Below are 57,671 nucleotides of genomic sequence, written 5' to 3' on the forward strand. Positions count from 1 at the left end.
GATATCGGTAGCGGATTGCTCGAGCCGGTCGCGGGGGTGGTTGGGACGGTGACGGGGGCGTTGGGGGGCGTTGGTGGGGGTGGTGGTGCGACGGGTGGGTTGGGTGGTGTCGTCGGGACCGTGGCGAATACGGCAACTGGGGCGGTCGGTGCTGTGACGGGTGCCTTGGGTGGTGTCGGCGGCGGCGGTACGGCCGGTGGTCTCGGTGGTGTCGTTGGCACGGTGACGGGTGCGCTGGGCGGCCTTGGAAGTGGTGGGGGGACGGGTGGGCTTGGTGGTGTCGTCGGGACGGTGGCGAATACGGCAACTGGGGCGGTCGGTGCTGTGACGGGTGCCTTGGGTGGTGTCGGCGGCGGCGGTACGGCCGGTGGTCTCGGTGGTGTCGTTGGCACGGTGACCGGCGCGCTGGGCGGCCTTGGAAGTGGTGGGGGGACGGGTGGGCTTGGTGGTGTCGTCGGGACGGTGGCGAATACGGCAACTGGCGCGGTCGGCGCTGTAACGGGTGCCTTGGGCGGTGTTGGTAATCCGACTGGTGGACTTGGTGGCGTCGTTGGTACGGTAACCGGCGCACTGGGTGGCATCGGCGGTGGCAACCCGACCGGCGGTCTCGGCGGCGTTGTCGGGACGGTGGGCAATGCGGCAAGCGGCGCAGTGGGTACGGTAACGGGTGCCTTAGGTGGTGTTGGCGATCCGACTGGTGGTCTGGGTGGTGTGGTTAGCGCCGTAACCGGTGCGCTGGGTGGCATCGGGGGTAGCAATCCGACCGGCGGCCTCGGTAGCGTTGTTGGAACGGTGGGCAACGCGGCAAGCGGTGCAGTGGGTACGGTGACGGGTGCTTTGGGTGGTGTTGGCGATCCGACCGGTGGACTTGGTGGTGTGGTCGGTACGGTAACTGGTGCACTGGGTGGCATCGGCGGTGGTAACCCGACGGGCGGCCTCGGTGGTGTTGTCGGAACCGTGGGCAACGCGGCAAGCGGCGCAGTGGGTACGGTGACGGGTGCCTTAGGTGGTGTGGGCGATCCGACCGGTGGGCTTGGTGGTGTGGTTGGCACGGTAACCGGCGCACTGGGCGGCATCGGTGGTGGCAACCCGACGGGCGGCCTCGGCGGCGTTATCGGAACGGTCGCGAACACGGCAACAGGTGCAGTCGGAACGCTGACTGGCGCACTGGGTGGCATCGGTGGCGGGACTGGCGGTCTCGGTGGTGTTGTCGGGACAGTGGGTAATGCGGCCAGCGGCGCAGTCGGTACGGTGACGGGTGCCTTGGGTGGTATCGGTGATCCGACCGGCGGTCTTGGTGGCGTGGTCGGCACGGTAACCGGTGCACTGGGTGGCATCGGCGGTGGTGGGACCGGTGGTCTGGGTGGTGTTGTCGGCACGGTCGCGAACACGGCAACAGGTGCAGTCGGAACGCTGACTGGCGCACTGGGTGGCATCGGTGGCGGGACTGGCGGTCTCGGTGGTGTTGTCGGGACAGTGGGTAATGCGGCAAGCGGTGCAGTCGGAGCGGTGACGGGCGCACTGGGTGGTGTCGGCGGCGGGACCGGCGGCCTCGGCGGTGTCGTGGGCACGGTCGCGAACACGGCAGCGGGCGCAGTCGGAACCCTGACTGGCGCACTGGGCGGTGTCGGCGGCGGGACGGGTGGTCTGGGCGGTGTTGTCGGCACGGTCGCGAACACGGCAACGGGCGCAGTCGGAACGCTGACCGGTGCACTGGGCGGTGTTGGCGGCGGGACGGGTGGTCTGGGCGGTGTCGTCGGCACGGTCGCGAACACGGCGACGGGCGCAGTCGGAACCCTGACTGGCGCACTGGGTGGTGTCGGCGGCGGGACCGGCGGCCTCGGCGGTGTCGTGGGCACGGTCGCGAACACGGCAACGGGCGCAGTCGGCACGCTGACTGGTGCTCTGGGCGGTGTTGGCGGCGGCGGGACCGGTGGTCTGGGCGGTGTTGTCGGCACGGTCGCGAACACGGCGACGGGCGCAGTCGGAACCCTGACGGGCGCACTGGGTGGCGTCGGCGGCGGGACCGGCGGCCTCGGTGGTGTCGTCGGCACGGTCGCGAACACGGCGACGGGCGCAGTCGGAACCCTGACTGGCGCACTGGGTGGTGTCGGCGGCGGGACGACCGGTGGCCTCGGCAGTCTCGGTGGCGTCGTCGGTACGGTCGCTAACTCGGCCACCGGTGTAGTCGGAACGTTGGCCGGTGCCGCGGGTGGTGTCGGCGGCGCGACCGGCGGTCTCGGTGGCATCGTGGGCACGGTGGGTAACACGGCCACGGGTGTAGTCGGAACGTTGGCCGGTGCCGCGGGTGGTGTCGGCGGCGCAACCGGCGGTCTCGGCGGCGTCGTTGGCACGGTAGCCAACACGGCAACCGGCGCAGTCGGGACATTGGCTGGCGCAGTGGGCGGCGCCGGCGGCGCGACCGGCGGTCTCGGCAGCATCGTGGGCACGGTCGCCAACACCGGCACCGGCGTCGTCAACGCCGTCACCGGTGTTGCGGGCAACGGCGGCGCGCTGATCACGCCGATCACGAGCATCGTCGGCAATCTCGGCGGCTCGCTGCCGGTCGGCGCAGCCACCGGTGCGATCGGCGCAGCGTCCGGCGCGATAACCGGCCTCGCCGGCAGCGGCACGGCGGCGATCGCACCGATCGCCTCGACCGTCACGTCGCTGATCGGATCCGCCACCGGCGGCGCCGGCAACGTCGTCGGCTCGGGAGCCGGCGTCCTCTCCGGCGCAACCGGTGCGGCGGGATCGCTCGCGACGGTCACCACCGGCCTGACGGGTTCGCTCGCGCACACCGTGACCGGCACCGCCGGCGCGGTCGCCGGAACGCTCCCGGCATTGAGTGTCGCGCTCAACGGCGGCACGGCAGCCGGTGCGGTCGGCGGGGTGACGAACGCCGCGGGGGCGCTCATCTCCGGCGGTGCGACGATCGCCAACGCGGCGGTGCAATCGGTCGGTTCGGCCGTCGGGTCGGTGGCCGGCATCGTTCCCGCGCTGGCGGTTTCGTTGAACGGCAATTCCGCGCAAGGGGGAGGTAGCGCGTCGGGCGGTCTGCTGGCGCCCGTGACGTCGCTCGTCACTTCGCTCACCGTCCCGGTGATCAAGAAGTAGTCGACGTCGATACCGCGGCCGCCGCATGCCCGGGCGGCCGCGAATTTTCACGCGTCACGCGCGTCACCCACAACCCCGGCGGAACGACGAATCGTGTCGAATCGCGCGGCGTCGTCTCGGTGACGCGCCCTTTTGCGTTTCGGGAGCTGCGGCATCGGATGCCGCGATCCCGGACTTCCCGATTTCTTCCCGCCCGCATCGATTCGCCGCGCGTCGAAGGTGGCGATGTGCCGCTTTCCGTCGTCGTCGTCGTCGAACGAGAAAACGGAACCCGCGCGACCGACGCCGCGTCGTTCATTCCCGACGCATCCGCCGCATGCCGCGCGCACAAACGCCCGCATATCGAACCGTCAGTCCGGCGCCGCCCCGGTCGATTCGCGCACGACGAGCTCGGGCGCGCCGATCGTATGCACGGCCGCGGCCGGCTCGATCCCGTCGATCATGTCGAGCGTCAGCGCGATTGCCCGCGCGGCGATCTGCGCGGTCGGGAACCGCACCGTGGTCAGCGCGGGACGGAACTGATGGGCGAGCTGGATATCGGTCATGCCGACCACCGACAGATCGGCCGGCACGCGCAGGCCGAGATCGGCGGCGGCCTGCATCGCGCCGATCGCCATCAGGTCGTTGGTCGCGAACAGCGCGGTGAGGCCTGGTTTCTCCCTGAGCAGCGCGGCGGCCGCTTCGTAGCCGCCTTCGATCGAGTCGTGCGCCGACACGGTCGTCAGCGCATTCGCCGGATGCCCGCGCGCCGCGAGCTCGTCGGCGAAACCGCGCAGCCGCACCGACTGCGGACCGCCCGAGCCCTTGCCGACGAGCGCGCCGAACGCGCGATGCCGCAGCCCGGACAGATGCGCGGCCGCCAGCGCGCCCGCCGCCGCGAAATCGACGGTCACGCACGGCAGCGTGCGCGACGCATGCACGTGCTCCCACATGCACAGCACGATCGATGCGCCGTGACGTGCGATGTCGGCGAGTTCCGCTTCGGCGAGATCGGTGTTCATCACGATCGCGCCGGCCGCGAGCGTCCCCGCGATCCGCTCGAGGTAGTTGCGCGTGATCGCCGGATCGTCGTCGGTATTGGACACGAGCAGGTAATGGCCGCGCTTGCGCGCCTCGCGTTCGGCGGCCAGCACGAACTCCGGATAGAACGGGTTCGTGATGTTCGACAGCATCAGCGCGAGCGTCGACGTGCGGCCCTCGGCGAGCGCGCGCGCGGTCAGGTTCGGCCGGTAGCCGAGCTCGCGGATCGCCGCCATCACGCGTTCGACGGTCGCCGGCTTCACCTTCTGCGGATTGCGCAGCACGTTCGAGACGGTCGCCGCCGTGACGTTCGCGCGCTGCGCGACTTGCGCGAGCGTCACCATGCGCGGCCTCCGATCGGCCGATTAACGCGATGCTGCGGAAGTGAAGCGGGGGAGTGTCTGCTCATATTCTGGGAGTGCGTCCCACAAGTTGCACAGGGACAGCCGATACGCTAATTTCTCGACACATCAGAGGAAGGAGACGACATGGTACGGCGAACCGGGCGAAGCGCGCCACTGAAATTTAAGCGTTTAAATTTTCCGATCCGATGCGTGTGACGGACGACAGGAGAGCGCGATGACCGCCATTTCAATGAAGGATGTCTCGAAGCGCTACGGCGACCATGCGCCGGTGCTGCGCGACGTGAATCTCGAGATCGCGTCGCACGAATTCTGCGTGTTTCTCGGTCCGTCGGGCTGCGGAAAATCCACGCTGTTGCGGATGATCGCCGGGCTCGAGGACGTGACCGAAGGCGAGCTGCGGATCGGCGGCGCACGGATGAACGACACGCCGCCCGCGGAGCGCGGCGTCGCGATGGTGTTCCAGAGCTATGCGCTGTTTCCGCACATGACGGTGTTCGACAACATCGGTTTCGGGCTGCGGATCGCCGGCACGCCGAAGGACGAGATCCGCCGCCGCGTGACCGAGGCTGCGCGCGTGCTGCAGCTTGAAGCGCTGCTCGATCGCAAGCCGAAGGCGTTGTCCGGCGGGCAGCGGCAGCGCGTCGCGATTGGCCGCGCGATCGTGCGCGAGCCGCGCGTGTTCCTGTTCGACGAGCCGCTGTCGAATCTCGACGCGACGCTGCGCGGCCAGACGCGTGTCGAAATCGCGCGGCTGCACGCGCGCTTCGCGCAATCGAGTTCGGTCTACGTCACGCACGACCAGATCGAGGCGATGACGCTGGCCGACCGGATCGTGCTGCTGCATGCGGGCGACGACGTCGCGCGCTTCGGCAGCATCGCACAGGCCGGTGCGCCGCTCGAGCTGTATCACCGGCCGGCCAACCGCTTTGTCGCGGGCTTCATCGGCTCGCCGCGGATGAACTTCCTGCCGGCCGTCGTCGATGCGAGCGATGCGCACGGCTGCCGGCTGACGCTCGAAGGCACCGGCGAAACACTGACGCTGCACGATCGCCCGTTGCCGCGCGACGTCGGTCGCGGCGCGCGCGTGACGCTCGGGATTCGTCCCGAGCACCTGATGCTCGCCGCGTCCGGCGATGCGGGCTTGCCGTCGATCGTGCGCGACGTTGCGCTCGTCGAGCAGCTCGGCGAAGCCGCGTACGTGCATCTCGACCAGCCCGACGGTGTGCCGTTGCTCGCGAAACTGCCGGGGCAGGCCGCATTGCGGCGCGGCGAACGGCATGCGTTTTGCGTGCCGCCGGCGAGCTGCCACCTGTTCGACGAAGCCGGCATCGCGTTGCCGGCCCTTCACGCCGAAGCGGCGTTCGCGTAGCGGCGCGATGCCGACCCGCCGCGCGCGACGCGGCATTCAACACACCAATACCAGGAGACAACGATGAGACTTCGTGCGAGCCGACTGCTGCTTGCCCTGACGACTGCCGCGGCGTGCGCCGCGGGCACGGCCGACGCGGGCACGCTGAAAGTGAACGTTGCCGCGCGCGGCAACCAGCGCGCGACGTGGCAGGCAGCGTTCGACCAGTTCCACAAGGCGAATCCGGATATCGACCTGAAAGTCAGCTACGTCGGCGAGGAGGCGTACAAGGTGCAGATGTCGGGTTGGCTCGCGACCGATCCGCCCGACGTGCTGAGCTGGAACAACGGCGAACGGCTCGCGTATTTCGCGAAGCGCGGGCTGATCGAGGACCTGAGTGCGGACTGGCAGAAGAACGGCTGGAGCGACACGTATGCGTCCGTGAAGCAGTCGTCGACTTACGGCGGCAAGCTCTACAGTTTGCCGCTCGGCTATGACGCGTACGGACTGTTCTATCGCAAGGACCTGTTCGAGAAGGCCGGCATTCACGGCGAGCCGGCCGACTGGCCGCAGTTTCTCGACGCGTGCCGCAAGCTGAAGGCGGCCGGCATCGCGCCGATCGCGGTGGCCGCGCGCGATGCATGGACGCTCGCCGCGTGGTTCGATTACCTCGACCTGCGGATCAACGGCTATGCGTTCCACCAGAAGCTGATGGCCGGCGACGTCGCCTATACCGATCCGCGCGTGCGGGCCGTGTATGCGGCCTGGAAGAAGCTGATCGACGACAAGTATTTCATCGACAACGCACTGTCCTACGACGTCGATTCGCTGAGCCCGCTGATCGTCAACGGCCAGGCCGCGATGACACTGATGGGCACCTGGTATTCGGCAGGACTGCTGAGCGCGGCGCGCAACCCGATCGGCTTCTTCCGCTTCCCGGCGATCGACGCGTCGGTGCCGCTTGCCGAGGACGGCCCGGTCAACGTGCTGATCGTCCCCGCGAAGGCGCACAACAAGGCCGATGCGCGACGCTTCCTCGCGTTCATGGGGCAACCGGCGGTCAGCGGCGAGTTCGCGAAGGGGATGGGGCAACTGCCGTCGAACAACAAGGCGCCCGAGCCGCAAGACCCGATCTCGAAGATCGGCTTCCGCACGCTCGCGACGACGCCGGGCGGCATCGCGCAGTTCTACGACCGCGACATGACGAAGGAAATGGCGGACGAGGGGATGAAGGCGATGCAGCAATTCCTGTCCGATCCGGCGCAGCTCGATGCGGTCCTGCAGCGCCTCGAGCAGACCCGCAAGCGCATCTACCGCAAGTAATGCGCCGTGCGGCCGGGCCGGCGACGATGCCGGCCCGGTGCTGCGTCGTCACCGTCACGTTCGTTTCATCGAAGGTCATCTCATGTCAACCAGCCTGTCCGAAAGCGCCGCGCGCCGCGATGCCGGCCCACGGCGGCCTGCACGCGCGTCGCTCGCACGGCGGCGCAACCGCGCGGCCCTGTGGTTCGTGTTGCCGGGTTTCGCGCTCTTCACCGTGTTCGTGCTGTACCCGATCGTCAGCAGCATCTGGCTGAGCTTCCATCACTGGGACGGGATGACGCCGATGACGTTCGCCGGGCTCGACAACTATCGCGAGCTGCTGGAGTCCGATACGTTCACCGTCGCGCTGAAGAACAACGTGCTGTGGCTCGTGCTGTTCCTCGCCGCGCCGCCGCTCGGCCTCGCGCTCGCGCTGTACCTGAACCAGAACGTGTTCGGCATCCGGCTCGTGAAGTCGCTGTTCTTCGCGCCGTTCGTGCTGCCGGGCGTCGTGGTCGGCCTCGTGTTCTCGTGGTTCTACGACCCGACGTTCGGGCTGCTGAAGCTGATCGTCGGGCACGGGATCCCGGTGCTCGGCGATCCGCGCTATGCGACCTACGGCGTGATCGCCGCCGCGCTGTGGCCGCAGATTCCGTTCTGCATGATCCTGTACCTGACCGGATTGACCGGCATCAACGGCGAGATCGTCGAAGCGGCGCGGATGGAAGGCGCGCGCGGCTTCACGCTGCTCTGGCACGTGATCCTGCCGCAACTGCGGCCCGCGACCTTCATGGCGGTCGTGCTGACCGTGATCGGCGCGCTGCGCAGCTTCGACCTGATCTCGGTGATGACGGGCGGCGGCCCGTTCGACAGCTCGACCGTGCTCGCGTATTTCATGGTCGACCAGGCGATCAAGTACTACCGCGAAGGCTATTCGGCCGCGATCGCCGTCGTGCTGTTCGCGATCATGCTCGTCTACATCGTGTGGCAGCTGCGCAAGCTGGTGCGCGTCGAGTCGTAAGGATCATAGTAAGGATCACAAACATGTACCCGATGCCTGTTTCCCGCTGGGGACGTCCCGCCCGTCTGCTGTACCGGCTGTCGCTGCCGTGCGCGCTCGCGCTGTGGCTCGTGCCGCTGCTCGCGGTGCTCGTCACGTCGATCCGCTCGACCGACGAGATCATGGCCGGTCATTACTGGAGCTGGCCGAAACAGTTCGCGCTCGTCGACAACTACGGCGCCGCGCTCACGCAGACGCCGATGCTCCATTACTTCGCGAACAGCCTCCTGATCACGGTGCCGTCGGTGGCCGCGTCGATCCTGCTCGCGTCGCTCGCCGGGCATGCGCTCGCGAACTACCGGTTCCGCGGCAACCTCGTGCTGCTCGGGCTGTTCGTCGCCGGCAACTTCGTGCCGATCCAGATCCTGATGATTCCGGTGCGGCAGATCATGCTCGGCGTCGGCCTGTACAACACCGTGTGGGCGCTCGTGCTGTTCCACACCGCGTTCCAGACCGGCTTCTGCACGCTGTTCCTGCGCAACTTCATCCGCGAGCTGCCGTTCGAGCTGATCGAGGCCGCGCGCGTCGAAGGCGCGTCCGAGTGGGCGATCTACTGGCGCGTCGTGCTGCCGCTCGTGCGGCCCGCGCTCGCGGCGCTCGCGATCCTCGTGTTCACGTTCGTGTGGAACGACTACTTCTGGGCGCTGTGTCTCACGCAAGGCGACGACGCGGCGCCGATCACCGTCGGCGTCGCCGCGCTCAAAGGGCAGTGGACGACCGCCTGGAACATCGTGTCGGCCGGCTCCGTGCTCGCCGCGCTGCCGTCGGTGCTGATGTTCTTCGCGATGCAGAAGCACTTCGTCGCGGGGCTCACGTTCGGCGCGACGAAGGGCTGATCCGTCCCATCCTCTTTCTTCAGCAAGGAATCCACGATGCACCTCGGCGTTTGCTACTACCCCGAACACTGGCCGCGCGAACAATGGGATCGCGATGCGCGGCGCATGGCCGAACTGGGCCTGACGCGCGTGCGGATCGCCGAATTCGCGTGGAGCCGGATGGAGCCGGAGCCCGGCCGCTACGACTGGGCATGGCTCGACGAAGCGATCGACACGCTCGCGCGCCAGCAGTTGAAGATCGTGCTCGGCACGCCGACCGCCGCGCCGCCGAAGTGGCTCGTCGATCGTCATCCGGAGATGCTGCCGGTGGGCGCGGACGGCGCGGTGTGGCAGTTCGGCTCGCGTCGCCATTACGACATCGCGAGCCCCGTGTATCGCGAGCACTGCGTGCGCATCGCCGACGCAATGGCGCGGCGCTACGGCGCGCATCCGGCGGTGATTGCATGGCAGACCGACAACGAACTCGGCTGCCACAACACGTTGCCGAGCTATACGCGTGCGGCGCTCGAAGGCTTCCGTGCATGGCTCGCCGTGCGCTACGGCGATATCGGCGCGTTGAACCGCGCGTGGGGCAACGTGTTCTGGAGCATGGAATATCGTGGCTTCGACGAGATCGAACTGCCGCGTCATACGCCGACCGACGCGAATCCCGCGCATCTGCTCGACTTCCGGCGCTATCAGTCGGACGAGGTCGCGCGGTTTCATGCGGTGCAGGTCGACGCGATTCGTCCGCACGCGCCGGGCCGCGACGTGCTGCACAACTTCATGGGGTTTTACACCGAGTTCGATCATTACGCGTTCGCGCGTGGCGGCCTCGACGTCGCCGCGTGGGACAGCTATCCGGTGCCGCGTACCGAAGTGCTGCCGCTCGACGAAGCGGACAAGCAACGCTGGGCCCGCACCGGGCATCCGGACGTGTCGGCGTTCTCGCACGATCTGTATCGCGGGGTCGGCAACGGCCGGATGTGGGTGATGGAGCAACAGGCGGGGCCCGTCAACTGGGGGCCGTACAACCCGGTGCCGCACGCGGGCGCGGTGCGGCTGTGGACGTGGGAAGCGTTCGCGCATGGCGCGGAGCTCGTGTCGTATTTCCGCTGGCGGCAGTATCCGCATGCGCAGGAGCAACTGCATTCGGGGCTCAACGCACCGGACGACCGGCTGTCGCCGGGCGGTCATGAAGTGGCGCGCGTCGCGCGGGAAATCGCCGCGCTGGATCCCGCGCTCGTCGCCGGCGAGCGCGGGACGGCCCGCGTCGCGCTGCTGTTCGACTACGAGGCCGACTGGATGATCCGGATCCAGCCGCACGGCGCCGATTTCGACTATCAGCAGCATGCGTTGGACTGGTATCGCGCGCTGCGCGAACTGGGCCTCGATGTCGACATCGTCGCGGCCGGCGCCGACGTGTCGCGTTATGCGCTCGTCGTCGCGCCGACGCTGCCCGTCGTCACGGATCGCATCGTCGAACAGGCCGCGAGCGGACACGCACACTGGCTGTTCGGCCCGCGCACGGGTTCGCGCACCGCGGAATTCGCGATCGCGCCGGGTCTCGCACCGGGCACGCTGCGCGACGTGCTGCCGGTGCGGATCGGCCAGGTCGAGTCGCTGCGGCCGTCGCTCGCGCCGCGCGTGTCGTTCGACGGCGTCGACGGCCATGCGCTGAAATGGCGCGATCACGTCGATATGGACGCGGCGCCTGGCGTCGACGTGCTCGCCGCATGCGACGACGGTGTACCCGCACTCGTGCGGCGTGGCCCCGTGACGATGGCGACTGCCTGTTTCGATCGAACGCTGTTGCGCGCGATCATTGCCCGCTGCGCACGCGATGCCGGGTTGCAAGTGTGCGCGCTACCGGACGGTGTGCGATTGCGTCGACGCGGGCGCGTGACGTTCGCGTTCAACTACGGTGGCACGCCGTGCATGCTGCCCGCGCCGGCCGGTACGCGCTTCGTGCTCGGCAGCCGCGACCTCGGCGCGGTCGACGTGGCCGCGTGGGTCGCAGCGGACTGACGCGATGCAGTCGTTGCGGTCGCTGCAGTCGCATTTCGCGCGCCTGGCGGGAATCGCGTACTTCGTACCGCTGTCCGCGGCGGCGCTGATGCTCGGCGTCGCGATGTCGTTCACCGCGCCGTACCTGTCGCTGTTCGGCGTCGAGGCGGCGGGGATGTCGCCGTCTCTGGCCGGCGTCTTCATGACGCTGATCGCGGCGAGCGGCGTCGTCGCGAGCACGTGGGCCGGGCGCTGGTCGGATCGACGCGACCGGCACCGGCCGTTGCTCGTGGTGTCGCTCGCGGCGGCCGCGCTCGGTTTCGCGCTGCTGTGCGTGCTGCGCGCGCACGGGCCGGCGATCGCCGCCGGCACGATCCTGCTCGGCGCGGGCGCCGTGTCGCTGTCGCAGATCTTCTCGTTCGCGCGCGCGGTGCTGCCCGTCGCCGACGATGCGCAGCGCGAACTCGCGTCGGCCGCGCTGCGCACGATGCTGTCGATCGCATGGGTGTTCGGTCCCGCGCTCGGTGCGCTGATTCTCGCGCAGACGGGTTTTACCGGCCTCTTTCTGGCGGCATCCGCGGGCTTCGTCGCCTGCGCGGCGATCGTCGCGCGGATTCCGGAGCCGGCGCGGCGGCCCGCGGCCGTTCACGTGCGAGCCATGGACCGCACCGCGCCGTCGCCTGACGATGCACGCGCGGCGGCGGCGGTCGTCGCGCCGCGCGCCAGCGTGCTGCGCACCCTCGTCGCGCTCACGCTGATCGGGCTCGCGGCGAACGCGACGATGATCGTGCTGCCGCTCTATATCGTGCGTGCGCTCGGCGGCACGCCGGCGAACGTGTCGGCCGCGCTCGGGCTGGCCGCGTTGCTCGAGATTCCGATGATGCTGTGGCTCGGCATTCGCTCGACGCGCCTCGACAAGGCGCACTGGCTGACCGCGTGCGCGCTCGTGCATGCCGCGTATTTCATCGGCCTCGCGGCGGTCACGCGCGTGAGCCTGATCCTGCCGCTGCAACTGCTGAGCGCGTGCGTGGTCGCGATCACGTCGTGTCTCGGGATGACGCGCGTGTGCGACCTGATGCCCACGCGCCCCGGCACCGCGACCGCGATGTTCTTCAGCACCGCGCGGGTCGGCTCGATCGCATCGGGGGTGCTGTCGGGCGCGTGCGTCGATCTGTTCGGCTATCGCGCGACGTTCGCCGGCTGCTGCGGGCTCGCGCTCGTGGCGTGTGCGCTGCTCGCCGTGGACGCATACGGCGAGCGGGGCGGCGCCGGCCGTACGAGCGCTGCGCGCCGCGGCTTCGATTCACCGCACTGACGCGAATGCGCCGGTGCGGTGAAGCAGCGCCACCGTGACGCGTCAGCGCTGCCGGAACGCGTCGAGCGACGGCAGCGCGTGACCGTGGAAATCGAACAGCGTGTTGTTGTCCCACTGGTCACCCGCGCCGAGCTTCCAGCCGACACCCGGCGTCGGAATCCATTCCGGTTCCCACCAGAACACGCCCTTGCCGCGATTGCCCGGCACGCCCTTCACGATATCGACGACTGCCGCGAGGAATTGCGCCTGGCCGGCCGGCGACGGCGGAAAGGTCGTCGATCCGGTGTTCGTCATCGCGTTCGGCTCCGAATCGCCGTCGCTCGTGGTCCACGGATACGCGGTTTCGACGACGATCAGCTCCTTGTCGTAGCGCACCGCGAGATCGTTCGCGTTGTTGCGCAGATCGTCGAGCGCGCCTTGCCATTGCGGGTAGTACGACAGCCCGATCACGTCGAACGCGACGCCGCGCTGCGTCGCGCTGTCGAACCACCAGCGGCTCTTGCCGTTGTCGCCGCCGCTGTCGATGTGCAGCATCACCTTGATGCGCGGATCGACGGCCTTCACCGCATCGTGACCGGTTTTCAGCAACTGCGCGAGGTTGTCCCACTGGTCGTAGCGGCCGAGCGGCCACAGCATCCCACCCGTGATCTCGTTGCCGATCTGCACCCACTCGGGACGCACGCCGGCGCGCTGCAGCCGGCGCAGCACGTCGGTCGTGTACGCCGACAGCAGCGCGCAGGTTTCGGTCAGGCTCTTGCCGGCCCACGCATGCGGCGGATATTGCTTGCCGGGGTCGGCCCACCAGTCGCTGTAGTGGAAGTCGATCAGGATGCGCATCCCCAGCGCGGCCGCGCGCTGCGCGAGCGCGACGACGTGCGCGGCATTGTTGTAGCCCGCTGCATCGCTCTGGTTCGCGGGGAAGAAATCCGGGTTGCCGGGATCGTTCCAGACCTTGATCCGGATCGAATCGACGCCGTGCGCGCGGAGAATTTTCAGGCAGTCGCGCGGCGCGGCGCCGCGGTCGAAGAAGGTCGCGCCATGCGCTTCGAGTTCCGGCAACGTCGAGATGTCGGCTCCCATCGCGAACGGGCTCGCCGCCGCATTGCGCGCGGCGGGTTGTGCGAAGGCGGGCAGCGGGCCAGCCAGGTCGAGGCACGCAAGCGCCGCGCTCGACATGCTCCAGCGCAGCATCGATCGTCTGTTCATCGTCTTCCTCCATGGTCATGGACCCCGTCGGACGCGGGGTCGGCTTCAAGATTTTTAAGCGCTTAAATTTCGGCCCGCAATGCGAGGCCGAATGGAGCGTAGCGCACCTGTCGCCGCCCATGCAAAGAACGCTTGCGTTGCCTACTATCTGGCGAGCGCCGTCACGCGCCGCTTCTTGTCGCAGCGCAATCCGGCGGAAGGAGCGATGGGCGCGGACGCGGCCATCGACGTGCGCCAGGCGCCGCACCGCGGTCAGCGGGATCAGCGCGAGCGCGGCCTGCGCGCCGCGCTACGACCGGTCGCGATTCCGCGCGCGCGTCGCGCCGGTGATGACCGCGATGCCGAACAGGATGACGGCCACGATCTCGATGATGTACTGCGCGACGTGCAGCGTCATCAAACCCCAGGCGACGCCGCCGATGAAAATGATCCATCCGACCAGGTAGATAAGCAGGGTCATCGCTTGTTCTCCTTGCAGTATTGGCCCATGGCGCCGGTTGTCGGTTATGCAGAATTTACCGGGCGCGCAGTAAGCGCGATGAAGGGGGCGTTATCCGCGGAGTGCAGGAGCATATTCCGGGCCTGGCCTTGCGGTGCCGGATCGCATTCCCGAGGGTCGCAGCTTGTCGAGTGCTTCATTCGGTTGCCGCATCGTGCGGATGCAGCCCGAGCCGCGCCATCAGCCGCCCGGCATCGAACGGCGCCTGGGTTTTCGTGTCGTTGTCGAAATAGCAATACACGTCGCGCGTCTGCGCATGCGTCGGTTGCAGCGCCGGCGCGGCGAGACGCGCATCGTCGGGCTGCGCGCCGCGGCTCCACGCTTCGATTCTGCGCGCCCATCGTTCGAGCGCCGCATCGGCGTATTCGCCCGAGTACTTCGTTTCGGTGCCGTGCAGCCGCATGTAGACGAACCGCGCGCTCAGATCCTCGAACTGCGGCCACGCCTCGGTCGAATCCGACACGACGAGCGCGACCTTGTGGCGGCGCAGCAGCTTCACGAACGCCGGATCCACGAAACTGTCGTGCCGCACTTCCACCGCGTGACGCAACGCGCGCTTGCGGTCGATCTGCAGATACGGCTCACGCACGCGCGCATCGTGCCGGCGGGCGAGCGCGAGCGCGGCTTCCGTGTCGGGCGGCAGCAGGCTCAGGAAGCGCTCCATGTGCGCCGGATCGAAACGCAGCGACGGCGGGAATTGCCACAGCAGCGGCCCGAGCTTGTCCTTCAGCGCGAACAGCCCCTGCGCGAAAAAATTCGCGCACGCGGTCGTGGCCGTTTCGCCGCGAAAGCGCAGCATGTGCGTCAGGTAGCGCGAGCCTTTCACGCTGAACACGAACCCGGGCGGCGTGTCGGCATACCAGCGCCGCCAGCTGTCAGGTGCTTGCAAGCTGTAGTGCGTGCCGTTGATTTCGATCGTCTGCATGCGGCCCGATGCATACCGCAGCTCGCTGGCCTGCTTCAGGTCGGGCGGGTAGAACGTCCCCCGCCAGCCGGGGTAGCGCCAGCCTGAAATGCCGATGTGAATCCTGCCGGATGTGCGTGTCACGTCGATGCCCGGCTGCGCCGGGTTCCTGATGCGGTTCGGGCGACGAGCAATCCGCGTGCCGCCGCCGTCGCCGATTTGATTTTTTAAAGACTGCGCCACGTTCGGCCGGTATGATCGCTGCGCTCGCGAACGGCGCGATCGGCCGGTGCATCCCGACGATCCACGCATCACCGCCTTCGCCGGCACGGCAATCACGACACCACCGGACGGACCCGCCGACGCGCGGTCCGTCGATCCGGCCGAACGGGCCAACCCAGCACGACGGAGTATCGAAACGATGTGGATGGAGACAGGGACGGGGCGGCGCGCGAGGGCAATCGCGGCCGGCGGGGCATGGTGCGTGGCCGCCGCGGGCGGTGCGCACGCGCAGGCATCGGCGCCGGGCGCGGCGGTGGCCGTGCTGCCCGCCATCGACGTGCGAGGGCCGGCCGATGCTTCGCCCGTCGGGCTCGTCGGACGGCGCACCGCCACCGGCACCAAGACCGACACGCCGATCGACGAGATTCCGCAAACGATCAACCTCGTGACCGCGCAACAGATCGACATGACCGGCGCGGCCGACCTGAACCAGGCGTTGCGCTACGTGCCGGGGTTCGCGACGTTCGGCGCCGACAGCCGCACCGACTGGTATGCGGCGCTGCGCGGCTTCACGCCGACGCTGTACGTCGACGGCCTGCCGGCGCCGAACACCGCCGTGATCGCGAACTGGCGCGTCGATCCGTACACGATCGACTCGATCGCGGTGCTGCGCGGGCCGACGTCGGTGCTGTACGGCGCGGGCGAGCCGGGCGCGATCGTCGACGCGCACACGAAGCTCGCCGACGGCGAGCGCGTGCGCGAAGCCGGCGTGCAGATCGGCAACGACGCGCGCAAGCAGACCATGCTCGACGTCGGCGACAGGCTCGATCCGGATGGCAGGACTGCGTACCGCTTCGTCGGCGTCGCGCGCGACGGCAACGCGGTGACCGGCCCGAACGGCGACCGCCGCGTCGCGCTCGCGCCGTCGTTCCGGTGGCGGCCGAACGCCGACACGTCGCTGACGGTTTCCGCGACGTTCCTGCAGGACAGCGGCGACATCTCGTCGAACTTCCTGCCCGCGTCGGGCACGGTGCTGCCGAACCCGAACGGCCGCCTGTCGCAGGACCTCTACATGGGCGACCCGTCGTTCAACGACTACCGCAAGAAGCAATGGTCGCTCGGCTACGCGCTGGAACACCGCGTGAACGCGATCTGGACGCTGCACCAGGACGTGCGCTGGTCGCATCTGTCGCTCGACGATGCGACGGTGTTCGGCAACGGCCTCGTGCCCCGCAGCACGACGAACATGATGCGTTTCGCGGGGCTGTTCCAGCTCAACTACAGCCGGCTCGACATCGACAATCACGCGCAGGCGCGCTTCGGCACGGGGCCGCTCGAACACACGCTGCTGTTCGGCGTGCAGTTCGACCGGCAGACGACGACCAACAGCGTATGGCTCGCGCTCGCGCCGTCGCTCAACCTGTACCACCCGGTTTATCGGCCCGTGACGGCCGCGATCTTCTCCGGCCCGACGTCGCTCGGCCACGTCGACCAGTACACCGCGATGAACACGGTCGGCGTGTACGCGCAGGACCAGATCCGCTGGCAGCGCTGGACGCTGACGCTCGGCGGCCGCGAGGACGTCGTGAATGCGCGGTTCGACGACCGCACCGCCGGCACGCACGCGCAGCAGGACGTCAGTGCGTTCTCCGGGCGGGTCGGGCTCACCTATCGCGGCGACGCCGGCTGGTCGCCGTACGTCAGCTATTCGACGTCGTTCGATCCGGTCATCGGCGTGCGGATGTTCGGCGGCGGCCTGCCGAAACCGACGCGCGGCGCGCAGACGGAAGCCGGGCTGCGCTGGGAGCCGCCCGGCCGGAACCTGATGCTGAACGCGGCCGTGTATCAGATCGACCAGACCAACGTCGTGACGCCGACGCCGATCAATCTCGACCCGACCGGCACGACGTCGGTGCAGACCGGCAAGGTGCGCTCGCGCGGCATCGAACTGAGCGCGGTCGGCAAGGTGACGCGCGAGCTGTCGATCGTCGCGTCGTATGCGTATCAGGACGTCAAGAACGTGCAGGCGAACGACGTGTCGCTGAACCACTGGCCGGTGTCCGTGCCGCTGCCGCGGCAGATGGCGTCGATGTGGGCCGACTGGACCTGGCGCACGGGCGCGCTGGCGGGCCTCGGCGTCGGCGGCGGCGTGCGCTACCAGAGCGCGTCGGCCGGTGCGCCGGACAATTCGCTGACGGTGCCGAGCGCGACGCTTTACGACCTCGCGATCCACTACGAACTGCCGCGCTGGCATTTCGCGGTGAACGTCGCGAACCTGTTCGACCGGCGCTATGTAAGCGGCTGCCAGTCGTACGCGGTGTGCGTGTTCGGCAACGAGCGGACCGTATTGGCCAGCGCGAAATACAACTGGTGAGCGCGCCGCGTCCGGCCTACGCGTCTCGTTGTGGCTCGCGGATAGCGGTGCGCGCGCCTGCATGGCCCAGGCGCCGCCATTCGGTCGGCGTGATGCCGAAACGTTCGCGGAAGGCCGTGGCGAAATTGGCCGGCGTGGAAAAACCGATTTCCTTCGCAATGCTGGCGATGCTGAGCGACGTGGAGTCCAGCAGATCCTGTGCGATCCGCAGCCGCTCGTAGCGCAGATATTCGAACACCGTCTGGCCGAGATTGTCGCGAAACGCGCGCGACAAGCGCTTTTCGTGCGTGCCGACCGCGCGCGCCAGTTCCTCCACCGTCGGCGGATCGTTCAGCGTGCGCGACAGGTGACGAATCGCCGCGCGCACGATGATGTCGTAGTCCTTGCCGCCCGCGAACGGGTTTTCCGCCGGCGCCGCTTCGGCGGGCCGGTCGCGCTTCGTCCGCGACAGCTGCACGCGAATTCGCGCGATCACCTCCGCCGGCTCGAACGGCTTCACCACATAGTCGACGCCGCCGATCTCAAGCCCCTCGAGCCGTTCGTGCAATGCGCCGGCCACGGTCAGGAAGATGACGGGGATCGCGCACGTCAGCGGATCGGCGGCCAGCAGGCGGCACGCGGTGAAGCCGTCCATGTTCGGCATGCGCACGTCCATCAGGATCAGGTCGGGCATCAGCGCCTGCGCGCGCTGGCACGCTTGCGCGCCGTCGAACGCGATGCTGATCCGGCATCCCGTGCTGCGCAGGATGTCGGTCAGCAAACGGAGCTGCTCGGGTTGATCGTCGACGATCAGGATATGCGCGTCGCTCAATGCGGAGATCGATGAAGGCATCGTGCACCTGTTGTGAAAAGGCGGTGGGCTGCGTTTCCGCGGGTGGCCTGCCCGCTGCGGTGGAAACGCCGGAAGCCGCTCCGTGGCGATGCATCCGTCGCATCGCACGCTCGCATCGATTCAGGGCAGGGCGGCAGGCAACCGCTCGGCACATCGTACGGTGGCCGTTCGTTGTTCTGATCGCCGAGCCGTGGAGACATGAGGGATTGCCGTACTTGCGTGGAGATGGATCGCGACAGCCGGAATCGATGCGAGCGGAATTGTAGGAGCATATGTCGAATCAGGCCAGACGTGACGGCGCCATTCTCGCTATTTCAACTTCGTGATTATCGAAAATGGCGGTTTTCGACAGGAAGGTGAAGCGTTGATGTGCGCCAATACTCGTGGTTTACGCTTATATCGAGTGCGAAAGCGTGCGGCCGGCCGCTTTCGTGATTGTCTTTATCGGGAAAAATATTATTCGAATCCGCTTTGGCAAAGTATTTATCCGCTCGATAAAAGATCTGGGTTAATAGTGTTTGAGCGAAATCGTTTGCGGAGTCGATGTATTTTCAATAAGTATTTGAATATTATGAATTTTACAATCTATAAAGAATGCCGCCTTTAATAATTCGGGACCGTGTCTCATAATTCGTCCGAACTTTGAGTAACGGTGAAGCAGGGCAGCGGAAGCACCGCAAGCAGTGACGGACGTTGCCTGACCCTGGGCCGGCGCATCAATTGATGCCTGTCCACGCACATGTTCGCTGCACGGAAATGAAACCCGGTTGCCGGGGATGAAAATAAAAGAAGCGGGATGGGTCGCGGTCGGCGCGACGACAAATCGGGGATGGCCATGACGACGGGTTGAATCTCCGGATTCAGTCGGGGAAAAGCTCGTCCATAAGAATCAATATGTATTCCTAATGCAGTTGTCGAATTAACGGAACGGGACGTCAGGACGACGACATGCCCGGGGCTTTCGAACGCCCTGCCGAAACGGGTGCTCGATGCGTCGTCCCGACATGGCCGGCAGCGGAATCCGCTGCTGAAACGAAGTCGCAATCGAAGTCGAAGCTGTCGATAAAAGTAAGTAGTCCGATATTCAAACCAGACGCTACACAACGGAGCAGAAGACCATGAAGAGGAAGCAGATTTCGGCGCTCGCCGCCGCGATGTTCACGGGCGCGGGTGTGCTGATCGCCGGCGCCGCCCACGCGGACAATTTCGTCGATCGAGGCAACCCGGACAACGCGCTGAACGGCCAGTGCATCGACGGCACCAACCCGCTGTGCGTGACGACGAAGAGCGGCACGTTCGTGGCGGTCAGCACCGCGAACGTGACGCAGGGCACCAATGCGAAGGCCGGCACCAGCGGCATCGCGATCGGCGACCAGTCGAATGCGAGCAGCAAGGGCGGCACCAGCAGCGGCGGCGCGATTGCGATCGGGGTCGGCTCGCAGGCGCTGGCGAACTCGGCCACCGCGATCGGCACGGTGGCGGTCGCGCAGGGCAATACGGCGCTGGCGATCGGCCGCCAGTCGGCGGCGGTCGGCGATTTCTCGATGGCGCTCGGCAACGTCGCGGATGCGCACGGCACCAGTTCGATCGCGCTCGGCCACTCGGCGCTCGCCAGCGGCGACCGCTCGGTCGCGATCGGCGGCGCGAACCCGACGTCGAGCGACGGCGTCTCGGCGGGCGCATCGTACGACGCGGCCACGCAAACGCGCGCCGCCGGCACGCAGTCGGTGGCGATCGGCGCGGGCGCGCAGACGAGCGACAACAACCAGGTGGCGATCGGCTCGGGCAGCGTGGGCGCGAACAACGGCGGCACGCCGGTGTTCGGCGGCACGGCCGCGCCGGTCGGCGGTGCGGTATCGTTCGGCGCGCTCGGCAGCGAACGCCAGCTCAAGAACGTCGCGGCCGGCGCGGCCGATACGGACGCCGTCAACGTCCAGCAGTTGAAGAACGTGAACAGCACGCTGAGCACGGGCATCGGCAATGTCGACGCACGCGTGACGTCGGTCGGCAATTCGCTGTCGACCACGATCTCGAACGTCGACCAGCGCGTGACCAGCGTCGGCAACAGCTTGAGCACGAGCATCGTCACGGCGACGCAGAACGTCGTCAAATACACCGACAACTCGCATGCGGCGATCGCGCTCGACGGCGCGACCGGCACGACGATCGGCGGCGTGGCGGCCGGCGTCGCCGATACCGACGCGGTGAACGTCGGCCAGTTGAAGGGCAGCGTCGCGCCGCTGCAGACGTCCATTTCGACGGCGGCTTCGAACATCACGAACCTGCAGAACAGCGTGACCGGCATCGACGGATCGCTGAGCACGGCGGCATCGAACATCGGCAACCTGCAGGCGGCCGATACGCGCAACGTCAAGTACGACGGCGCGAGCGGCTTCGACTCGGTGACGTTCGCCGGCCCGAACGGCACGACGCTGCGCAACGTCGCGGACGGCAAGGACGCGCACGATGCCGTGAACGTCGGCCAGTTGAACGGCGGCCTCGCGTCGCTGAGCACGAGCGTGACGAACAACCTCAGCACGACGCTCGGCAACCTGAGCACGTCGATCACGAGCCAGATCGGCAACGCGACGAAGAACGCGGTGCAGTACGACGACGATGCGCACGGCGGCGTCACGCTCGGCGGCAAGGGTGCGACGGCGCCGGTCGGCCTGCACAACGTCGCGGACGGCGTGGCCGCGCACGACGCGGTGAACGTGAGCCAGCTCGGCAAGGCGACCGACACGCTCAACCAGTCGATCACGACCGTCGGCAACCAGGTGACGACGAATACCGGCAACATCGCGGCGCTCCAGCAGGACGCGCTGCAGTGGAACCCGAGCCTTGGCGCCTACGATGCGAGCCACGGCGGCCATGGCCCGCAGCTGATCAGCAACGTCGCGGCCGGCAAGAGCGGCACGGACGCCGTCAACGTCGATCAGCTGAACGCGGCGATTCACGACGGTACGAGCCAGCTCGATGCGCTCGCCGTCAAATACGACGATGCGAGCAAGCAGCAGGTATCGCTCGGCGCGGGCAACGGCGGGAATCCGGTGCGCGTGACCAACGTCGCGGCAGGCAACGTCGCGGCCGGCAGCACCGATGCGGTGAACGGCGCGCAACTGCGTCTCGCGACCGACGGCGCCGCGGCCGCGCTCGGCGGCGGCGCGACCGCGAACCCGGACGGCTCGATCAGTGCACCGAACTACAAGATCGGCGGCAGCGCATTCAACAACGTCGGCGATGCATTGACGAACCTCGACGGCCGCGTCGGTGGCAACACGGCGACGCTCGCGAATCACGAAACGCGCATCAGCAATGCCGAAACGAATATCGCGGACAACACGGCCGCGATCGCCGGGCTGCAGCAGGATGCGCTGCAATTCGACCCGACGCTCGGCGCGTTCAGCGCCGCGCGCGGCGGTGCGCCGACGAAGCTGACGAACGTGGCCGACGGCAACGTCGCCGCGGGCAGCACGGACGCGGTGAACGGCGGCCAGTTGTCGGGCGTGAAGACCGCGCTCGAACAGCAGATCACGAACGTGTCGAACCAGGCCGGCGAAGCCGTCAAAAACGTCGTCAAGTACGACGTCGACACGAACGGCAACCGGCTGAATTCGGTGTCGCTCGTCGGCGGCGACGCGACGTCGGCGGTCGTGCTGAAGAACGTCGCGGCCGGCACCAACGATACCGACGCGGTGAACGTGAAGCAGTTGAAGGACGTGCAGTCGAACCTGAACCAGCTCGGCGCGCTCGCGGTGCAGTACGACGACGGCTCGAAGAGCACGATCACGCTCGGCGGCGCGGGCGGCACGCGCATCACCAACGTACAGGCCGGCACGCTCGGCGCGACCAGCACCGACGCGGTGAACGGCTCGCAGCTGTACGCGACCAACCAGCAGGTGTCGAAGAACACCACCGACATCTCGAACCTGCAAGGGAGCGTGACCAACATCGCGAACGGCAAGGCCGGCCTCGTGCAGCAGCAGGACGCGAACGGCGCGATCACGGTCGGCAAGGACTCGGGCGGCACCAGCGTGAACTTCTCGGGCACGGCGGGCGACCGCGTGCTGACCGGTGTCGCGGCCGGCGTGAACGCGAACGACGCGGTCAACATGGGCCAGTTCAACAGCGCGCTGCAGAATGTCGCGACCAACGACAAGATCCGTGCGGCGGCGACCGATGCGAACACCACGTGGATCGCGCGTGCCGATGCGGGGGCGATCGGCTCGACGGCGACCGCGACCGGCAAGAACGCGGTGGCGGTCGGCCAGGGCTCCGTCGCCGATCGCGACAACTCGTTCTCGGTCGGCGCGAAGGGCAGCGAGCGCCAGATCACGAACGTCGCGGCCGGCACGGCGCCGACCGACGCGGTGAACGTGCAGCAGCTGAACGACAATCTCGCGACGGCGTCGACGCAGGCGAAGGGCTATACCGACCAGCGCATCGGCCAGGTGTACAACTCGTTCAACGACCTGAAGAAGGACATGTACGGCGGTGTCGCGTCGGCGATGGCGGTGGCCGGCTTGCCGCAGCCGACCGGCGCGGGCCGCTCGATGGTGTCGGCGGCGACGTCGAACTACCACGGCCAGCAGGGCTTCGCGGCGGGCTACTCGTACGTGACGGAGAGCAACCGCTGGGTCGTCAAGGCATCGGTGACGGGCAACACGCGGTCGGACTTCGGCGCGGTGGTCGGCGCGGGTTATCAGTTCTGATGCAGGTCGCGTAGCGTCGAGCGACGCGCGGTGCCGGGCGACGCATGCAAAGCCCGGCATCCGCTGACGATCGAAGGCCCGGGGTTCGTTCGCGCATCCCGGGCCTGCGTCGTTTGATGTCGCCAGCCGATCGGGCAATGCGCATCGACGATGCCGTCGCGAATGCGAGTGGCGCCATCCGCCGCGATCGTCGCCATCCCGCAACCGGCGGCCCGGCAAGGGTTTCACGCGCCTGCGGCGGAGCGTCCAATGCGAGTTGTGGAAGGCGAGCCCGCGCTCGTATTCTGAACTCCTCGGGCGGCACGGCATGGAGCCTTCCCCCACCATCGCATCAGAGAGCGCGACGATGACCGAAACGACAAACACGATGAAGCTCAACCACCTGAGCTTCCCCTCCGCCGACACGCTGGCGACCGCTCGATTCTTCGAGCGATATCTCGGCTTCACGATCGCGGGAAGCTGGGACCAATCCTGGATTCTCAAACGTCCGGGCTTCGACGTCGTGATCGATCACGTCGGCGACGGCGTGCCCGCGTGGCCGACCAACTTCCACGTCGGCTTCGAACTGCCGAGCCTCGATGCCGTGCACACGCTGTTCGCGCGCTTCAAGGAAGAGGGCGTCGCGATGGAGACGGAGGTCTTCAACAACGGGCGCGGCTCGCGCTTCTTTTGCCGCGCGCCGGGCGGCGTGATGTTCGAACTGAACACGCGTGCGGATGCGGCGCCGGAATATCAGGGCACCTTCGACGATTGACGCAAGGCGGTCCGTGCCGCGCCGCGCTCAGTCGCCGCTGCTGGCGCGGGCGAGGGTCTCGATGACCGCGCCGGTACGCGACGGCGCGGTGATCTCCGTCCATTGCAGGTGCGCGTATTTCGGATCGTCGCGCAAGGCGGCGAACTTGACGCGGTTTTTCGCGAACGTCGTGTACGACCACAGCAGCACCGAGTCTCGCGAGCAGAACGCCATCCGCAGCGATTCCCGGTTGCCGTGAAAGAGCTCGGTGCGCATGAGCCCGCGGCCGAGCGTGCGCCGGAGCACGCGGGAAAACACCGTCCATCGCCCGAAGTTGAGCCAGACGACGTGCGTGGCGCGCGACCACAGCACGTCGCGCACGGCGCTGTAGTTGCCGTCGGCGACCCATCGGTCGCCGGCCGTCGCCGCCCGCACCGCATGCTCGAACTGCGCGGGCGGCACGGCGGTCCAGCCGGGCCCCCAGTAGAGCCGATCGAGTTCGAGGTACGGGCAGGCCGCGGCGGCTGCCAGCGCGCTGGCGAAGGTGGACTTCCCCGCTCCGCTTGTTCCGACGACGACGACGCGCATGGGTGTGACCACGGGCAAAAGATGAAGCCGCGTATTGTGCCCGATGTGCGACGGCCGCCGCGCGGCCGTCGTCGCCTGTCGCGATGCGTGACGCCGTCAGCGCGGCTGAAAGCGAATCCACGGCGTCGCATTGTTGGTCGGATAGACGACCCACCAGTGCGCGTACACGTCGACCTGCAGCTCGTTGGCCAGCGCCTGCGCGAAACTGAAGCGGCCCGCCATCCCGGCGAAGCAGGTGACGAGCTTGATCGGCCGGCCCGACGCGGCGGGAAAGTTCGTATCGGCCGCGCCATAGCCCTGTGCGCGCAGGAACCGCGCCAGCGTGGACGCGGAGATCGGCCGGTTGATCGGCACGCCGTTGTTGCCCGTCCACTCGACCATCGCGCTGCGCGAAATGCCATGCGTCGCGACGACGTCGACGTCGAGCGTGCCGACCCGCGTGAGATTCTGCGCGAACTGCTGGCGCTGCAGATCGGTGGTGAACGCATCCCACCTGGCTTTCACGCTGGTCGTGACCGGATCGTTCGGCATCAGGATCCGCACCTTGCCGACCAGGCCGCTCTGGCCGGGTTCGCTCGGCAAGCCGGCCGCGTTCGGCGGCGGATAGTTCGGGATTTCGCCGGCGTTCTCCAGCGGCGTCGGGTTGACGCCGAGCGACGCCTTGCCGGTGAAGAAGGTGAGGTGCGCGCCCGCCGCCATCAGCCCGGCGCCGCCGCCCGCCACCGCGCCGATCGCGATGTTCAGCGCGGTCGCGCGGCTGAAGAACGGCTGCCCGGTCATGCCTGCCGTCACGCCGGCCCCGGCCGCGCCGCCGGCCACGCCGCCCGCGATGCCGGAGACGAGCGACACCGACAGCGTGGTGGCCACCTTGCCCGCGCTCAGGCCGAGCGCCGCGCGTGCGGTCAATGCGCCGGCGCCGCCGCCCGCGAGCGCGCCGGCCGCGCCGGCCGCCGCACCGGCCAGCGCGTCGATGCCGAACTGTTTCCAGCTGATCTGGTCGCCGGTGGCCATGCTCGTGAGGTCGCCGGCCATCGACCCGACCGCGCCGGCCACGACGCCCACCAGGATCGCCGCGCCGATGCCGGTGCCGAGCAGCAGCACGCCGGCCACGCCCACCGCCAGCGTGACCAGCGCGCCGACGATGATGCCCCACACGTTCATGCCGCTCGGATCGGTGAAGACGAGCGGGTTGTTGCCGACGTAGACGTACGGCGACGGCGTTTCCAGCATCGGATCGACGCTGAGGTAACGGCCGTATCCGGGGTGGTAGAAGCGCGCGTTGCAGTCGTAGAAGCCGGAATCCGCGTCGTAGTTGTGGCCGGTGAACAGTCGCGGCCACGCGAACGGCGCGGCCACCAGCACGGTCGGCTGGCCGTACACGTCGTACTGCCACGCGCCGACGGTCTCGCCGCTCGCGTCGAGCAGCACGCGCACGCTGCCGAGATGGTCGAGCAGCGCGAAGTAGAAGCGCCCTTCGCGCCACGCCACCTGGACGTCGAGCGCGGCGATGAAGCGGGTTGGCGCGCTCGCGCCGTTTGCCGCGTCGATCATGAGTTCGCCGTCGGGCATCGACGTCTGGAAGCGCTGCGTGGTCGCGCCGCCGCTGGTCCGGGTAAGCGCCGCGCGATTGCCGTCCGCGTCGCGCAGGATCGACAGCGACGCACCGGGGCCGGCGTAGCTGACGGGCCGCCCGGTGCCGGCGTCATAGCCGATCTGCCAGCGCGTCGCACCTGCGCCGTCGCTCGCGCCGACGATCCCGCCCGCATGGTCGTACGCGAACGTGGTGGTGTCCTGCGCGGCCGTGTAGCCGGTCAGGCGGTTGGTGCCGGCCGCATATGTGTAGCCGGCCGAATCGGCGCCGCGCGTGTGCCGCTCGAAGTTGCCGTTCAGGTCGATCTCCCAGCGTTGCGCGTCGGCGCCGGCGCCGAACGCCGTCAGCTGGCCGAGCGAATCCATGGTGGTGCAGGCCGGCCCGACCGACCCGCCGGGCACGTCCGACGTGACGGTCTGTCGTGCGATTTCGCCGTTGTAATAGCCGCCGCCCTCACAGGCGCCGGTGTCGTAGGCGAGCGTTTCCCTGAGCACGCCCCCGGCATCGCTGACGGTGGGCCAGCCAGGCGGCGTGTACGCGAAGCGCCGGGACAGCATCGACGCGCCCTTGCCGTCGGGCAGCAGGCGGGTGAGCGCCGGCTTGCCGTTCGGCTCGTACTCGTGCGCGATCAGCACCGTCGTCGTGCCGCCGGTGTCGGCCGCGACCTCGAGCACGCGGCCGAGCGCATCGTAACGGCGCAGGCTGACGAGCCCCGTGGCCGAATCGGTGCTCGACAGCAGGTTGCCGCCGGCCGACCACGTATTCGCGATGACGCAGTCGCCCGTGGGCATCCCGGCGAATTGCCGGCGCCGCGCGAGCACGCGCCCGGCCCGGTCGTACGCGACCGTCTCGGTCAAGCCGGCCTGCCCGGCATCGCCCGGGTTGACTTCCACCTTCCACAGCCGGCCGGCGAGATGGTCGTCCTGGGTCGCATCCGACCCGTCGCCGTCGTAGTGGCGGCGCACGCTCCAGGTGGGTGACGACGGCGGCCAGTCGGGGTCGTCGGCATGCTGCTGAAGCAGTGCGCGATCCCACGCGACCGCACAGGTGCCTTCCTCGATCACGCGGCTCAGCGTGTCGTATTTCCGATAGGCGATGTAGCCGCCGTTCAATGCATTGCCGTCGGCGAGGAAGCGCATCAGCCCGGCGCTGCTGTAGACGATCTGCGTGGTGCCGCTGTCGGGATCGGTCGAGCTGAGCCGATGCCCGGCGAAGTCGTATTCGGCGGTGCTGCTGCCGGCCGGTACGGCTTTCGTGCCGGCGCCGCCTGCCGCGTACGACGCGGGCGGCACCGACGCGATCGTGCGGCCCTGCGCGTCGTATATCTGGCTCATGCGCCAGTCGAGGCTGTCGTCGTCGATCGCGTTCTGCACGACGCGGCCGATCAGGTGCTCGGCCGTGTCCGACCAGCTTTGCGTGACCGCGCCGTTGGGATCGACGTCCGTCGTCAGGTGATACTCGCCGAGCGGCAACGGATAGGCGAAGCGCCCCGCGTCGGCGTTGACGCCGTAGCCGCGCGTCGCGTAATGCGTGCTGCCGGGCCGGATCGCATAGTCGTAGCCGGGCTGACCGAACGCCACCGGCCGGCCGAGCGGGGCGTTTTCGTAGACGGTGCGCGCGAACGGATAGCCGCCGGCATCGGGATGCCAGGCGGCCAGCGGGCCCTCGAGCGGCGCGCCTTGCCAGAGGCTGCCGTCGGCGCCGCCGTTGGTCACCAGCCCGTCCTGGTAGACGAACAACGCCTGTGCGCCGGACACCGTGACGCGGCTCGTGAGCGCCCGGATCGCGGTGTTGCCGCGATCGTCGTACACGCCGGTGTCGAGCACCGCGCTATCGGCCGATTCGAGCTTGAGCGTCTGCAGGCTGCGCGCGAGGCCATCCCGATACTCGACGCTCAGGCCGACGTCCTCGGCAACGGCCAGCGCCGAGAAGCTGCCGGGCGCCGTCATGCCGAGCTGGAGGCCGAACGGGGCGGCGATCGCGGCGTCCGCATATTCGAACACCTTGAGCCCGTCGGCGAAGAACAGCACGCGGCCCGTCACGGCCACCAGCAGCCATTCCCGGGCGGCCGGCGCGACGCTGTCGGATTGCAGCAGCACGGGGTTCGCGCCGTCGAGCCGCCACAGACGCCAGCCCTGCGCCTGGCTGAAGCCGACGAACCAGGTGCCGGTGCCGAGCACCCCGTCGCCGAGGCTGGCGCGGTCGACCAGCACGCGCGCGGCGATGCTCGTCGCCGCGAAACCGGTGCGTTCGAGCCGCGCGCCGAGCGGCCCGGCCGCATTGCCGTGATAGCTGAGCAGCCCGCCGCCCGCGCTCCAGTCGGCCGCATTGCCGGACGCGGCCGTGTAGAACGCCAGCGCGCCGTTGCCGAAGCCGTCGTACACGCCGCTCCCCTGGCCGTTGACGTTGATCGCCGCGTTCGGCGTGGCGCGCGGAAACGGCGCGGCCGGGCCGATCGTCGTGTCCTGCGCGGCGAACCACGTCATGCTGATCAGGCTCGGATTGTCCCAGGGGCCGACCGTCACGGACGGCTCGGCGAACGGGTTGTAGAGCGTGCGCGAGCGCACGCCGTTCGGCGCGGTGGTGCCGAGCGTGCGCAGCCGTGCGCCGTCGTAGGCGATCGACTGGAACTGGCAGTCGAGCGGCGTGAAGAACACGTCGTCGAGCCGCAGCCACGCGGCGCCGCCCGTCGGCAGTTCGGCCTGAATGCCGAGCGTGACGGTGGCGTTCGCGCCGAGGCCGAGCGACGACGGATCGACGGTCCATTGCTGCGGTTGCCACTGGCCGGCGGTGGGTGCGAGGCGCCGGCTCAACTGCGCGCCGCCCGGCGCGGTGAGCGTCAACGTCACGGTGAAGTCGCTCGCGGTCGCGCCGGGCGGGCTCTTGAACCAGAGGCCGAACAACTGCCGCGCGCGGCCGTCGGTCAACGTCACGGCGCGCGTGAGCGTCGCCGACGCGGTGATCTGCAGGCATGCGGTGCCGCTGGCCGCGTCGTCGCGATAGACGGCGGCGCCGGCCGGCAGGCTCCAGGTCGGCCGCTGGTAATCCTCGAAACTGTCGTACGCATTGCCGCCCGCCGAATTGACGAAGCCCGCGATGCGAAAGCGCCCCGCGTCGTCGAACAGCGAAGCCATCGGCCGGCCGGCGACGTCGTGCGAGAGCAGCACGTTGCCCTCGCCGTCGCGCGTGTCGATACGCTCCTCCAGCAGCCAGCCCGCGCCGGGCTGACCGCCGTTCCACGCGGCGAACGGCGGCGCGTTCTCGTCGACCGCGACCCAGCTGTCGGCTTCCGCGAGATACGAGGTGCCGTCGTCGTGCGCCCAGTCGCGGAAGGTCTGCGCCTTCGCGGCCTGCAACTGCCAGCCGCCGTCCGCCTGCACCCGCGTCGATGCACTCGCCACCGGCGCGAGGATGTGCGCGCTCCACATCGCCGGGTAGACCTCGAAACCGAACAGCGACGTGCGCTGCGTGACGTTGAGCTCGCCCCGGCTGTCGTAGTAGGCGGTCTGCACCGTGGCCGGATAGCCCGAGGCCGCGTTGTACGCATAGGCCATGGTGCGCGCGACGCCCTGCAGGCTTTCGATCGACGTCGCGATCTGCGGCACGGCGTCGTAGAGATTGCGCAGCACGGTGCCGTTCGCGTCGCTCGCGACCTGGTCGGTGTAGGTCCAGTCGCTGGTGGTGGACGACAGCAGCGTGCCGTCGCGGTCGTACACCGAGGTCGACGCCAGCAGGCCGGCCGCCAGCGAATACGCGTCGTCGACGGGCGCGGCCAACCCGCGTACGCCGGCGCGGATGCGGGCATCGTCCGGGAGCTGCAGCGTACGCGCGGGCAGACCGTTGTAGAAATGGCTCGTGGTCCAGCCGTAGCGCTGCGCCTGCGGCGTCTCGCACGCCTGGTATTCGGACACCGTCGAGAATTGCACGATGCTGCCCGACGGATCGGTGTTGGCCGACACGTCCGCATACGCGTAGCAGCGCAGCATCGTGTCGTAGCCGCTGTCCATCGCGAGCGCGGTCACGACGAAGGCCGCCAGCGGCGCATGCAGCGAGTGATTCGCATAGCGGTGCAGCGTGATGTGGGTCGACGCGTCGATCTCGTTGCCCGACGGGAAGGTCACGAAACCCGACGGAATCGCCGGCAGCTTGCCCGAAATGGCCGTCTCGTAGTGCAGCGTGCTGTTGAGCAGTCGGAACATCTGCTGACCGGGGAAATGCTCGACCACCGGCTCGCCTTGCGCGTCGCGCAGCAGCCCGCCGTTGCAGAAGAAGCGCACCTGCGTGTCGAGCGGCGCGCCGTCGGCGTCGAGCGTCATGAACGCGAGGAAGTCCGGCGCCTGGTTGATGACGGTCGTGCTGTCGAAGCGATCGACGGTGATCTCGCCCAGCCGGAAGCCGGCGAGCGGGTTCCACGCGGGCCACACCGAACGGCCGTAGAGGTCGCGGTCCTGCGACAGGAATGCGCCGGCCAGCGTCGGGAAGCCCTGGGTCTCACGATCCGCGGGCGCCGGATCCTCGTCCTGCAGCACCTGGGTGACCCAGGGCGTGTCGGCGTCGGGATCGAAACTGTCGAGCGCGGAGTAGAGCGCCGATGTCGTGTTCTCCGTCTTCAGCACGCCGAGTTGGTCCCACGCGTACCAGTAGAACTGGCGGTTCGCGTCGCTGCCGGGCGGGTACTGGATCCCCGCGAAGTGGTAGGACCAGCTCACGCCGTCGAACACCAGCACGTTCGGGCCCGAGCCGATCAGGCTGTTGCCGGTGATCACGGGGCCGAGCGTCTGCATGAACGCGGGCGACAGGTTCGTGAAGCCCGCGCCGCCGAAGACGTCGGGCAGCGGACGCAACGCGAGATTGCCGTAGTCGTCGTCCCAGGTGGGCACCGCCAGGCGGTAGTCGAAAGCCTTCACCACGCCGCCCGACGACGCATAGCGGTCGATCCACGCGGCCGCCGCGAAGCCCTGGCCCATCGACAGCTGGAAATACGACGTGGCGCCGACCGCCGGAATCGTGATCGCGTCGGTATCCAGCGTGCTGCCGAGCCGCCACGCGAGCGTCGCCGCATCGCGGACCATCAGGCTGAAGCGGCCGCGCGCGGTGTCCTCGTCGTAGCAGAACACCAGGTAGTGGTTCGTGGCCGCCGCCACGTACGATTGCGTATTGACGCTGCCGGACGGGCAGCACGTGCCGCTCGCGAGCGCGGGCGCGACGTCCCAGCCGCGCGTCTGCCAGTTCAGCGCGTAGCGGTCGACGCGGCGATCGTCGTCGTCGATCACGACGAAGAAGTCGGCGCCGTTGGCGATCCGCAACTGGGTGCTGCCGTAGCGGTATGGCGTGGGCGAGCCGGCGGCGCCCGCGAAATCCCAGTCCGCGTTCGCGACCGGGCGGCGCGACGCGAGATAGAGCGTCGATTGCGTGTCGTCGAGGCTGGCCAGCAGCAGCACGAAGCTGTCGGCGTTGGTCGTGGCCACCGTGCGATCGAGATCGAGCGCGCCGTCGAAGCGCTGCCAGTTGGTCCAGGCCGGAATCCAGCGGCCCAGCCACGTGTACACGTTCACCAGCAGTGCGTTCTCGCTGGCCTCGTACCAGGCCACGACCACGTAGTCGCCGCCGTACCAGATACGCGGCGCGCCCGGCCGGCTGGCGCCGAACGGATTGTCGACGGTGAGATTGCGCGAGCCCGGATCGACGTTCCCGTCCGCGCCCACGTCGATCTCGGCGTACGTGTAGCGCAGCACGCCGCCGGTGGGCAGCGTCATCGACGTCATCGCGCCCGGGTTCGGCGAGCCGCCGGCATCGAAGTTGTAGTCGAACGCGATGCCGGGACGGGCCGCGCCGCCGCTGAAGGTGTCCGTCACGCTCTTCAGGTAGCGTTTGTAGCAGGCGCCGGTGGCGAGCGGATTGGCGGGGTCGCGCGGCGCGAGAAGGGTCAGGTCGTACCAGTCGAAATCGAGACGGGTCTGCTGCGCGCCCGAGGCGTCGATCACGTCGACGTGGTCGAGATAGCGCGTCTCGTAACGATCCTGCCACGCGTTCGGCTGATCGCCCGGCACCCGGGTCGGGTCGCCGTGCGCGGCCAGGTATTCCTTCGGCGCGTCGAGCGAGCGGATGTCGTAGGTCATCGGCTGCCATGCGAACCGGCACGACCAGCCGAGGTCGTTTTCCATGCTCGCGATCTGGCATTCGCGCGTGTACGTCGACGTGCCGTCGCCGACCGCCTGCTCGATCGTGCTGTACGAAAATTCGATCCAGTGCCCGAGCGTATTGCGCAGCTGCGCGAGATTCCACGCGAGCGCGTAGCGCTGCTGGTTTTCCGCGCGGCGGCTCGGGCCGACCCAGTTGCCCCAGCGGATGCCCCACTGGATCAGGTTGCGCGCGGCGGCCGCCGCATCCGCGCCGCCGTAGGTGGCGACCGTGCCGTCCGGGCGGACGACTTCCCAGCTGTCCCACGCCGGGTAGTGCGTGATCTGCCAGAACTGGTAGGGCGCCGTTTCATAGGACTGGCCGTCGGCGGTCACGGCGATCGTGCCGTCCGGTTGCCGGCGCAACAGGTGCGAGCGGCGCAACGGCGCATCGTCGAGGCGCCATTCGTCGTGGCGGCCGGTGGGCGCGATACGCGCGTCGCCCGACGGGCGCCAGCCGTGCCGCGCCAGCGCGGACGCGAGCGGCGCCGGCACGCGGTCGCTCGCGAACAGCGCCGCGTTCGCGGCGTCGTCGAACGCGTCGGCGGCGAGCGTGCCGCGGCCCCACGCAGTCGGGATCGGCACGAGTTGCATCGCCTGGCCCTGGCTCATCAGGTAATACTGGACGTCGAGCGGGCTGCCCGTGCCCTGCGTTTCCGCGACGATGCGTTCGAGCGGCATGCTCCAGCCCACGCCGAGCGCGCCGCTCGGGTTCGTGAGGTTCCATTGCGAGACCTGGTCGGCGACGTTGCTCTGGTACAGCAGGGTCAGGTCGAACGCCAGCCCGCCACGCGCGGGCAGCGTCAGCAGCTTGAGCGGGAAGGCGAGATTGCCGCGGAACAGGTTCACGGCGGAACCGAAGCTGCCCGCATCGAACTGGAGCACGCCCAGGGCGGGGATGTCGGCTTGCTGGCTGGCGCTGGTGGACATGGCGACTCCTCGAGAAAAATGGCCCTCGGCCCGAACGCCGGGCGGAGGACCATGAAAGGCACGGCCGCAAACCGGGCAACGGAACGACGCCGCCGCATATCGCGACGACCTGGCGGCGACGCGGCGGCGAACGTCGCTTATTGCGCCCAGGCAATGATCGACGCGGTCAACGAGCAACTGCTCGGGTTGAGCTCGTTGTTGCTGTTGTCGATCAGCTGGAGCGAGCCCGTGATGGTCACCGTCGGCGAATTGTTCTGCGTCTGGACCTGCACGCTCGCGCCTACCGTACGCAGGTGGTGGTCGCTGTTGCCGAACGAGGCCGAGTAGCTGGCCACCGACGCGCCGGCCGCAATCACGTTGGTCGGGAAACTGTAGGTGGTCTGGGCCGTGATGACGCCCGAGTCGGACGGCGTGGCGGTGCTCACGGGAATCGAGATGTTCTGCACGTAGACGGACGGCATGAAAGACTCCTGTCGATCGGTAGGGTGGGGAACACGCTGCGCGCCGGATGACGCGCACGGGCCGTACGGCGACTGCGAACTGCCGCGACGCGGCGACCCATTCCGCGCGCGGAATACGGTTCAGGGCAGGGTCACGCCGTGAGAATCGTTCTCGCCGGTCACGCCCGACTGGGATTCGCTGTTGTTGGTCCAGAAGATGTAGAGGTACTTGCGCTCGCCCGGCGCCGGATCGCCCCATTGATTGCTGGCCGTGAATACGCGCTGGCCGTTCTTGTAGGCCGCCGCCACCTGGGTCGTGACATCGATGGTCGAGTTGTAGACCCCGTAACCGGCATTTTCGATCGTCGTGGTACTCATTTTTATTCCTTCATCGATAGGTGAAATATCGAGACGCATCATTTTTAAAAAAATCCCGAATTCATAATGCATGGCCGGTGAAATTCGGGATTCACCGGATTTTTAAAACGAGTATTCCGCGAACATGCCGTCTCGCATTGAAACCCGACGCACGCGCGATGCGATTCGGGTGGGCGACGCACGTGACGGCGCCGCCCCGGTTCTATCGAAAAACCGGCGGCGGACCTGCGTGGTCGGACGGATGAATGGCGGGAATCAACCGCCAGGCGGCGGTTTGCTGGTAGCGGACATCGATGTGGCCCCCGGTTGGATCACGTCTGTTTTACTTCTCTGTCTTGCATTTCGCCGACGCGCATTTTTTTGCGTGCCGATGCAAATGCAGCTCTCAGTCCTGTTGGTTTCTCGTGCTGTGGATTTCGTATTGCGTCGAGTGCAATGGGAGTAAATACCACGCGATTCGGCAAGTCAAGGATGCAATTATAAAAAGCGTTTGTAATCCGCCGTCATTGAATAAGCTTGTTTCTTGCCGTGGTTTGGCGGCATGGCGGACGGGGCCGCGCATCGTCGCCGGTTGCGCATCCTCGAGCGATTTCGACGTGGAGTCGGGGCCCGATTCGTGCCGGCCGCCCGCCCGTCAATCGAGCGGCGGCACCGCGCCATCGCGCAACATCTTGACGAGCCGCGCGCGCCGCTTTTCGAGATCGGCGATCTGACGGTCGATCGCTTCGAGGCGCTCGCGCTGGACGTCGGTGATCTGATCGCACGACCGCGCGCCGTCGATCAGCAGCATGCAGTCCGGAAAGCCGCGAATGTCGTCGAGCGTGAAACCGGTCGCGATCATGCGCTGAATCTGTTTGACCTGCGTTACCGCGTTGTCGGCGAACAGGCGATAGCCGTTGGCCGCGCGCACCGACGCGAGCAGGCCGTGCTCGTCGTAGTGCCGGATCGAGCGCACGCTCGCGCCGGTGAGCTGCGCGAGTTTGCCGATGGTCAGCAGGGGCTGCGGAGGCGGGTTTTTCATGAAGGGCAGGTTAGCACGATCCGCTTGACTCTCACATCAGTGTGAGGGTTGAGACTGGGCGTCCTTTCATGCCTGGAGGAAAAAATCGTGACTACCCGAGTGCTGATCCGCTGGCTGATCGCCGTGATCTGGTGGGCGACGCCGTTCGCGTTGTCGAACGACGCGGCCGCCGCGCCGCTGAGCTATACCGTGACGTCGACCGACGGCGTGAAGCTGGCCGTGCAGGAAAGCGGCGACCCCGACGGCGTGCCGGTCATCCTGATCCACGGCCTGCTCGGCAGCCGCCTGAACTGGGACGCGCAGGTCCGGAGCCCCGACCTGCGCGGATTCCGGATCATCACGTACGATCTGCGCGGCCACGGGCTGTCGGACAAGCCGCTCGGCGCGCAGCCGTATCGCGACGGAACCCGCTGGGGCGACGATCTCGCCGCGGTCATCGACGGCGCGCATGCGCGCCAACCCGTCGTGGTCGGCTGGTCGCTCGGCGGCGTGGTGATCTCGAACTACCTCGCGAAGTACGGCGACCGCGCGATCGCGGGCGCGGTGTACGTCGATGGCGTGGTCGAGCTTGCGCCGGGCCAGATCGTCGATCATCCGGACGTGTATCGGGACATGAACGCGCCGGATCTGAAAACCCATCTCGACGGCGAGCGCACGTTCGTCGGTCTGTGCTTCAACCGCCGGCCGGATGCCGCCACGTTCGAGCGCTTGCTCGCGAACGCCGCGATGGCGTCGTGGGACATGCAAAAGGCGATCCCGACGATGTCGGTATTCGCCGCCGCGGGGCTCGGCCATGCGCGCGTGCCGTTGCTGTTCCTCTACGGCGGCCGCGACGCGCTGGTCGATACGCACGCGACGCTGGCTCGCGCGGCCGAGCTGAATCCGCGCATCGCCAGCAAGGTGTACGCGGAGTCCGGGCACACGCCGTTCATCGAGGAAGCCGAGCGGTTCAATCGCGATCTGGCCGCGTTCGTGCGGTCGGCGGCTGCTCAGTGAAGTGGCGAGGTCAGGCCGGCGTGACCGGGATGCGGGCTGCTTCGCCCGCCGCGCGATCGTGAAAGCGCTGGAACGCATCGAGCAGCCGCACGCGTTGCGCGGCCAGCGCCGGATCGCGCCGATCGCGCGGCCGTGCGATGTCGACGTGGATTTCGTCGTCGACGCGGCCCGGGTTCGGCGCGAGCATCAGCACGCGATCGCCGAGATACAGCGCCTCGTCGAGATCGTGCGTGACGACGATCGCGGCCATCCGGTGCCGCTGGACGACATCGAGCAGCAGCGTCTGCAAGCGCATCCGGGTGATCGCGTCGACCGCGCTGAACGGCTCGTCGAGCAGCAGCAGATCGGGCTCGCCGAACAGCCCGCGCGCGATCGCGGCGCGCTGCGCCATTCCGCCCGACAGCGTGGCCGGCAGTTGCCGCGCGACGCCGGCCAGGCCGACCTCGTCGAGCAAGCGCGCGACGCTCGGGTCGCGTCCGCCGCGCGCGCCGGACGCGAAGCCGACGTTGTCGGCGATCGACAGCCACGGCAGCAGCCGCGGTTCCTGAAAGATCACGCCGACGCGCGCGGACGGCCCGGCGAGCGCGCTGCCGTCGAGCGTCACGCTGCCGCGGAAGTTCGCGTCGAGGCCGGCGACGATCCGCAGCAGCGTGCTCTTGCCGCAACCGCTCGGGCCGACCACGCAGACGATCTCGCCGCGCGCGACCTGCAACGCGACGTCGGCGAGGATCGTGCGATCGCCATAGAGCTTGCGCGCGATCCGCAGATCGAGCAGCGGCGTGGCGACGTCGGCGGCGGGGCGGTGGGCAGCGGACGCGCTCATTTCCCGCCCTCGCGCGACGCGCCGTCGAATGCATCGCGCCAGCCGAGCCAGCGCGATTCGATGCGGCGCATCGCGCCGTCGGTCAGCTTGCCGAGCAGCGCGAGCAGCAGGATCGCGCCGAACACGAGATCGGGCCGCCCGGTTTCGCGGCCGTCGCTCAACAGGAAGCCGAGGCCGCGCGTGGCCGCGATCAGCTCCGCGGCGACCATGAACATCCACGCGAGACTGAGGCCGGTGCGCAGGCCGGTGACGATCTGCGGCAGTGCGGCCGGCAGCAGGATGCGGCGGAACAGTGCGAGCGGGCCGAGCCGGTACACCGCGCCGAGTTCGACGAGCTTGCGGTCGACGTCGCGAATGCCGGCGACCACCGCGAGGTGAACCGGAAAGAACGCGCCGATCGCGATCAGCGTGATCTTCGGCGCTTCGTCGATGCCGAGCCACAGCAACAGCACCGGCACCCATGCAAGCGACGGAATCGCGCGCAGCGCCTGGAACGTCGGTTCGAACAGCGCGTCGATCCGTCGGCTCAGGCCCATCGCCGCGCCGACGACGAGCGCGAGTCCGGCGCCGGCCGCGAACCCGGCCGCAACGCGCAGCGTGCTCGCGCCGACATGGCGTGCGACCCGCGTGACGCCCATCCGCGCGAGCGTATCGAGAATCTCGCTCGGCGCCGGCACGAGATGACCCGGCAGCCAGCCGCGCCGCACGACGAACTCCAGCAGCACGAGCGCGGCGAACGGCAGCGCGAGGCCCGCGATGCGCCACGCGCGCAGCGGGTCGCGTCGCGCCGCGCGGGGCGGCGAAACGGAATGGCGCGAGGATTGGCGCGACGCGAGCGCGTCGCCGCGCGCGGTGGTGTCCGTCATCGGCGGCACGCTCGGTCTCAGTGCGACGCGGCGACGATCGGGCGCGCGAACGACGGGTCGATCAGCGTATCGACGATCTTCGCGGGATCGACGCCGGGCTTGGTCAGTTGCTCGGCCGTCAGCACCGGCGCGGCGGCCTTCAACGCCGCGCGCTGCGTGTCGCCCGGCACCGGGTCGCTGAAGTCGTTGCGCTGAAGCTGCAGCTTCGCGACCGGCAGCGACACCTTCGATTCGTCGGCGATGATCTGCGCGGTCTCGGCCGGATGCGCGACGATCCACTGGCGCGCACGGTCATAGACTTTCAGCACGCGCGCGACCGCGTCCGGATACTGGCTGGCGAACGCATCGCGCACGTTCAGGAACCCGTACGTATTGAACGTGACGTTGCGGTACAGCAGGCGCGCGCCGTCGTCGAGCTGGGCGGCGGCCATGTGCGGATCGAGTCCGGCCCATGCATCGACCTGACCGTTCGCGAGCGCGGTGCGGCCGTCCGGATGCTGCAGGTTGACGATCTCGACGTCGTCGCGCGTCAGGCCGACCGTGTGCAGCGCGCGCAGCGTGAACAGGAACGGATCGGTGCCGCGCGTCGCGGCGATCTTCTTGCCTTTCAGGTCGGCGAGCGAACGGATCGGCGAATCCTTGCGCACCACGAGCGCCGTCCATTCGGGGCGCGAGAACACGTAGACGGTATGGATCGGGTTGCCGTTCGCGCGGGCGAGCACCGACGCGAGCCCCGCGGCCGAGCCGAAATCGACCGCGCCGCTGTTCAGGTACTCGAGCGCCCGATTGCTGCCGAGGCTCAGCACCCAGCGAATCGTCGTGCCGTCGGCCTTGAATGCGTCGTCGAGCCAGCCGAAGTGGCGGATCACGAGACTCTCGGGCGAGTAGTACGCATAGTCGACACGGATTTCGGCGGGCGTCGCCGCCTGCGCTTGCATCGACGCGAGGCCGGCGAGCGCGGCAACGACGACGGCCGCGGATTGCCACACGCGGGACCAGAACGGCTTCATCGGGGATTCTCCGGAAGAGCGGCAACGCGCCGCGAACAGGCAGGGTAATGGGCTAGGGCCTGTTCACGCTAATAACGGGTTTGCGCTGGCCCCCAGAAGGGCCGAGCGCGAGGATTGCGACGAAGCGAATACTCGACGTATTCGCGAGGAGCATGACGCGGCGATCGGCCCTTCTGGGGGCCAGCCCCACGAATGAATTTTTCCAAACAGGGGAACGTGCCTTTGCGCCCGCATGGCGGCGTCGTTCGTCGTTGCAATAGCTACGGCTATTGCGCCTCCTCACTCCTTGCCCTGCGGGCGCAAAGGCACGTTCGAAAACCCGTTATTAGCGTGAACAGGCCCTAATGTAACGAACCGCAGGCGATTCGTTAACGAAGAAATCCGCGATTGAACATACGTGCCGCTGCTAAGCGCCGCCCGCGCAACTTTATGACGCACGCCGATTAATTTATCGGTTTATATCGCTTGGGATTGCCGGATCGGAGGAACAGAATTTCCGCTGCCGGAACTCGGCGGCAGCGGGCCGTATGCGCTCGACGCCGCGATAGCCGAGAAGGCGCCAGCCTGGTTTCCGGCTTCACGACGACCTTGCCGTGCATTCGGCATCAAACTAAGGAATCCGATGAGTTCGATCGATCTGAGCCCGGTCACGCCGGTTTCTTCTCCTATCCGCTCGGCCAGCGACGTCGCGCGCCTGATCAATACGGTGGACAGCTCGGTGAGCCACGCACGGATGATCGTGCTGCTCGCGCTCGGCGGCGTGTTTCTCGACGCGTACGACTTGACGACGCTGTCCTACGGTATCGACGACGTCGCGCGCGAATTCGGCCTGACGCCCGCGCTGACCGGGCTGGTCGGGTCGGCGATCATGATCGGCACGATCTTCGGCAGCCTGATCGGCGGCTGGCTGACCGACCGGATCGGCCGCTACCAGGTGTTCATGGCCGACATGCTGTTCTTCGTGGTCGCGGCGATCGCGGCCGGGCTCGCGCCGAACGTGTGGGTGCTGATCGCCGCGCGCTTCGTGATGGGGCTCGGCGTCGGCATCGACTTGCCGGTCGCGATGGCGTTTCTTGCCGAATTCTCGAAGTTCAACGGCCGCGGCAACAAGGCGTCGCGGCTCGCCGCGTGGTGCCCGATGTGGTACGTCGCATCGTCGGTGTGCTTCCTGCTGATCTTCGGCCTCTATTTCCTGCTGCCGGCCGAGCATGCGGGCTGGCTGTGGCGCGCGTCGCTGATCTTCGGCGCGGTGCCGGCGCTCGTCATCATCCTGTTCCGCAACCGCTTCATGAACGAATCGCCGCTGTGGGCCGCGAATCAGGGCGATCTGGCCAACGCGGCACGCATCCTGCGCGAGTCGTACGGCATTCACGCGCACGAAGCGGACGATGCACGACGCGAGCCGAGCCCGCCGCCCGTGCGAATTCGCGTGCTGTTCCAGCGTCCTTATCTGGGGCGTACGATCGTCGCCAGCGTGATGAACCTGTGCATCCCGTTCGAATACACGGCGATCGCGTTCTTCCTGCCGTCGATCCTGTCGCAATTCCTCGGCGCGGGCGTGTTCGAGACGATCGCGGCATCGCTCGCATTGAACGTGCTGTTCGCGTTCACCGGCGGCTTGCTCGGCATGCGTCTCGCGTATCGCTATCCGTCGCGTCATGTCGCGATCGCGGGGTTCGCGCTGCAAACGGTCGCGCTCGTCGCGCTCGCGCTCGCAGGGCATCCGCACGGTGCGATCGCGGTCGGCGTCGTGCTGCTGATGCTCGGCACCTGGCTGTTCGCCGAAGGCTTCGGGCCCGGCGCGCAGATGATGATCTATCCGACGCTGTCGTATCCGGCCACGATCCGCGGCACCGGCGTCGGCTTCGGGCGGTCGCTGTGCGGTATCGGTCAGGCGCTGGCGCTGTTCGTGCTGCCGATCCTGCAGGCGCGCCTCGGCACCGACATGTTCTGGGTCGTCGCGATCAGTGCGGTCACGCCGATCGTGTTTCTGCTGATCATTCGGTATGAGCCGACGGCGAACGACGTCGACGACGAAAGCGTGGCGTAAGCGCTGACGGGGGCGTTTACCGCTCGCCGAAAACACGAACGGCTTCGTCAGACTGCACGAAGCCGTTCGTACTGAAGCCGGTCGCCGCGTGAATGCGGACAGACCGGCTTCGACATATTGCGCGTTACGCGCTGACCGCTTCCCGCTCGGCCGCGCGCTTGACCTGCTCGATATCGCGAAACTGCGCGGCCGGATGTTCGTCGGGCAACCGCGCCGAGCCGCCGAAGAGTTTTTCGCGCAGCGTGCCCGGCGCATACGCGGTCGGATACACGCCACGGCGCTGCAACTCCGGCACGAGATAGCGCACGATGTCCTCGAAGGTTTCGTGCGCGATCGCATACGCGAGATTGAAGCCGTCCACGTCGGTCGCGGCCACCCATTCCTGCAGGATGTCCGCGACGGTCGCCGCCGACCCGACGAACACCGGGCCCATCCCGCCGATCCCGCCCCAGGCCGCCAGCGCCTCGATCGTCCACGCGGTGTCGCCGCCCGACAGGTGCTCGACCGCCGACACGATCGCGTTCGTTTCGACGCGCCGGACGGGATCGGTCGGCGCGTACTGGCCGAAGTCGATGCCGGTCCAGCCCGACATGAACACCAGCGAGCCGTCGTACGACACGTAACGGCGATATTCGTCGAACTTGGCCTGCGCCTTCTCGTCGGTCTCGTCGACGATCACCGTGACGAGGTTGTAGATCAGCACCTTCGCCGGATCGCGCCCGGCGGTCGCGGCTTGCGCGCGCACGTCGGCCACGTAGCGTGCGAGCTGATCGCGGGTCGGCGCGGCGACGAACACGCATTCGGCGTGCTGCGCGGCGAACGCCTTGCCGGGGCCCGACGCGCCGGCCTGGAACAGCACCGGCGTGCGCTGCGGCGACGGCTCGCACAGGTGATAGCCGGGCACGTCGAAGAAGCGGCCCTTGTGGCCGATCTCGTGCACTTTCTCCGGATGCGTGAACACGCGGCCGTCGCGATCGCGCACCACCGCGCCATCCTCCCAGCTACCCTCGAACAGCTTGTACAGCACCTCGACGTACTCGGCCGCGACCGCATAGCGGTCGTCGTGCGTGCGCAGCCCGTGATCGCCGACGTTCTTCGCGCCGCTCTCCAGGTACGACGTGACGATGTTCCACGCGAGCCGGCCCTTCGTGTGATGGTCGGCGGTCGACAGCCGGCGCGCGAACGTGTACGGGTGCTCGAACGTCGTCGACGCGGTGATGCCGATGCCGAGATGCTCGGTCGCCATCGCGATCGGCGCGGCCAGTTGCAGCGGATCGTTGACCGGGATCTGCGCGGCCTGGTGCAGCGCGTGATAGTTGCTGCCCTTGTACACGTCGTAATAGCCGATCACGTCCGCGATGAAGATCGCATCGAAGATCCCGCGTTCGAGCACGCGCGCGAGGTCGGTCCAGTAGTCGAGATCCTTGTACTGCCACGAGCGGTCGCGCGGATGCGCCCACAGGCCCGGCGACTGGTGGCCCACGCAGTTCATCTCGAACGCGTTGAAGCGGATGGTCTTGCTCATTGCGCGGCCCCCGCTTCGGCACCGGCGCCCGCGCCGTTGCCCACGCGCCAGACGAACGGCGGCGTGCGGCCGTTGATGATCCAGTCGCCGACGATGCGCGCCTTGTACACGAGCGGATTATGCGACGACACCGTGCGCGCGTTGCGCCAGTGGCGATCGAGCGCGGTCGTGCTGCGCGTCGCGGATGCGCCGAGCGCGTCGAACAGGCGCGTCGCCGCGCGCAGCACGAGTTCGGACACGACGAGCTGGCTCTGCGCGGATTCGATTTCGGCCGCGACGTTCGCGGCCTGCTCGGCCGCATCGTCGCCGCCGAAGCGCGCTTCGTAGGCCTGCTGAAGCGGCTGCGCGGCGCGCAGCGCGAGCGCGTCGGCCGCGTACGCCCATGACGCGATCTCGCCGATCACCTGCTGCAACTGCGCATCGTCGCCGGCGCGCTGCGCATTGCCGTGGCTGTACACGCGCGTGCGGTTGCGCACGAGTTCGCCCGCGTCGCGCACGATCGCGTGGCCGATGCCGGCCAGCGTCGCGACGTGGAACAACTGGTAGAACGCGGTCTGGTACTTGAAGCGGCGCGCGAAATCGATCACGTTGTCCGTGTCGACCGTCGCATTCTCGAAACGCGTCGTGCCGCTGCCGGTGGTGGTCTGGCCGAAGCCGTCCCAGTCGTCGTCGCGGATCACGCCGGGCTGCGCGGTCGCGACGGCGACGATCACGTCGCTGCCGTCGTGCGCGCGCTGCGCGAACACGTCGATCCAGTCGGCGAACAGGCTGCCGGTGCTGTAGAACTTCCGGCCGTTCAGCACGAGCCGGCCGTTCTGCTCCGATACCTTCGTGACGGTCTGGCCCAGCGGCACGTCGCCGGCTTCCGACCACGCATTGCCGACGAGCTGGCCGCTCGCGAAGCGGTCGAACCAGGTCGTGCGCTGCGGCCCTTCGGGTGCATTGAGCCAATCCTCGACGAACGCGAAATGCCCGCGCAACGCCTGCGGCAAATTGGAATCGGCGGCGGCGAGTTCGGTCAGCAGCCGGAACAACTGAGGCAGCGACGCGCCTGCGCCGCCGGCGCTGGCCGGCAGCCGGATCGCGCCGAAGCCTGCCGACTTCAGCCAGCCGATCGCCTCGTGCGGCAGTTCGCGGTTGCGTTCGCGCTCGGCGGTGCCGGCGGCGATACGCTCGAAGATCGGCCGGAACCGGCTCGCGAGCGCATCGTAATCGGTACCGGTGGAAAGGTCGGGAGCTGCGTGCGACGAAGTCATGCGGATTTCCTCGAAGGGCGTGGCCGTGTGCGCCGGGAGCCCAGTATAGGAAGCGCGACGCGAGCGTTCCAATAACGGATTCTCGGATCGTTATCGTCGCTGCGTATTACCGCAAATGTGACCGTAGCCGCGCGGGGACGCATCGACGTTTCTGCGTCCGTTGCGACGTCAAAACACCGATTCGCGTGCGTCAGGCGCGACCTCGTTTGTTCTCCCAAGGAATATCGTTTCGAGAATCGCTCGGTTTTCCGGCCCGCGCGGCGCTGCTAGATTGACTGCTTTCGCCATTCGACAGGAGAACCCGATGTCAGACACGAGCGCGACGATTCAGGAGCGGCCGGCCGACGTACAACCGCAGCTGGCCCGCGTGATTGCGGACGATGCGGAGGCGATCGCGGTCGCGCATGCGCTGGCGCAACGCCTCGCGGAAGGCGCCGCCGAGCGCGATCGCGAGCGCCGGCTGCCGCGCGAGGAAATCGAATGGTTTTCGCAGTCGGGGCTGTGGGCGATCACGGTGCCGAAGGCATACGGCGGCGCAGGCGTGTCGCACGTGACGCTCACCGAGGTGATCAAGATCGTCGCCGCGGCCGATGCGTCGCTCGGGCAGCTTCCGCAGAATCATTTCGGGCTGATCGACGTGATCACGCTCGTCGGCACCGACGCGCAGAAGCGTCATTTCTTCGCCGAAGTGCTGAGCGGCAAGCGGTTCGGCAACGGATTCTCGGAGAAGGGCACGAAGCACGTGCTCGACCTGAAGACGCGCGTGCGCCGCGACGGCGACGACTATGTGGTCGACGGCACGAAGTTCTATTCGACCGGCGCGCTGTTCGCGCATTACGTGCCGGTGCTCGGGCTCGACGACGCGCAGCAGGCCTGGCTCGCGTACATACCGCAGCCGACGCCGGGGCTGACCGTGATCGACGACTGGTCGGGATTCGGCCAGCGTACGACCGCGAGCGGCACGGTCGTGCTCGACGCGGTGCGCATTCCCGCGTCGCACGTGCTGCCCGCGCAGCGCGTGTCGGACGTGCCGACGCTCAACGGCCCGCTGTCGCAGATCATCCAGGCGGCGATCGACGCGGGCATCGCGAAGGCGGCCATCGACGATACGCTCGCGTTCGTGCGCACCCGCTCACGGCCTTGGGTCGACAGCGGCGTCGAGCGGGCGGTGGATGATCCGCTGACGATTCGCGAAATCGGCCGTCTGCACATCCAGCTGCATGCGGCCGACGCGTTGCTCGAACGCGCGGCGCGCACGCTCGACGAGATCGCGGCAAAGCGCGACGTGACCGAGGACGACGTCGCACGGGCGTCCGTCGCGGTCGGCGAAGCGAAGGTGTTGACGACCGAGGTTGCGCTGCTCGCGGGCGAGAAGCTGTTCGAGCTGGCCGGCACGCAATCGACGCTCGCCGAGCACAATCTCGACCGGCATTGGCGCAATGCGCGCACGCATACGCTGCACGATCCGGTGCGCTGGAAATATCACCTCGTCGGCAACTACTACCTGAACGGCGTACGCCCGGCGCGCCATGCGTGGAATTGAACCGTCAGTGGCAAACGGCCCGTCCGATCGCCGCCTATCTCCTTAGCGGCGCTAGCGGTCGGACGCCAACAGCGCGCGGGTCAACAACCGCGCGATCCCGTCGAGCGTGAAACCCAGCGCGCCGATCACGACGATCACCGCGGTCAATTCGGAATACGCGAGCCGGTCGCGCGTATCGAGGATCAGGTAGCCGAGGCCCGCGTTGACGCCGAGCATCTCGGCCGGCACCAGCACGATCCACAGGATGCCGATCGCGAGCCGGATGCCGTTGAGCAGCGGCCCCGCGATCGCGGGCAGCACGATATGCACGAGCAGCTCGCGGCGGGTGGCCGCGAGGCTCGCGCCGAGCTGCAGCCAGCGCCGGTCGATCTGCGTGACGCCGGCCGCCGTGCTCATCAGCACCGGCCACAACGCGGCGAACCCGAGCAGGAAGTAGATCGCGCGATCGCCGATGCCGAACGACATGACCGCGAGCGGCATCCACGACAACGGCGACACCATGCGCAGGAACTGGAACGTCGGCGACAGCATCCGCTCGACCCATTGCACGCGGCCGATCAACAGCCCGAGCGGAACGCCGGCCAGCAGCGCCGCACCGAGCCCGACGCCGATGCGTCGCAGGCTGACGAGCGCGTGTTCGACAAGATGATCGTCCGCGCATAGCGACCGCAGGCTGGCGAACGCGCTGTCCGGCGCGAACTGCCGGCCGAGCGAGCCGGGCTCGGTCAACGCGTGGATCGCGGCCCACCAGACGGCGACCGTCGCCACGAGCCCGGCCACGCCGAGCCATCCCGCGGCAACGCGTGCCGGGAAGCGGGCGCCGCCGCCCCGGCGCGTGTCGGGGGCGGACGAGCGGCGGGTGGCGAGCGCATCAGACAACGATGATCTCCTCGCGCTGGAACGCGCCCGACTGACCGAACGCACTCAGCCCGCCGACCGCGTCGATGCTCTTGCGCACGAACCGGTCGTCGACGAGATCGCGGGCCGCGAACGCCGGGTCGAGCGACGCGAGGAACGCGCTGTCGCCGTCGACCACCGTGCGTTTCAGCCGCTGAACCAGCGCCTCGGTATAGCTCGGGAACGGATACGGCTGGAAGTCGATCCGCTTCGCGTGCCAGTCGGCATGACGGATCGCGCCGCTCGCGCGATAGGTGTCGGCCAGCGATGGCGACGGCACCAGCACGCGGTCGAGCGACGCGAGCGTATGCGGCGAATAGCGATTCGTGCCGTCCTTCGACAGCAACTGCGCGGTGTCCTGCGGATGCGCGCGCGCCCACAGCTGCGCCTTCACGATCGCGTTGACGACCTTTTGCGACCACGCGGGGCGCTGCGTCAGGTCGTTCTCGTGCATGAACACGACGCAGCACGCATGGTTCTTCCACACGTCGCCGGTGAAGCGCAGGATCTTGCCGATCTTCATCAATTCCGCCGTCGCGTTGAACGGCTCCGCGACGATGTATCCGGCGATCTGGCGCGCGGCGAGCGCGGGCAGCATGTCCGACGGCGCCATCACGACCAGGTTGACCTCGTTCGCCGCGGGCGTGCCGCGCCGCTTGAGCACGGGCACGAGCCCCTGCTGGCGCAGCATGTCCTGCAGCACGACGTTGTGAATCGAATACCAGAACGGAATCGCGACGGTCTTGCCGCCGAGATCGCGCAGCGAATCGATGTCGGGCGCAACCGTCAGCCCCGAACCGTTCACGTGGTTCCACGCGACCACCTTCGCCGGCGCGCGGCTGCCGTAGCGCGCCCATAGCGTCATCGGCGACAGCAGGTGCACGACGTTGACCTGGCCGGACAGGAACGCTTCGACGAGCTGCGCCCAACTGCGCAGCAGCTTCGGTTGCTCGACGTTCAGCCCTTCGGACGCGAAATAGCCGTTGTTGTGCGCGACCAGCAACGGCGCGGCGTCGGTGATCGGCAGATAGCCGATGCGAACCGGCGCATCCGGTTCGGCCGCGGCGTGCGCGTTCGCCATCGAGAGCAACGGGGCGGCGCCCGTCGCGGTGAACAGGGCCGCAAGCTTCAGCCATTCGCGGCGCGACATCGGAATCTGGCACATGGATAGGGAGGTCAGTTCAAGGGATGGAGGTCGGACGCATGCGGGCGCTTCATGCCGGCCTGCAACGCCTTCAGGATGTCGATGCGCATCGTGCCGAGTTCGCTGACGAATGCGTCGCGCGGGTGCGGGTAATCGACGTGCCACGCGTCGATGAAGCGGCCCTGCGTGCCGAGCAGCACGATGCGATCGGCGACGAGCAGCGCCTCGTCGATATCGTGGGTCACGAGCACCGTCGCGCATCGCGTCGTCGATACGATGTTCACCAGCAACTGCTGCATCGCGGCGCGCGTGACTTCGTCGAGCGCCGAGAACGGTTCGTCGAGCAGCAGCGCGTGCGGCTGACGCGCCAATGCGCGCGCCAGCGCCGCGCGCTGCGCCATCCCGCCGGAAAGCTGGGCCGGGCGCAGCGACGCGGCGGCTTCGAGCCCGACCGCATGCAGTGCCGAGCGGACGCGTTCGCGTTGCTGATCGCGCGTGAGGCGCTCCTGATGTTCGAAGGCGAGCCCGAACGCGACGTTCCGTTCGGTCGACAGCCACGGCAGCAGGCACGGGTCCTGAAACGCGATCGCGATCCTCGGGTGCGGGCCTTGCAGCGTCGTACCGTCGATCGATACGGTGCCGGATTGCGGCCGCTCCAGGCCGGCCAATGCGCGCAGCAGACTCGACTTGCCGGTTCCGCTCGGGCCGATCAGCGCGACGATTTCGCCGCGATCGACCGACAGCGAGACATCGGCAAGCACGGTAACGCGCCGCTCGCCGTCGTAGCCGAGCGTCAGATGGCGCGCGTTCAGCAGCGGCGGCGTCATGCGGCGATGCTCCGCGCCTGCGCGGCGAGTTGCGCCTTCAACTGCACGACGCTCGGCGTGACGATCGGAATGAACGCCGCTTCGCGCCAGCGTCGCTCGAAGCCGAGCCCCGCATCGCGCAGATAGCCGCGGCCGCCGCTTGCTTCGAGTTCGAGGTTCACGGCCGTGGCCACGTGCGTCGCGAGCGCGATGCGCAGCTCGAACAGGCGGTTGGGATGCAGGCGCAGGCTGCCGTCGGCGAGGCCGGACGACAAGTGCGCGCAGGCAGCGGCCAGTTCGGCCGCGCAGGTTTCGACTTCGGGGCCGAGAATGCCGCGCGTCGTTTCCGCCGCGCGCCGCGCTTCGGCCAGCGCGCGCCGCGCGAGCCCGATCGACAGCCCGCACTGCAAGCCGAGGAACGCCGGTCGCACCGCGGGCAGGAAGGTTTGTGCATCCGGATGGATCAGCCACGCGGCGTCGCTCGGTACGCGGTCGAGATGCAGTGCGGCGGTGTTGCTGCCGCGTAGCGCGATCAGGTCGAGATCCGTGCTGCGTGTCAGGCCCGGCGCATCATCCGGGATCGCGACGATCGCGGACGGCCGACCATCGTCGAACGCGACCGCAGCGGCCACGACGAACCGTTCAGCGCGCAGGTTCGTCACCCACGCCATCCTGCCGGTCATCCGCCAGTCGTCGGCGCGTTCCGCGTGCGGTGTCGCGTCGATCTGAAGCGACTCGATGCCGGACAGGTATTTCATCGCGTTCGACAGGCCGCTCGCGCCGGCGGAACGGCCATCGAGCAGCGCGGGCAGCCAGCGTTCGCGCAGCGCGTTATTCGGGCTTTGCAGCAGGTATTCGATGAAGCTGCGCTGGCCCCACAGCACGAAGGCCGCGGTCAGCGAATGCTCGGCCACCGCGGCGATGCCGGCAATGGCGTCCGCAATGGTGCCGCCCGCGCCGCCGAGGCTTGCCGGCACGCCGGTGCGGAACAGTCCGGCGGCCGCGAGGCGCGGCACGATGTCCGCTTTCAGCGCGGCGCTCGTGTCGAGCTGCGTGGCGTTCGCGTCGAGCCAGTCGGCGAGCGACGCATCGAGTGCGGGCGCCGTCAGGCGGCCTGTGTCCGGGGTTCCCATCGGTATGCCGCCAGTTCGGTGTTGAGTTCGTTGCGCGACAGGTTGTTCGCGAAGTTGCACAGCGTCGCGAGGCTCACGCCCAGCACCACTTCGAGCGCGTTCGCTTCGGTGAAGCCGGCGGCCAGGAATGCGTCGAGCGCGTCGTCGGTCACGGCGCCGCGCGTCGCGATCACGGCGCGCGTGAAGGCGGCGACGGCTTCCAGCCGCGGCTCGGCGACCGGTTCGCCGTCGCGCAACGCGTCGACGTCGGCGCGATCGACATGGGCTTTCTTCAGCGCGGCGGCGGTGTGTCCGGCCACGCAGAATGCACAGCCGTGGACGGCGGCCGCGGTGATCTGCACGGCTTCGCGCTCGGCAAACGTGAGGCCCGCGCGGCTGTTGATCTCCGCGACGGTCAGATAGGTTTCGAGGGCGGCCGGCGCATTCGCGAGCGAGCGGACGAGGTTCGGCAGGAAGCCGTTCGCGCGCTGCGATTTTTCCAGGAACGGCTGGCTGGCCGCGGGGGCGGTTTCGACGGTGGGCAAGGGCAGACGGCTCACAGGATTCTCCGGAAGGGCAGTGCGATCATTGTCGACGCGGCGCTGCCGCTGGACAATGCGCGAACATCCGCGATTCCTGTGCGTTCGTCCCGCGCCGCGACGGCGCTGCGGCCGGCTAGTGCAGGCGCGCCGCCGATTGCGACGCGTCGTCGCGCTCGCGCCGCCATGCGCCGGGTTGCATGCCCATCGTGCGCTTGAACGCATGCGCAAACGCCGACTCCGACTGATAGCCGACGAGTTCGCCCGCCCGCGAAATCGGCAGACCTTGCTGCAACAGGTCCGCCGCGAGCCGCATCCGCACCATCGTGACGAACTGCATCGGCGGATGGCCCGATGCTTCGCTGAAGTGTTTGCAGAACGCGGTGCGCGACATGTTCGCGAACGCGGCCATCGAGTCGGTGGTCCATGCGTCGGCGGGCGCGTCGATGATCGCGGCAACCAGCGTGCCGAACCCGGTCCGCTGCATCAGCGATGCGAGCCCGCTCGCAACGGTATCGTGCCCCGCGGCGTCCCGCACCGCATAGAACAGCAGCAGTTCGACCAGCTTGTCGATCAGCGGGGACGGCGCGTCGACGCCATGACGGCCTTCGGCGCGAATCAGGTCGAACAGCCCGTGGATGCCGCGATAGGCGTCGTCTCCGCGCCGCACGATCAGGTATTCGGGAAAGAGCGACACGATCGCGCGCGATACGGTGGAGTGGAATTCGATGAAACCGCACGCCAGGCCGACGCTGCCGTCGACCGACGGGTCGAGCGGTTGCATCGACCCGCGCCGCTCGAGCGGGTGGCTGCCCGCGACCGCGCAGGCCTGCGGATTGACCGGGCTCGGCGACAATCCGTGCGGCACGTCGCGCAGCAGAAAGACGGCCTCACCTTCGGCGACCGGGATGCTGTCGCGCCCGTCCGCGAAGTGAAGCCACGCCGATCCATGCAGGATGATGTGGAAGCTCGCTTTCGCCCGGCCGGCGGTGGACGCCTGCCAGTCGCCGCAATACTGGCCGACATGAAAAAGCTGGCTTTTCGGCTCCAGGCTGGACAGCAGCCAATGGACGACCTTGTCTGTTTGCGCGGACATTCCGATGCTGGAGGATGGGTGACGCGCCCATGCTACGGGCTGCGCCGCGCCGCTCAAACCAACGAATCGTAGAAAGCATTTTCTCGTGGCGACGAAGGAGAGGCCTGCGATCGGCGGCGCATGACGGCGCTTGACGCAGGTCAATCGCATTCACGCTGCCGGCAATACAGTGGACTCCGGCGCTCGCACGACGCGGCGCCCGATGGCGCGCGGACGCCGCCGCGTGATGAGGCACGAGCAATGAAACATCTGACGTGGGCGATCGGCACCGCGCTCGCGCTGGGCGCATGCGCCGGTACGGGGCAGGAGGCGGCGTTCCGATCGACCGAAACGCAATTGCAGGCGGCACGGGAGGCCGCGGCGCTGCACTGTTCGACGGCGCCCGAATGCGACCGTGCATGGCAGCTCGCGCGGCGCTACGTCGACGCGCGTTCGTCGACCCGTGTCACGCGATTCAGTGCGGACCGGATCGAAACCGCGCAATCGCATTTCGCCGGAGAAGTCTATCTGTGGGCGTCGCGCACGGCATCGGGCGACGGCGGCGCGGTGATCCGGCTCAAGGCGATGTGCAAGGGCATGTACGGCACCGATGGCGGCCCCGGCTGGCAATACGAAGCATGCGCGTCGAAGATCCTTGAAGTCGAGCGCGGCTTCGCGACGTACGAGCGCCCGACGGACACGCCGACGCCGCCGGTCGACCCGCGATAATCCGGCGCCTGTCGCGTCGGCTCGCACCGCTTCAAACCGTTGACCTCGGTCAACGCGGGTTTCCGGCAAGCGCTGATGATGAAACAACGCCGAACGCCACCGGCGCGGCGCGTCATCCAGCGAGGTCGGTATGTACACGAACATCATGGTCGCCGTCGACGGCAGTCCTTCGTCGAATCGGGCGCTCGAGGAAGGTCTGAAGGTTGCCCGGTCCTGCGGCGCGCGGCTGTTCGCCGTTTTCGTCGTCGACCACTCCCTTCTGATCACGTACGCCGGACGAATGAACCCGGATGCCCTGCTCGACGAGGTCCGGCGCGATGGCGCGGCGGTGCTGCGAAATGCGCAACGGGCCATCTCGCATGCGGCTGTCAACGGCGACACGGAAATCGTCGAGACCGAACCGGGCCAGGATATCGCCGAGCGGCTGCAACGCTATGTCGTCGACCGCTCGATCGATCTCGCCGTGGTCGGCACGCACGGGCGGCGCGGCGTGCGGCGGCTGTTCCTCGGCAGCGTGGCCGAACGTTTTCTGCGCGGATCGCGTTGCCCGGTCCTGCTCGTACGCGGCAACGATGCCGCGCCGGCTGCCGTGGCGGCAGCCTAGGGTCGCCGCATCCGATACCGGGTCGGCGCGCCCGGCTCGAGCCTGCCGTCGGCCGGCCCGCAACCTGCCCAGGGGATCGCCATGCAGATATCTTTTCCTTCCGAACATCCGACGTATTGCGGCCTGGACCTGACGCTGGCTTTTCCGGCGCTGGTCGAAGGCCGCCGCGTGCGCTGCGCGATCACCGCGGAAGCGCTGGAAGATCACTTCCGAGCGGCATCGCCGCGCGAACAGGATCTCGTCGACGCCTTCGCGCGCCATCGTCCCGCGATCGAACGCGCGGCGCGCTGCCTGCTCGAGGAAATGGACGGCAGGCCGATCCGGCTTCACAGCGGATTCTTCCGGTTCTACACCTGATCGCCCTGCGTCATTGACGCGTATCAAGCCCGTGACGGCGTGGGCGGATACGCTGGTTTCAGCAGGATCCTTCGTCCGTTGCGCGGCACGCGATGCCGCGCAAGTCCGATCCGCATCACGGCACCGCGCTGGCGGGACGAAAGCGCCGCTGCATGTCAACCGTACGAGGAGTGCGAACCATGACCCACCTCACGCGTTACGATCCGTTTTCGATCGAACCCGTCTCCGACCTGTTTCAAGGGCTGTTCAGGCCGCTGCGCGGCATGGCGACGACGGACGAACCCGATCTGGCGTCGATGAAAATCGACGTGACGGAAAGCGACGACGCCTACAAGGTCAATGCGGAGCTGCCGGGCGTCGCGAAGGAGGACATCGATGTCCAGGTGACGGGCCGGACCGTCACGATCAACGCCAAGGTCGAGCGCAGCAACGAGCGGAAGGATGGCGAACGCGTGATCCGGCGCGAGCGCTACAGCGGCGCGATCGGCCGGTCGTTCTCGTTGTCTGGCGAGATCGACGACGCGAACGCGACGGCGACGTATCAGGACGGCGTGCTGTCGCTGACGCTGCCGAAGAAGGCGCCGGTCGGGCAGAAGAAGCTGACGATCAGTTGATCGGGAAGCAGACACCGGGTGAGGCGGGGCACGCGTCGCTCGAAGGGACGACGACGGCGCACGGAGCCATTCGCGCGCCGTTTCTTTCGACCGGCCGCGTGCCAGGACGGCCGGGCCGTATCGGCTTGACCGTCGTCAAGCGGCACACGAACGAGCCGTGAAGCGTGGCACGGAGCTTCCGTTGACCTGCATCAGCAACACCGGGCCGCGCGTGTGCAAATCTGGCCGTGTACGGCGGACAAGCGCGCCGCGGCTCTCGGGAGTACAGACGATGAAAACCGACAAGCAGTTGAAACAGGACGTTCAGGACGAGCTGGAATCCGACCCGGCAATCGACGCGACCCGAATCGGTGTCGAGGTGTCCGACCGGATCGTGACGCTTTCGGGTCATCCGCCGAGCTATGCGGAGAAACTCGCGATCGAGCGCGCGGCGAACCGCGTGGCCGGCGTCAAGGCGCTCGTCGTCGACATGACCGTGCATCTGCCGAACGACGACGTCCGCACCGACGAGGACATCGCGAATGCGGTGCGCTCGGTGCTGCACTGGACGGTCGGTCTGCATGACGACGCGGTCAAGGTGCAGGTCGAACACGGCTGGATCACGCTGTCCGGCAGGGTCGAATGGGCCTACCAGAGCCATCTGGCCGTGCGGGCGATCTCGCAGATGCGCAGCGTGACCGGCGTGACCGACCACATCGTCGTGCAGGGGGCGGTCGGTTCGGCCGACATCGGCGGCAACATCAAGCGCGCGATCATGCGCCACGCGGAGCGCGAGGCGAAACATATCGCGATCGAGGTGCGCGACGGCACCGTCCGGTTGTCCGGCAAGGTCGGCTCGTTCTCCGAACGCAAGGCCGTGCGCGGCGCCGCGTGGTCGGCGCGTGGCGTACGCGCCGTCGTCGACGACCTGGTCGTCGAGTAAGGCCTGCGGACTCAAGTCGGATGCAACGTCCGCGCGGACGCGGGAGGGAAGCAGGATGACACTGTCAGGCGAGGTACACGACGCCGACTGGTCGGTGGCGATCGAGACGAGCCCCGCCGAAACGGGCGGCTATCGTTGCAGGATCCACGTGATGCTCATGTCGCCGGACGGCACGTGCGAGCGCGTGTTCGCCGACAGCCGGCTCCATGACACCGAGCGCGAAGCCGCGATCGACGGGTTGCGCGTCGGGATGACCTGGGTCGAGATGAAGAAGTCGAACACCTTTACGGTTTGAGCGGACGACGGCCGCCGATCCGGCAAGCGCAGGTTCACCGGCATGCGGTCAGCGCGCGGCGCGGCGCCGACCGCGCCCGGCTTCATGCCGCCTTGAGCGCCGAAAGCTGCAGCGCCTGCGCGAAACGGGCCAGCGTGGCGATCGATCCCGTCACGCTTTCGTACCGTTCCCGGCCGATCTGGCCGTCGAGGATCACGAGCATGCCGGCGTCGCGGGCGAGGGCGACCAATGCCAGCGTGTCGAGCGCAGCTGCATCGGGCTGACCGGACGGATTGCGCGAATCGGCAAGCTGGGTGGCGTGTGACATGGCGTCTCTCCTGATGGCTCGCGATCGGTGTGCCGGGAGCCGTGATCCGTGATTTCAGTATCGTCGGCGCGCATGCGCGATTCAATCGGCGTGTCCCGAAGTTGTAGTAGGAATCGAGCGGAGGCCGTCGGCGGATTCCTACACGGCGGACGGCTTGCGCGAAGCAGAGCGGAGCGCTTTGTGCCATCGACCGTGATTGACGATTGTTCGCCCGTGCCCGTCACCGGCGGGCAGTCGCGCGCGAGACGCGGGAAACCGATCGCCCGGCGTTTCGCCGCCGAGCGAATGAACGGTCGAAGGTGCGCGCGGCCGCACAACGTCGAGCGAGAGGTCGATGGCAAGCAGAAAAAGCTGACACGATCAGCGCACGAACGAACATCATCAGGAGAATCGACGAACCGGGACAATTTTGCTCGGTGCGAGCGTGCTGACGGGGCGGTTCAGCGTATCGCAAGACGCACGACGAAAAGCCACGAACAATCCAGCGACATTCAAGTTGCTACATCGTGACGTCGCGCCGGAGCACGCCCAACCGTCCGTGATTCTTCGCTACCGGATGGTCGGGCGCTAGCCGCTCATCGCGGCTGTCACGCTCCGGGCTTCAAAGTCCCAGCTCGCTCAGTCCCGGGTGATCGTCCGGCCGACGGCCCAAGGGCCAGTGATACTTGCGCTCGGATTCCTTGATCGGCATGTCGTTGATGCACGCATAGCGGTGTTGCATCAGGCCATCCTCGCCGAACTCCCAGTTCTCGTTGCCATAGGAGCGGAACCAGTTGCCGGAGTCGTCGTGCCATTCGTAGGCGTAGCGCACGGCAATGCGATTGCCGCCGAACGCCCACAGTTCCTTGATCAGGCGATACTCGTGCTCCTTCTTCCATTTGCGTTCGAGGAACGCCTGCGCTTCCGCGCGGTTGTTCGCGAACTCGGCGCGGTTGCGCCATTTCGTGTCGAGCGAATAGGCGAGCGCGACCTTGGCGGCATCGCGCGAATTCCAGCCGTCTTCGGCCAGACGGACCTTTTCCTTGGCCGATTCCAGCGTGAACGGCGGAAGCGGCGGGCGAATTTCCTGCTGTTGAGTCGACATGACAGCTCTCCTTTTTCAGATTGGCGATTGCACTTCGTGCGGCGCGGATCGCCCGACCCGCGACGCGATGAATTCAGAACGGCTTGGTCGGCAGCGATTTCATCGAAACCCGGGAGACCCTTCGACGATCTTTTTCACGATCGGCCTCCTTGCGTGCGTTGATTCGATGCATGAAGGATGGACGCGAATTTCCATAGCGTCCAAGACTGGTTTGAGATAAAGTCGATAAGGAAAACCAATAGTCAAGGGGGATTCCCGTGCTGCTACGTCATATCCGTTACTTTCTTGCAGTGGCGGAACAGAAGAATTTCACGCGCGCCGCCGAGGCGCTTCATGTATCGCAGCCGACCTTGTCGCAGCAGATTCGGCAGCTCGAGGACACCTTGGGAACACAGCTGTTCGACCGTTCAGGCCGAACCGTTCAACTGACCGACGCGGGAGAAGCGTGGATGCGTTACGCCAAGCTCGCGCTACAGGACCTCGACGCAGGGGTAAGGGCGATAAACGACGTGGCGGAGCTGAGCCGGGGCCACCTGCGTTTCGCAGTCACGCCGACCTATACGGCATCCCTGGTCGGGCCGATCGTCGATGGCTTCCACCAGTTGCATCCCGGCATCAGGATCGATATTCGCGAACTCACACAGGATCAGATGGAGGCGCAGCTTGCGGACGACAAGCTCGATATCGGTGTCGCATTCCATCCGGCCTTGTCGGCCGACATAGAAAGCCAACCCCTTTTCGAGGAAACGCTGAGCCTCGTGGTGGGCCGCAGCCACCCGCGTGCGTCGCGCCGCAGGGCACTCGCTGCGCGTGACTTCGGCAAGGAGCCGTTGGTCTTGCTGAACGACACGTTCGCGACGCGCCGGTTCATCGATGAGCATTTTGCGCGCCACGCTATTCGACCGCTTGTCGCAATCGAAGTGGATACGATCGGTGCAATCGTGGAGATCGCGCGTCGCGGGCAGCTGGCGACGGTTCTTCCTGATCACATCGCACGCGTGCAAGAGGGCCTGCATCCCGTGGCGCTCGATCCCGCTCTGCCCACGCGCACGGCTGCCGTTTTGGAGCGCAAGGGTGCGTATCGCACCGCGGCAAGCAGGGCATTCTTGAAACTGCTGACCGAGCGGTTCGGAACGTCGACGTGACCTCCATCGACATCGCGAGTCACCCTTCGTCAGGCGGCATACGACCCGCTTCGACGCAGCCGCTTGGTCGGGCGTCACGAGCCGTGGAAAACCGTATCGTTCAGGCGTTGCAGCGTACCGTCCTGCCCGGCCTGGATCAGCTCGTTGATCACGTCGCGGCGGGTCAGTGCGCGCCGGGCTTCCGGCGCCGCATCCCGCTGAATCAACGGCGCAGCGGAGTGATAACCCGGTGAAGCCGCTTCTGCGGAAGAGGCAGCAAACGCGGTCGTGGTGGCAGCAGCCAGCGTGAGTGCCGACAGGACGTAAGAAATGTGACGGATACGCTTGGTCATGATGTTTCTGTTTCCTTGTTTAGATAGACTATTTGCACTACCAATGAAATTAAAAAAACGCCCAACGATCCGTGATTCTTCGCTACCGGATGGTTGGGCGCTAACCGCTCATCGCGGCTGTCACGCTCCGGGCTTCAAAGTCCCAGCTCGCTCAGTCCCGGGTGATCGTCCGGCCGACGGCCCAAGGGCCAGTGATACTTGCGCTCGGATTCCTTGATCGGCATGTCGTTGATGCACGCATAGCGGTGTTGCATCAGGCCATCCTCGCCGAACTCCCAGTTCTCGTTGCCATAGGAGCGGAACCAGTTGCCGGAGTCGTCGTGCCATTCGTAGGCGTAGCGCACGGCAATGCGATTGCCGCCGAACGCCCACAGTTCCTTGATCAGGCGATACTCGTGCTCCTTCTTCCATTTGCGTTCGAGGAACGCCTGCGCTTCCGCGCGGTTGTTCGCGAACTCGGCGCGATTGCGCCATTTCGTATCGAGCGAATAGGCGAGCGCGACCTTGGCGGCATCGCGCGAATTCCAGCCGTCTTCCGCGAGACGGACTTTCTCGATGGCCGACTCCAGCGTGAACGGCGGGAGCGGCGGGCGAATTGCTGCGGGTGAAGTCATTTTGGATCTCCTTGTGGGGGACAGCGCGTTGTGGGTGCTCGACGTGGCGCGCGGCTCGGTCATCGTGC

At 67.8% G+C, this 57,671-nt stretch carries 46 protein-coding genes; 20 read left to right on the plus strand and 26 right to left on the minus strand.

Annotation, left to right across the window (positions count from 1 at the left end; genetic code table 11):
• Window positions 1–816: 816 nt before the first annotated feature.
• Window positions 817–3,117: a hypothetical protein gene (locus tag HWX14_RS24700; protein ID WP_244130326.1), complete on the plus strand. Its 2,301-nt coding sequence runs from the start codon at window positions 817–819 to the stop codon at window positions 3,115–3,117.
• A gap of 350 nt (window positions 3,118–3,467) precedes the next feature.
• Here the strand turns inward: HWX14_RS24700 and HWX14_RS24705 are convergent, their stop codons facing one another.
• The gene (locus HWX14_RS24705) at window positions 3,468–4,481 is read right to left on the minus strand and encodes a LacI family DNA-binding transcriptional regulator (protein WP_175884981.1); all 1,014 of its coding nucleotides are present in this window, start codon (window positions 4,479–4,481) and stop codon (window positions 3,468–3,470) included.
• A gap of 235 nt (window positions 4,482–4,716) precedes the next feature.
• Between HWX14_RS24705 and ugpC the strand changes: the two genes are divergently transcribed.
• From ugpC to HWX14_RS24735, 6 genes are all read left to right on the plus strand, one after another.
• Window positions 4,717–5,871 (plus strand): sn-glycerol-3-phosphate ABC transporter ATP-binding protein UgpC, encoded by a 1,155-nt coding sequence (gene ugpC, locus HWX14_RS24710; protein WP_175884982.1) that lies wholly within the window; start codon window positions 4,717–4,719, stop codon window positions 5,869–5,871.
• Window positions 5,872–5,934: 63 nt separating this feature from the next.
• Window positions 5,935–7,173 (plus strand): extracellular solute-binding protein, encoded by a 1,239-nt coding sequence (locus tag HWX14_RS24715; RefSeq protein ID WP_175884983.1) that lies wholly within the window; start codon window positions 5,935–5,937, stop codon window positions 7,171–7,173.
• A gap of 82 nt (window positions 7,174–7,255) precedes the next feature.
• On the plus strand, window positions 7,256–8,173 hold the full coding sequence (locus HWX14_RS24720; RefSeq protein WP_175884984.1) for a sugar ABC transporter permease: 918 nt from the start codon (window positions 7,256–7,258) through the stop codon (window positions 8,171–8,173).
• A gap of 23 nt (window positions 8,174–8,196) precedes the next feature.
• Entirely contained in the window at window positions 8,197–9,048 is an 852-nt protein-coding gene (locus HWX14_RS24725; RefSeq protein ID WP_175884985.1) for a carbohydrate ABC transporter permease, read from the plus strand.
• Window positions 9,049–9,084: 36 nt separating this feature from the next.
• Entirely contained in the window at window positions 9,085–11,055 is a 1,971-nt protein-coding gene (locus HWX14_RS24730) for a beta-galactosidase (RefSeq protein WP_175884986.1), read from the plus strand.
• A gap of 4 nt (window positions 11,056–11,059) precedes the next feature.
• Entirely contained in the window at window positions 11,060–12,349 is a 1,290-nt protein-coding gene (locus tag HWX14_RS24735) for a sugar efflux transporter (protein ID WP_175884987.1), read from the plus strand.
• 42 nt (window positions 12,350–12,391) lie between these two features.
• Here HWX14_RS24735 and HWX14_RS24740 read toward each other — a convergent pair whose 3' ends face one another.
• The 3 genes from HWX14_RS24740 to HWX14_RS24750 form a co-directional block, all read right to left on the minus strand.
• Window positions 12,392–13,555 carry an arabinogalactan endo-1,4-beta-galactosidase gene (locus HWX14_RS24740; protein WP_175884988.1) on the minus strand — a complete coding sequence of 388 codons (1,164 nt, stop codon included), beginning with the start codon at window positions 13,553–13,555 and terminating at the stop codon, window positions 12,392–12,394.
• A gap of 289 nt (window positions 13,556–13,844) precedes the next feature.
• Window positions 13,845–14,015: a hypothetical protein gene (locus tag HWX14_RS24745; protein WP_175884989.1), complete on the minus strand. Its 171-nt coding sequence runs from the start codon at window positions 14,013–14,015 to the stop codon at window positions 13,845–13,847.
• 175 nt (window positions 14,016–14,190) lie between these two features.
• Window positions 14,191–15,102 (minus strand): DUF72 domain-containing protein, encoded by a 912-nt coding sequence (locus HWX14_RS24750; RefSeq protein ID WP_175885564.1) that lies wholly within the window; start codon window positions 15,100–15,102, stop codon window positions 14,191–14,193.
• Window positions 15,103–15,379: 277 nt separating this feature from the next.
• Here HWX14_RS24750 and HWX14_RS24755 point away from each other — a divergent pair, with 277 nt between their 5' ends.
• Entirely contained in the window at window positions 15,380–17,554 is a 2,175-nt protein-coding gene (locus HWX14_RS24755; RefSeq protein ID WP_175884990.1) for a TonB-dependent siderophore receptor, read from the plus strand.
• Window positions 17,555–17,570: 16 nt separating this feature from the next.
• Here HWX14_RS24755 and HWX14_RS24760 read toward each other — a convergent pair whose 3' ends face one another.
• A complete protein-coding gene (locus tag HWX14_RS24760) occupies window positions 17,571–18,386 on the minus strand; it encodes a response regulator (protein ID WP_175884991.1) in 816 nt (271 codons plus the stop codon).
• A gap of 1,118 nt (window positions 18,387–19,504) precedes the next feature.
• Between HWX14_RS24760 and HWX14_RS24765 the strand changes: the two genes are divergently transcribed.
• Window positions 19,505–23,098, plus strand: coding sequence for a YadA-like family protein (locus HWX14_RS24765; RefSeq protein ID WP_175884992.1), 3,594 nt, complete (start codon window positions 19,505–19,507; stop codon window positions 23,096–23,098).
• On the opposite strand, the gene HWX14_RS24770 is transcribed toward HWX14_RS24765, so the two are convergent.
• Complete coding sequence (locus HWX14_RS24770) at window positions 23,089–23,295, minus strand: hypothetical protein (RefSeq protein ID WP_175884660.1); 207 nt, start codon at window positions 23,293–23,295, stop codon at window positions 23,089–23,091. The genes HWX14_RS24765 and HWX14_RS24770 overlap by 10 nt on opposite strands.
• 149 nt (window positions 23,296–23,444) lie before the next feature.
• On the opposite strand from HWX14_RS24770, the gene HWX14_RS24775 reads away from it, so the two are divergent.
• Complete coding sequence (locus HWX14_RS24775; RefSeq protein ID WP_175884993.1) at window positions 23,445–23,852, plus strand: VOC family protein; 408 nt, start codon at window positions 23,445–23,447, stop codon at window positions 23,850–23,852.
• A gap of 27 nt (window positions 23,853–23,879) precedes the next feature.
• Here HWX14_RS24775 and HWX14_RS24780 read toward each other — a convergent pair whose 3' ends face one another.
• From HWX14_RS24780 to HWX14_RS24800, 5 genes are all read right to left on the minus strand, one after another.
• Window positions 23,880–24,419 carry a toxin gene (locus tag HWX14_RS24780; RefSeq protein ID WP_175884994.1) on the minus strand — a complete coding sequence of 180 codons (540 nt, stop codon included), beginning with the start codon at window positions 24,417–24,419 and terminating at the stop codon, window positions 23,880–23,882.
• 96 nt (window positions 24,420–24,515) lie between these two features.
• Window positions 24,516–33,119, minus strand: a complete 8,604-nt coding sequence (locus HWX14_RS24785; protein ID WP_175884995.1) for an RHS repeat-associated core domain-containing protein — start codon at window positions 33,117–33,119, stop codon at window positions 24,516–24,518.
• A gap of 137 nt (window positions 33,120–33,256) precedes the next feature.
• The gene (locus HWX14_RS24790) at window positions 33,257–33,580 is read right to left on the minus strand and encodes a hypothetical protein (RefSeq protein ID WP_175884996.1); all 324 of its coding nucleotides are present in this window, start codon (window positions 33,578–33,580) and stop codon (window positions 33,257–33,259) included.
• 120 nt (window positions 33,581–33,700) lie between these two features.
• Window positions 33,701–33,937, minus strand: a complete 237-nt coding sequence (locus HWX14_RS24795; protein WP_175884997.1) for a hypothetical protein — start codon at window positions 33,935–33,937, stop codon at window positions 33,701–33,703.
• 634 nt (window positions 33,938–34,571) lie between these two features.
• Window positions 34,572–34,958: a MerR family transcriptional regulator gene (locus HWX14_RS24800; RefSeq protein WP_175884998.1), complete on the minus strand. Its 387-nt coding sequence runs from the start codon at window positions 34,956–34,958 to the stop codon at window positions 34,572–34,574.
• An 87-nt stretch (window positions 34,959–35,045) separates the two neighbouring features.
• Between HWX14_RS24800 and HWX14_RS24805 the strand changes: the two genes are divergently transcribed.
• Complete coding sequence (locus tag HWX14_RS24805; protein ID WP_175884999.1) at window positions 35,046–35,954, plus strand: alpha/beta hydrolase; 909 nt, start codon at window positions 35,046–35,048, stop codon at window positions 35,952–35,954.
• A gap of 10 nt (window positions 35,955–35,964) precedes the next feature.
• Here the strand turns inward: HWX14_RS24805 and HWX14_RS24810 are convergent, their stop codons facing one another.
• Genes HWX14_RS24810 through HWX14_RS24820 form a run of 3 tightly spaced genes read right to left on the minus strand, consistent with a single transcriptional unit; the run spans window position 35,965 to window position 38,653 of the window.
• Window positions 35,965–36,777: an ABC transporter ATP-binding protein gene (locus HWX14_RS24810; protein ID WP_175885000.1), complete on the minus strand. Its 813-nt coding sequence runs from the start codon at window positions 36,775–36,777 to the stop codon at window positions 35,965–35,967.
• On the minus strand, window positions 36,774–37,643 hold the full coding sequence (locus HWX14_RS24815) for an ABC transporter permease (RefSeq protein WP_175885001.1): 870 nt from the start codon (window positions 37,641–37,643) through the stop codon (window positions 36,774–36,776). The genes HWX14_RS24810 and HWX14_RS24815 overlap by 4 nt, the downstream gene beginning before the upstream one ends.
• Window positions 37,644–37,660: 17 nt before the next feature.
• A complete protein-coding gene (locus HWX14_RS24820; protein ID WP_175885002.1) occupies window positions 37,661–38,653 on the minus strand; it encodes an aliphatic sulfonate ABC transporter substrate-binding protein in 993 nt (330 codons plus the stop codon).
• Between the two features lie 622 nt (window positions 38,654–39,275).
• Here HWX14_RS24820 and HWX14_RS24825 point away from each other — a divergent pair.
• On the plus strand, window positions 39,276–40,703 hold the full coding sequence (locus HWX14_RS24825) for an MFS transporter (RefSeq protein ID WP_175885003.1): 1,428 nt from the start codon (window positions 39,276–39,278) through the stop codon (window positions 40,701–40,703).
• Between the two features lie 124 nt (window positions 40,704–40,827).
• Here HWX14_RS24825 and HWX14_RS24830 read toward each other — a convergent pair whose 3' ends face one another.
• Window positions 40,828–42,228, minus strand: a complete 1,401-nt coding sequence (locus HWX14_RS24830) for an LLM class flavin-dependent oxidoreductase (protein WP_175885004.1) — start codon at window positions 42,226–42,228, stop codon at window positions 40,828–40,830.
• Window positions 42,225–43,484: an acyl-CoA dehydrogenase family protein gene (locus HWX14_RS24835; protein ID WP_175885005.1), complete on the minus strand. Its 1,260-nt coding sequence runs from the start codon at window positions 43,482–43,484 to the stop codon at window positions 42,225–42,227. The genes HWX14_RS24830 and HWX14_RS24835 overlap by 4 nt, the downstream gene beginning before the upstream one ends.
• A 304-nt stretch (window positions 43,485–43,788) precedes the next feature.
• Here HWX14_RS24835 and HWX14_RS24840 point away from each other — a divergent pair, with 304 nt between their 5' ends.
• Complete coding sequence (locus HWX14_RS24840) at window positions 43,789–45,027, plus strand: SfnB family sulfur acquisition oxidoreductase (RefSeq protein ID WP_175885006.1); 1,239 nt, start codon at window positions 43,789–43,791, stop codon at window positions 45,025–45,027.
• Window positions 45,028–45,078: 51 nt separating this feature from the next.
• On the opposite strand, the gene HWX14_RS24845 is transcribed toward HWX14_RS24840, so the two are convergent.
• From HWX14_RS24845 to HWX14_RS24870, 6 genes are all read right to left on the minus strand, one after another.
• On the minus strand, window positions 45,079–45,906 hold the full coding sequence (locus HWX14_RS24845; protein WP_175885007.1) for an ABC transporter permease: 828 nt from the start codon (window positions 45,904–45,906) through the stop codon (window positions 45,079–45,081).
• Window positions 45,899–47,089 carry an ABC transporter substrate-binding protein gene (locus tag HWX14_RS24850; protein ID WP_175885008.1) on the minus strand — a complete coding sequence of 397 codons (1,191 nt, stop codon included), beginning with the start codon at window positions 47,087–47,089 and terminating at the stop codon, window positions 45,899–45,901. Before HWX14_RS24850 ends, HWX14_RS24845 begins: the two co-directional genes overlap by 8 nt.
• Window positions 47,090–47,100: 11 nt before the next feature.
• Complete coding sequence (locus tag HWX14_RS24855) at window positions 47,101–47,895, minus strand: ATP-binding cassette domain-containing protein (RefSeq protein ID WP_175885009.1); 795 nt, start codon at window positions 47,893–47,895, stop codon at window positions 47,101–47,103.
• Window positions 47,892–49,007: an acyl-CoA dehydrogenase family protein gene (locus HWX14_RS24860; protein ID WP_175885010.1), complete on the minus strand. Its 1,116-nt coding sequence runs from the start codon at window positions 49,005–49,007 to the stop codon at window positions 47,892–47,894. Before HWX14_RS24860 ends, HWX14_RS24855 begins: the two co-directional genes overlap by 4 nt.
• Window positions 48,980–49,546, minus strand: coding sequence for a carboxymuconolactone decarboxylase family protein (locus HWX14_RS24865; protein ID WP_175885011.1), 567 nt, complete (start codon window positions 49,544–49,546; stop codon window positions 48,980–48,982). Before HWX14_RS24865 ends, HWX14_RS24860 begins: the two co-directional genes overlap by 28 nt.
• Window positions 49,547–49,661: 115 nt before the next feature.
• The gene (locus HWX14_RS24870) at window positions 49,662–50,621 is read right to left on the minus strand and encodes an AraC family transcriptional regulator (protein WP_175885012.1); all 960 of its coding nucleotides are present in this window, start codon (window positions 50,619–50,621) and stop codon (window positions 49,662–49,664) included.
• A 240-nt stretch (window positions 50,622–50,861) separates the two neighbouring features.
• Between HWX14_RS24870 and HWX14_RS24875 the strand changes: the two genes are divergently transcribed.
• From HWX14_RS24875 to HWX14_RS24900, 6 genes are all read left to right on the plus strand, one after another.
• A complete protein-coding gene (locus HWX14_RS24875) occupies window positions 50,862–51,329 on the plus strand; it encodes a hypothetical protein (protein WP_175885013.1) in 468 nt (155 codons plus the stop codon).
• Window positions 51,330–51,459: 130 nt separating this feature from the next.
• A complete protein-coding gene (locus HWX14_RS24880; RefSeq protein WP_175885014.1) occupies window positions 51,460–51,933 on the plus strand; it encodes a universal stress protein in 474 nt (157 codons plus the stop codon).
• Window positions 51,934–52,014: 81 nt separating this feature from the next.
• A complete protein-coding gene (locus HWX14_RS24885; protein WP_175885015.1) occupies window positions 52,015–52,290 on the plus strand; it encodes a DUF1488 domain-containing protein in 276 nt (91 codons plus the stop codon).
• A 179-nt stretch (window positions 52,291–52,469) separates the two neighbouring features.
• Window positions 52,470–52,904 (plus strand): Hsp20/alpha crystallin family protein, encoded by a 435-nt coding sequence (locus tag HWX14_RS24890; RefSeq protein WP_175885016.1) that lies wholly within the window; start codon window positions 52,470–52,472, stop codon window positions 52,902–52,904.
• Window positions 52,905–53,175: 271 nt separating this feature from the next.
• Complete coding sequence (locus HWX14_RS24895) at window positions 53,176–53,826, plus strand: BON domain-containing protein (RefSeq protein ID WP_027809190.1); 651 nt, start codon at window positions 53,176–53,178, stop codon at window positions 53,824–53,826.
• A 55-nt stretch (window positions 53,827–53,881) separates the two neighbouring features.
• On the plus strand, window positions 53,882–54,121 hold the full coding sequence (locus tag HWX14_RS24900; protein WP_175885017.1) for a hypothetical protein: 240 nt from the start codon (window positions 53,882–53,884) through the stop codon (window positions 54,119–54,121).
• An 82-nt stretch (window positions 54,122–54,203) separates the two neighbouring features.
• Here the strand turns inward: HWX14_RS24900 and HWX14_RS24905 are convergent, their stop codons facing one another.
• Both HWX14_RS24905 and HWX14_RS24910 read right to left on the minus strand, forming a co-directional pair.
• Entirely contained in the window at window positions 54,204–54,428 is a 225-nt protein-coding gene (locus tag HWX14_RS24905; RefSeq protein WP_175885018.1) for a hypothetical protein, read from the minus strand.
• 601 nt (window positions 54,429–55,029) lie between these two features.
• A complete protein-coding gene (locus HWX14_RS24910; protein ID WP_175885019.1) occupies window positions 55,030–55,512 on the minus strand; it encodes a DUF1348 family protein in 483 nt (160 codons plus the stop codon).
• A 257-nt stretch (window positions 55,513–55,769) separates the two neighbouring features.
• Between HWX14_RS24910 and cynR the strand changes: the two genes are divergently transcribed.
• Window positions 55,770–56,657 carry a transcriptional regulator CynR gene (gene cynR / locus HWX14_RS24915; protein WP_175885020.1) on the plus strand — a complete coding sequence of 296 codons (888 nt, stop codon included), beginning with the start codon at window positions 55,770–55,772 and terminating at the stop codon, window positions 56,655–56,657.
• Between the two features lie 74 nt (window positions 56,658–56,731).
• On the opposite strand, the gene HWX14_RS24920 is transcribed toward cynR, so the two are convergent.
• Complete coding sequence (locus tag HWX14_RS24920; RefSeq protein ID WP_175885021.1) at window positions 56,732–56,989, minus strand: DUF4148 domain-containing protein; 258 nt, start codon at window positions 56,987–56,989, stop codon at window positions 56,732–56,734.
• 134 nt (window positions 56,990–57,123) lie between these two features.
• Complete coding sequence (locus HWX14_RS24925; protein ID WP_175885565.1) at window positions 57,124–57,603, minus strand: DUF1348 family protein; 480 nt, start codon at window positions 57,601–57,603, stop codon at window positions 57,124–57,126.
• Between the last annotated feature and the right edge of the window lie 68 nt (window positions 57,604–57,671).

Source organism: Burkholderia sp. BCC0044 (genome assembly GCF_902832955.1).
In the GTDB taxonomy this organism is placed as follows: domain Bacteria; phylum Pseudomonadota; class Gammaproteobacteria; order Burkholderiales; family Burkholderiaceae; genus Burkholderia.

What these genes read in the sequence shown, in the direction of transcription:
- HWX14_RS24715 (WP_175884983.1), top strand. Translation starts at nt 5,935, where the DNA reads ATGAGACTTCGTGCGAGCCGACTGCTGCTTGCCCTGACGACTGCCGCG.
- HWX14_RS24730 (WP_175884986.1), top strand. Translation starts at nt 9,085, where the DNA reads ATGCACCTCGGCGTTTGCTACTACCCCGAACACTGGCCGCGCGAACAA.
- HWX14_RS24815 (WP_175885001.1), bottom strand. Translation starts at nt 37,643, where the DNA reads ATGACGGACACCACCGCGCGCGGCGACGCGCTCGCGTCGCGCCAATCC.
- HWX14_RS24840 (WP_175885006.1), top strand. Translation starts at nt 43,789, where the DNA reads ATGTCAGACACGAGCGCGACGATTCAGGAGCGGCCGGCCGACGTACAA.
- HWX14_RS24735 (WP_175884987.1), top strand. Translation starts at nt 11,060, where the DNA reads ATGCAGTCGTTGCGGTCGCTGCAGTCGCATTTCGCGCGCCTGGCGGGA.
- HWX14_RS24725 (WP_175884985.1), top strand. Translation starts at nt 8,197, where the DNA reads ATGTACCCGATGCCTGTTTCCCGCTGGGGACGTCCCGCCCGTCTGCTG.
- ugpC (WP_175884982.1), top strand. Translation starts at nt 4,717, where the DNA reads ATGACCGCCATTTCAATGAAGGATGTCTCGAAGCGCTACGGCGACCAT.
- HWX14_RS24790 (WP_175884996.1), bottom strand. Translation starts at nt 33,580, where the DNA reads ATGCCGTCCGTCTACGTGCAGAACATCTCGATTCCCGTGAGCACCGCC.
- HWX14_RS24875 (WP_175885013.1), top strand. Translation starts at nt 50,862, where the DNA reads ATGAAACATCTGACGTGGGCGATCGGCACCGCGCTCGCGCTGGGCGCA.
- HWX14_RS24855 (WP_175885009.1), bottom strand. Translation starts at nt 47,895, where the DNA reads ATGACGCCGCCGCTGCTGAACGCGCGCCATCTGACGCTCGGCTACGAC.
- HWX14_RS24895 (WP_027809190.1), top strand. Translation starts at nt 53,176, where the DNA reads ATGAAAACCGACAAGCAGTTGAAACAGGACGTTCAGGACGAGCTGGAA.
- HWX14_RS24910 (WP_175885019.1), bottom strand. Translation starts at nt 55,512, where the DNA reads ATGTCGACTCAACAGCAGGAAATTCGCCCGCCGCTTCCGCCGTTCACG.
- HWX14_RS24720 (WP_175884984.1), top strand. Translation starts at nt 7,256, where the DNA reads ATGTCAACCAGCCTGTCCGAAAGCGCCGCGCGCCGCGATGCCGGCCCA.
- HWX14_RS24885 (WP_175885015.1), top strand. Translation starts at nt 52,015, where the DNA reads ATGCAGATATCTTTTCCTTCCGAACATCCGACGTATTGCGGCCTGGAC.
- HWX14_RS24880 (WP_175885014.1), top strand. Translation starts at nt 51,460, where the DNA reads ATGTACACGAACATCATGGTCGCCGTCGACGGCAGTCCTTCGTCGAAT.
- HWX14_RS24705 (WP_175884981.1), bottom strand. Translation starts at nt 4,481, where the DNA reads ATGGTGACGCTCGCGCAAGTCGCGCAGCGCGCGAACGTCACGGCGGCG.
- HWX14_RS24795 (WP_175884997.1), bottom strand. Translation starts at nt 33,937, where the DNA reads ATGAGTACCACGACGATCGAAAATGCCGGTTACGGGGTCTACAACTCG.
- HWX14_RS24740 (WP_175884988.1), bottom strand. Translation starts at nt 13,555, where the DNA reads ATGAACAGACGATCGATGCTGCGCTGGAGCATGTCGAGCGCGGCGCTT.
- HWX14_RS24775 (WP_175884993.1), top strand. Translation starts at nt 23,445, where the DNA reads ATGACCGAAACGACAAACACGATGAAGCTCAACCACCTGAGCTTCCCC.
- HWX14_RS24780 (WP_175884994.1), bottom strand. Translation starts at nt 24,419, where the DNA reads ATGCGCGTCGTCGTCGTCGGAACAAGCGGAGCGGGGAAGTCCACCTTC.
- HWX14_RS24745 (WP_175884989.1), bottom strand. Translation starts at nt 14,015, where the DNA reads ATGACCCTGCTTATCTACCTGGTCGGATGGATCATTTTCATCGGCGGC.
- HWX14_RS24835 (WP_175885005.1), bottom strand. Translation starts at nt 43,484, where the DNA reads ATGACTTCGTCGCACGCAGCTCCCGACCTTTCCACCGGTACCGATTAC.
- HWX14_RS24810 (WP_175885000.1), bottom strand. Translation starts at nt 36,777, where the DNA reads ATGAGCGCGTCCGCTGCCCACCGCCCCGCCGCCGACGTCGCCACGCCG.
- HWX14_RS24850 (WP_175885008.1), bottom strand. Translation starts at nt 47,089, where the DNA reads ATGTGCCAGATTCCGATGTCGCGCCGCGAATGGCTGAAGCTTGCGGCC.
- HWX14_RS24825 (WP_175885003.1), top strand. Translation starts at nt 39,276, where the DNA reads ATGAGTTCGATCGATCTGAGCCCGGTCACGCCGGTTTCTTCTCCTATC.
- HWX14_RS24820 (WP_175885002.1), bottom strand. Translation starts at nt 38,653, where the DNA reads ATGAAGCCGTTCTGGTCCCGCGTGTGGCAATCCGCGGCCGTCGTCGTT.
- HWX14_RS24925 (WP_175885565.1), bottom strand. Translation starts at nt 57,603, where the DNA reads ATGACTTCACCCGCAGCAATTCGCCCGCCGCTCCCGCCGTTCACGCTG.
- HWX14_RS24900 (WP_175885017.1), top strand. Translation starts at nt 53,882, where the DNA reads ATGACACTGTCAGGCGAGGTACACGACGCCGACTGGTCGGTGGCGATC.
- HWX14_RS24765 (WP_175884992.1), top strand. Translation starts at nt 19,505, where the DNA reads ATGAAGAGGAAGCAGATTTCGGCGCTCGCCGCCGCGATGTTCACGGGC.
- HWX14_RS24830 (WP_175885004.1), bottom strand. Translation starts at nt 42,228, where the DNA reads ATGAGCAAGACCATCCGCTTCAACGCGTTCGAGATGAACTGCGTGGGC.
- HWX14_RS24760 (WP_175884991.1), bottom strand. Translation starts at nt 18,386, where the DNA reads ATGCCTTCATCGATCTCCGCATTGAGCGACGCGCATATCCTGATCGTC.
- HWX14_RS24785 (WP_175884995.1), bottom strand. Translation starts at nt 33,119, where the DNA reads ATGTCCACCAGCGCCAGCCAGCAAGCCGACATCCCCGCCCTGGGCGTG.
- HWX14_RS24755 (WP_175884990.1), top strand. Translation starts at nt 15,380, where the DNA reads ATGTGGATGGAGACAGGGACGGGGCGGCGCGCGAGGGCAATCGCGGCC.
- HWX14_RS24800 (WP_175884998.1), bottom strand. Translation starts at nt 34,958, where the DNA reads ATGAAAAACCCGCCTCCGCAGCCCCTGCTGACCATCGGCAAACTCGCG.
- HWX14_RS24920 (WP_175885021.1), bottom strand. Translation starts at nt 56,989, where the DNA reads ATGACCAAGCGTATCCGTCACATTTCTTACGTCCTGTCGGCACTCACG.
- HWX14_RS24905 (WP_175885018.1), bottom strand. Translation starts at nt 54,428, where the DNA reads ATGTCACACGCCACCCAGCTTGCCGATTCGCGCAATCCGTCCGGTCAG.
- HWX14_RS24890 (WP_175885016.1), top strand. Translation starts at nt 52,470, where the DNA reads ATGACCCACCTCACGCGTTACGATCCGTTTTCGATCGAACCCGTCTCC.
- HWX14_RS24770 (WP_175884660.1), bottom strand. Translation starts at nt 23,295, where the DNA reads ATGGCGACGATCGCGGCGGATGGCGCCACTCGCATTCGCGACGGCATC.
- HWX14_RS24860 (WP_175885010.1), bottom strand. Translation starts at nt 49,007, where the DNA reads ATGGGAACCCCGGACACAGGCCGCCTGACGGCGCCCGCACTCGATGCG.
- HWX14_RS24870 (WP_175885012.1), bottom strand. Translation starts at nt 50,621, where the DNA reads ATGTCCGCGCAAACAGACAAGGTCGTCCATTGGCTGCTGTCCAGCCTG.